Genomic DNA, 57,405 nt, shown 5'->3' with positions numbered 1-57,405 from the left:
TGGCTGGCGTGCCATTAAGGCACTTCTGAGCCAGAGCTATTTTGAGTGAGCGGCTGTACTTCGCCATAAAAAGAACCCCCAATGTTGGGTGTCCAACTATTGGGGGTCACTTCACAGGATATTCCTGCGGGGGCTTTCTGTGTTCCGACTGCCTGTAAAGATGTTAGACAGCCTGCGATTGAACACGTCTGAAAAGGTGACAGTAAGCAGAACTTACAGTTTACCTTCCAGCTCAGGCAGTGCGGTGAACAGGTCACCCACCAGACCGTAGTCTGCTACCTGGAAGATCGGCGCTTCTTCATCTTTGTTGATGGCGACGATCACTTTAGAGTCTTTCATACCGGCCAGGTGCTGAATCGCACCAGAGATGCCCACCGCGATATACAGCTCAGGCGCAACGATTTTACCGGTCTGACCCACCTGCATATCGTTCGGTACGAAGCCTGCATCAACGGCTGCACGGGATGCACCAACCGCGGCACCCAGCTTGTCAGCCACCTTGTTCAGCAGTTCAAAGTTTTCACCGTTGCCCATACCACGGCCACCGGAGATCACCACTTTCGCAGCCGTCAGCTCAGGACGGTCAGATTTCGCCAGCTCTTCGCCAACGAATGCAGACTTACCGGCATCCTGTGCATTGTCCAGAGATTCAACCGCAGCAGAACCGTCAGCAGCAACTGCGTCAAAACCCGTACCACGAACCGTGATCACTTTGATTGCGTCTTCAGACTGAACCGTCGCAATCGCGTTACCGGCGTAGATAGGACGCTTAAAGGTATCCGCCGATTCAACGGCAATGATGTCAGAGATCTGAGCCACATCCAGCAGCGCAGCAACCCGTGGCATGATGTTTTTGCCGTTGGACGTCGCAGGCGCCAGGATGTGAGAGAAATCTTTACCAAGATCGGCTACAAGCAGAGAGACGTTTTCAGCCAGCAGATGCTCGTAAGCAGCGTTGTCAGCAACAACCACTTTTGCAACGCCGTTCAGTTTTGCAGCTTCTTCAGCCGCCGCACCACAGTTGCTGCCGGCAACCAGTACCGTGATATCGCCACCGATCTGCTGAGCAGCTGCAACTGTATTTGCAGTAGCACCCACCAGAGCGGCATTGTTGTGATCAGCTACGACTAAGATACTCATGATCAGATCACCTTCGCTTCGTTTTTCAGTTTTTCTACCAGCTCGTCTACGCTGCCCACTTTGATACCCGCGCTGCGTTCTGCAGGTGGCTCAACTTTCAGGGTCTTCACTTTAGACGCTACATCAACACCCAGATCAGCCGGGGTCTTAACATCCAGCGGCTTACGCTTGGCTTTCATGATGTTAGGCAGAGACGCATAACGGGGCTCGTTCAGACGCAGGTCTGTGGTCACGATAGCAGGCAGATTCAGTGCCACTGTCTGCAGACCGCCGTCGATCTCACGGGTCACGTTTACTTTTTCGCCATCAACAGCGACTTCAGAAGCAAACGTACCCTGAGGCATACCTGTCAGTGCACCCAGCATCTGACCGGTCTGGTTGTTATCCGAATCGATAGACTGTTTACCCAGAACCACCAGACCCGGCTGCTCTTCTTCAACCAGTTTAGCCAGCAGTTTGGCAACGCCCAGAGAGTCTACTTTGTCTGCAGTCTCAATCTGGATCGCGCGGTCTGCACCCAGCGCCAGTGCAGTACGCAACTGCTCCTGAGCTTCTTTAGGGCCAACAGAAACCACAACGATCTCCGTTGCGATACCTTTCTCTTTCAGACGAACCGCTTCTTCCACTGCAATTTCGCAGAATGGGTTCATCGCCATTTTCACATTGGTCAGATCAACGTCAGAGTTGTCCGCTTTAACACGAATTTTGACGTTGTAGTCAATGACTCGTTTGACAGCAACTAATACCTTCATAGATTCCTCGTTCTTTATAAACGGTAACGTGACGAGCTTTCACTGGCAGTAATTAACGTTTAATTAAGTTGTTAATCCTGCCACATCTTTTGGGCAACGTAACTTTTAAGCATAGGGGTTGCAATAGATAAGCTACGTTGCCGGAATTCGTTTCAAACGAGCGTTTGCTGCACTCGCAATCCCATAATGACTATTTTTTGAGTTTAGGTCAAATTCCTTTATAAACTGACTAGTCACAATTTAGTCGCTATACTTGCTGCACCGCATTAAACGCTCAGTTTAATTTATCTGCTGCGTTTTAGTCTCGTCCGGACAAGCTGTAATCGGCCAGAGGCCTACCCTTGGTTAAAATAGGGGTTGACCAGAAGCAAACGTCCGTTTTAAATGAGACCATAAAATAATTACATGCGCTGATATTAGGTTGTTTGCATCTATATAGGCAGCACCAAGGCGCACTACGCTGTTTGAGGAGTGTATCGTGGAAAGAGAAGCGATGGAGTTCGATGTTGTAATCGTTGGCGCAGGCCCTGCAGGCCTTTCAGCGGCGATTCGCCTGATGCAACAGGCTAACGACGCCAGTCAGGAATTGACCGTCTGTGTGGTGGAAAAAGGCTCTGAAGTAGGTGCCCACATTCTGTCCGGCGCAGTGATCGAACCAACAGCTTTAAACGAGTTGATTCCTGACTGGAAAGAGAAAGAAGCTCCTCTGCTGACGGCTGTGACCAAAGATCAGGTTGTGATGCTGAAAGACAGCAACAACGCCAAGACTTTCCCGAACGCTATTGTGCCTAAAAACATGCACAACGATGGCAATTACATTGCCTCACTGGGCAATGTTTGCCGCTGGCTGGCAACCCAGGCTGAAGAGCTGGGTGTTGAGATTTTCCCGGGCTTTGCCGCCGCCGAACCTCTGATTGAAGACGGCGTGGTTAAAGGTGTCATTACCGGTGATATGGGTGTTGCTGCTGACGGCAGTGAAAAGCCAGGCATGTATATGCCGGGTATGGAACTGCGCGCCAAGTACACCATCTTCTCTGAAGGGAGCCGTGGCCATCTGGGCAAACAGCTGATCAGTCAGTTCAAACTGGATGAAGGCAAAGATCCTCAGCACTACGGTATCGGTATTAAAGAGCTGTGGGATATCGATCCGGCGAAACATCAGCCAGGTCTTGTGGTACACGGTTCCGGCTGGCCTCTGAGCGAAAATGGCGCCAGCGGTGGTTTCTTCCTGTATCACGCCGAGAACAATCAGGTAGTTGTCGGTCTGATTACCGACCTGAACTACGACAACCCGATGCTTAGTCCGTTTGACGAGTTCCAGCGTATGAAGCACCACCCGGAGCTGAAACAGCATCTTGAAGGCGGCAAACGCGTCTCTTACGGTGCCCGTGCGATCACAAAAGGTGGCTACAACTGCCTGCCTAAGATGACGTTCCCGGGTGGTATTCTGGTGGGTTGTGATGCGGGTACGCTGAACTTCTCCAAGATCAAGGGCACGCACACCGCGATGAAGTCCGGCATGATCGCAGCAGAAACTATTTTCGAAGCGGTGAAAGGCGGCGACGAAGGTGGTCAGGAACTGACCGCATTCACCAGCGCATGGGAAAAATCCTGGGCCTTTAAAGAACTGTATGCGACCCGCAACTTCGGCCCTGCAATGCATAAGTTTGGCCCTATGCTGGGCGGTGCATTTAACTTTATCGACCAGAACCTGTTCAGTATTCCTGTAACGCTGCATGACACCCATGAAGATTACGCCATGCTGAAACCGGCATCTGACGTGCAGCCGATTGACTATCCGAAACCGGATGGCGTGCTCAGCTTCGACAAGCTGTCTTCTGTGTTCCTGTCGAACACTAACCATGAAGAAGATCAGCCATGCCACCTGAAGCTGAAGGATGAAACCATCCCTCTGCAGGTTAACCTGCCGAAGTGGGCCGAGCCTGCGCAGCGCTTCTGCCCAGCGGGTGTTTACGAAGTAGTGAAAGATGAGGAAACCGGTGCTGACCGCTTCCAGATCAACTCACAGAACTGCGTACACTGTAAGACCTGTGATATTAAAGACCCATCCCAGAACATTACCTGGGTAACGCCGGAAGGTGCGGGTGGTCCTAACTATCCGAATATGTAGGTTGCAGCTCCGTTGACAAAAAAGGGAAAGCGATGCTTTCCCTTTTTTTATATCCCTGTAAAAGTCTCAGATTCTTGGCATCTTAATAGTGAAACCACTACCACCTTTTTCTTGGCTCTGATAAGTAATATCACCACCAAAAGCCCTGATCTTTTTTCGCGCCATAAAGAGTCCAAGGCCAACCCCTTCAATATTTGGCAGAAGATCAAAATGCAGTCGTGAAAAAGGCTGAAAAAGCTGTTTTTCCTTCTCTGGCGGAATACCGATACCATCGTCGATAACCTGAATCAGCACATGCTGCCCATCATCTGAAAACATGGCTTTTAATTCGACTGCCCCACCGGGTTGGGTGTATTGCAACGCATTGTCCAACAAAACCCTGAAAACCTCCTGTACGATATCGGTAGGAATTGGGCTTATGACTTCCCGATCCAGCCCGGAACTCAGCAGCTGAATCGACTTTTGAGCGGCCTGAATGTGATAACGCTCACCCATTGTTCTCAGAGTAAACAAAGGGTCGCACTGCCCCTGCCGACCCTGAGCAAGACTGTCGTCTATCGTTGTCAACTGCAGGGTCTGGTCAACAATTTCCGTCAGTCGTCCACTGGCTTTAAGGATCTCTTGCAAGAGATCCAGCTGTTCCGGGTCTGCAATCTCTTCCTGTAACAGCTGGGTAAAACCTGAGATCGCATTTAAAGGGGTTCTCATCTCATGGCTCATCTGACGACTGAAACGGGTTTTCTCTTCACTGGCACTCTGAACCTGAGCCAAAGCTTCATAAAGCTCATGAGTTCGGGCTTCTACCTGATCTTCCAACTGATTCCTGTGGGCTTCAAGTTGCGCTTCCGCTTCTTTGCGGGCCTGAATTTCCTGATCCAGTAGCTGCCCACCTTTTCGAACACGGCTGACATACCAGATAAAACATAAGCCAATCACCAATAACATAACCAGCATATTCGGGCTGATCGCATCGTAAACCTGATCCACTGAAAATAACGGGAACCAAGTCAGTTCTGCTAAGGGAATACCCTGAATATTCATCAGAGGAATCCCGGCTTGCTTTACATCAGACCGTTGAGACCTCTCATAGATTGGCAACCCGGACTCGGTCGAAGAAGCGGAATCAGAACCCCACAACACCAGATGAAGACCTGTTGCCTGCTTATGCCGACTCAACTCATCCAGAACAGCCTGGTCAATTCGTTTCAACAAGATAAGAGCGACCCTGTCGTTCGCATTAGGCCTATAGCCCTCTTTATCTGATGTCACCAATGCCCCGTGTAAGGAATACAAGTCATCATTAAAGCGGAAGAATGACGAACGGGGACTCGCGGGCACCTCCCGCCAGCTGTTCATTAAGCGCGGCATAACCTGATCCCGCCAAAGCGCCTCCTCGAGAGAGGCTTGCACAACCCTACTTTGGGGAAGTTGGCTATAAGTCTGCCACCAGATAATCTTGCCGCTCTGATCCAGCAGTAAGCTAACCGCTAATTCAAAAGGCTTGATAAGGTTTTCTCCAACCTCTCTTTTCGCCCACTCATTATCTAACTGTTCGGAAAAATGGAGTGTTTCATCCCAATGGGCATAATCGCTCAAAACCAGATTGAGATTATTCTGCTTTTCTTCCAGTGTCATCTGCATGGTTTGCTCTGAAAGCTCTGCCACTATTTCCATCTGGCGGGTTCGGGCATCAGACAGACTCCAGGCAAACATAAGAGCACCAAGTAAAACAATAAGCGCAACGGGATAGGCCAGACTCAGAAAACGTTGACTGGATGAAGCATGTTGAATAACAGGGTGTTTATTCTGTGGAGAGATATTCATTCATTCTCGCTTAGCCGCAATCAAATGCAGGACAACAGAAATGCTATTTTTTCTGATTGAACTGAAGCGGTTAAGGTAGATTCCAAACGGGCTGCTGTAATAACTCTTCCATAAGCATGGGGAACACCCGACTCAACTCAGATTCAAGTCTTGGAATCTCAACAAAGGCTTCAGCCAACTTATTTTTACGTCGCATCCGTTGCGACATACCCGCTAGAGATCGGCGGATATGATCAGCTTTAGTATAGGAAACCAGCCAGTCATTTTTCACCATATAATGCACCATATGCTGCATAGAATCCGGCTGAAAATCACGATATTGCATCAAAAGCTTATATTGGCGGGACGCAAAAACCGGCAGAGCGTTATCTGAGTAGTCCCCCCAGGATCGGGCCAGAAGATGATCCCAGGCCATATCCAGCACAATGCCCGCATAGCGGCGGTACTCTCTGGAAAACAGTTCCCGCAGCCCGACAATAAGAGGCGAATGATCCACGGTACGATCAATATGACGGTGGTAGCGAATTCCGGCCAGTAAATCCTCAGAAAAAACCTCTGAACAACGCTGGGGCAGAAACTCTAACGCGCTGTCTGCAGGCCCCTTGATATGATCCGCCATCAGATTCCCCAGACGAAAGGCCTCTCCTTGCTCACCAGCAAGAAAAGCATGAGCCAGATAATTCATACCCTCAACCTCCGAACTTTAACTGGCAAGCCGTTTGATCGGCGCTCTTTCAGCCAGCAATACCTTAACGCCCTGATCGAAGCGTACTGTGATTCGGGTTTGAGCTCCGGCTTCAATATGAGTTAACTCCCCTCGCCCAAAGATCTCATGCTCAATCTGATCACCAATCCGATAGAAGGTGCTCTGCTCTGATCTTGGTGACAAACGTCTCCGAGAGGGCTCAGGCTCATTTTTCTGAACAGGCCGGGCACTCACTTTAACACTCTCAAAACCACAGGCCGACAAATACTGTCGGGTCAGCCCGACATTCTCAACCTTAAGCTCTGTATCATCAGTGACATCTGATTTGAGATGGCCGGCAACAAGACGACTGTCTTCCAGATTCATCTCAGCGACAAAACGGCTGGAACGCTTTTTACGCTCATCAGAAAGACCGTGATCAGTCAGTAACCAAAGCGTCTCACGTGCCCGGGTCATCGCGACATAAAAAAGACGCCGCTCACTCTCCTCAGTTTTTTCATCGAAATCGGCAACATTCTGATAGCAGGGGAAGCTTCCTTCCGTGAGTCCCGCCAGAACCACATGAGGCCACTCCAGACCTTTAGCACCATGCACCGTGGTAATAGTGATGGCGTCACCATGATCGCTCTGACTGGCACCAGACTGCTTCTGCTGTTCAATATGATTCAACAACTGAGTAACACTCATCCTCTGCTGACGAATATAATTGACGAATGCCTGCAGCGTTTGTTTTCGCTCCTGCGCCTGATCCTTAGTTGCAGCCGCCTTGTCGATCAGATCATAGGCATCTGTCTCCTGAAGCAGCCGAACCGCCAGAGGACCAACGGGCTGCTCTGCTGGTTGCCTTTGCAGCTCTAAAAGCAAACCCAAACGCTTCTTCAAACGCTTTGCGGTATAAGGCTTAAGATCCATACCCGCAACAATCTCATCCGGATTCAGACCATAATGCAGAACCTGCTGCTGAATCCCCTGTTGTTCTCCCTGGCTAAGAAACAGAGGCGGAAAGCTTAACATCTGCCCCAACGCCTCAGCGTTAATTTCAGCATTGGCTTCGCCTGCTGCTAGTTGCAAATAGGCAAGAAACTGACTTACCAGTGGCAGATTAAAAACAAAATATCCCTGCTGGTGCAGGCGAAATGGAATCTGCTGCTGTAGAAACACTAACTGAATCGGTACGCTCAACGCCCAGCTTCTGACTAAAACCGCGACACTGGCCGCGCCCGATTGATGCAGTACAGGTTGAATATGGCTCACCAGCTGGCTGAGCTCTGATAACACCTGAACCTGAGTATCCTGATGCTTCGGGGTAGCCAAGCAAAGACCCGCATCACGGTTCTTATTACGACCGATCAGATGGTTCGCAGCCAGCGCCAGCGTTGCGCCATAGCGGAACGAATACGACAACGGATAACTCACCGGCTGCTGAAACTGCAGAGCGAAATCCCGCAACATAAACTCCGGCCGCGCACCACGCCATTCGTAAATACACTGATCCACATCACCGACAACCATTACCCTGGCCCGCTCTCCCGCAAGAATACTAAGCAGGAATTGTTGGATGCTGTTGATATCCTGATACTCATCAACAATAACATGATCAAGGTGATTACTAATGCGCGCTTCAAGCTCAGGATGGGCCAAAACGGCCATAGCAGGCCTGTAAAGCAGATCGGAGAAAGTCATGACACCTTCCCGCGCCAGAATCTGTTCCAGCTGATCAAAAGCTTCGATGAAGTAGTTCTGATCATCCGGTAAACCGAGCAAACGGAACTGATCATTGGGTGTTTCCAGGTCGGCCTTTACACGCTCAACAAACTGCATAAACGCTTCAAGATGGTCCTTATCCAACGCTTTACGTCGGGTAGCCTGGTCCGCATTGGGTAACGCCTGATTGATCCCCTGACGAACCAGTTTCTCGTAGGGCCAGCCCTCTCGCACCAGATGCCTGGGCTGTAGGATTCCCCAACGCACAAGACTTTCACAAAGTTTATGGCCGATCGAGTGGAAGGTTCTGATATCCGGCTTGGGATAATGCACCTGCTGACGCTGATACTCCCTTTGCAGCTTAGCTTCAAAGTCGACCCGGGCAGAACGGTTATACATGAGCACCAGAACACGGCGCGGCTCATAGCCCTGAGACAGTAAAAACAAGACCCTGTGCACAAGTGTTGTGGTTTTACCTGAGCCGGCAACGGCCATTACCCGCGCATGCTCATTGCCATGGCGCACCACACATTGCTGCTGGGATGTCAGGTGCAGAGGTGCGGAAAAAATATTCACCGGGTCAGACTGTAAAGATTGGGACACAGAATCTCTCAAAACTTAGCTCTCAGGCCTGAAAGGAAAAGTACCTGAGCAAAAAACAGATAGTGTGATAATCCCTGAAACAGATTTCCGGGATTATCAGACAGCCAACATGACGGAGCCTTATTCCGGCAACTCACCTAATGACCAGTAGCGACCATCACTCTTCAGACCGAGATAAGTTTTACCTTTATCATCAAATGGCTCAGCTTCTTCAATCAACTGATAAAACAGGTTTCTGTGCAGACGCCCCATAAGACCTGAACGCACCTGCAGGTAGGGTTCAGGTTCACCGGATTCAGACACTGAGACAGTCAGTGGATGCCCTTCATCTAAAAGAACCTCATCACCGACATTGGTTACAAAACGGAGCTTATTGTCCAAGGGCTCAAGTTGCTGAGTAATTATAAAAGGAACATCTTCGACCTGAATACCAACCTTCTCCACAGGTGTTACCAGAAAATAATGGTCACCCTCGCGTTTTAAAATAGTAGAGAACATGCGTACCAGTGCAGCCCGACCTATTGGCGATCCCATATAGAACCATTGACCATCTCTGGCGATACGCATATCAATATCACCGCAAAAGTCCGGATTCCACTTCTCAACCGGAGGAAGACCTTTTTCCCCAGTGTTTTTATCGATGTGCTGAGCCAATTGTGCCGGTGAAAAGCTGCCGGATAGCATAATCTCTCTCCTGTAATTGCTTGCCGATATTTTAACGTAGTGACCGGAAAAAAGCTGTGTCTGACAAGAGATCAGCAAATAATAGGAAGCCACTATAACCATAAAGATAAAAAGGATTACTCTCAGGAGAACAGATCAATAATCTGAATCCTCTCAAGGACGAATCCCGATCCCACTGGCGATTAGCAGCAAATAATCGATATGAGAAAACCGATTATTCATAGTAGACAGACATAAAAAAAGCAGCCAAAGGCTGCTTTTTTCATCACAAAGCAAGCTTTGCAATGTCAATATGAGAAATTACCTCATACGTACTTAACTCAGGAAATTTTCCAGCTCTGCACAGTCTCTTTACCGTACTTCTGGATCCATTCCTGATAATCCTTCTGACGACCACCACGAACAGTAATCTGCTCACCGGTCTGAGGGTTTTTATAAACACTTGGCGTACGCTTACGACGGGATTTACCCGCGTCAGCAGCATCATCATCACCAGCAAAGAGGGCCAGCAGGTCAGATTCAGACTTATCAAACTGCTTCAGTACATCTTCAATAGCAGTTTTAAAAGCCAACTCCTGCTTCAGCTCTTGTTTTTCTTCCATCGCCTGCAGTTCTTCCTGCAGCTGACGCATTAGACGTTCTTTCTCACGATATTTATTGATAATAGACATTACTATTCTCTTCTTAACATACAGGTGTTGGGGTAATTTAGGTTTCTTATCTCAGGCAAGATTACGCAGTGACGTGTCTAAACATTACTTACGTGCGTAACTGTCATTCAGACCACCATAACTGATTTGAAAAAAATCCATCAGCAGCGGACCAGACTTTGAAGACCCTTTCGATACGCCTGAAAAAGAAGCTTTAATGCAACTTATACTAATAGTGCTTATAAGGAATTACAAGAACTAATAAACATCATAAAAGCAGAACCAAAAATTAGTCGGAATTTATTAAACAGCAGAGGTTATTTATTAAATATTTTTCAGGGCAATATCTGAAAAATGTTCACTATGGATCATCGCCTGATCAATCTGATTCAGCATCGTCGTTTTATCTCGGCCTAATGTACCTTTCAAAACCAATCGATTAGAAATATGATCAGAACGAAAGACCGTTGATGTCAGGTTTAGTTCAGAAATAAAACGATGCATTTCGGCAAATAGTTCTTTGTTATTTAATTCCGTAAAAGAAGGTCCAAAATCATCTTTGAAACGCTTGGAACCTCGGTGGAAAGTCAGAACCAAGGTGGAGAGATAATCAGACTGGGCCTGATTGATCAGCCGGGCAGAATTGACAGCATGTTGTTCTGTCAGTTCCGTCCCTCCCAGACCATTCAACACCATGACAGAGCTTTTAATGCCAGCCTGCTTTATTTTTTCCAGAGCCTGTAAAGTCGATTCAGCCGTTTCACCCTTTTTAATTCGGGTTAATACTTCATCATCACCGGACTCAACGCCAACATACAGGATAGATAACCCATTATTTTTTAACTCAATTAATTCATCCACACTCTTACGGGCTACATTTCTGGGCAAACAATAAGCCCCTACCCGTCGCAGTTCAGGAAACGCCTGATTAAGTGCTTTTAAAATCGTCAGTAAACGGCGGGACGACAAGACCATGGCATCACCATCCGCCAGAAACACTCGGCTAACACCCATAAGCTGCTGACCTGAGCGTTCAATATCAGCCAGAACATCCGCTTCTTTTCGGGCTGAGAATTTTTTCTGGGGATCGGTATACATTTCGCAAAAGCTGCATTGGTTCCAGCTGCAGCCATTAGTTACCGGCAGGATAAAAGATTTGGCCTCACTGGGAGGCCGGTACACAGGTTCAATATACTGGACAGGAAAATCACTAAACATCAGGACTCCTCCCGATTACGACCTCGCTGGCCACGATTGCCCATACGCACACCAATCTCCATCAGGAAGGTAAAGAACTCGTCTTTATCCTGGATCACTTCCTGGAAAAAACGTGACTGATACAGAGCCGCTGCGCCATGCACCAGAGCCCAATGCGCGCAATAATGGAAATATGAAGGCACATCTTCCAGCTTGTTCTCATCAATGCGGGCAGAAATCAGATCCGTCAGACTCTCCAGATTACGGGCGCGGAACTTATGCAGCTCATCCAGCATATCGGAATCACCAGAGGATTTGGTAAGCTTTTCTTCCAACCGGGAGAAAAGCAAGTACTTCCCCGGGTCCTGCATACGAAATTCAAAATATGCACGTGACAGCGCTTCTTTATCTTCAGAAATTTTCGGGGATTGGAACAGGTCAGCAAGATCTTTTTCATAATCCAGCATCAGGCGCAGATAAATTTCAGATTTGCTGCGAAAATGCTTATAAATAGTCCCCTTACCTATGCCTACATGATCAGCAATCATTTCAACGGTGACGCGATCTTCACCGTGCTCCAGAAACAACTCGAGAGCTGCATCCAGAATATTCGCTTCACGCTGGCGAAACTCCTGTACTTTGCGCGCTTGTTTTTCCACTGCTGACAAGGTCATAACATCTACTGCCTAACAAATACACATCTGTTGAATTACCAGCACCCTGACGATTTAAGGTACCGATACCTGTTAACGCAACCCCTATGCTGCGCTGCACACAATACCATTTCGCACTTATTTTGACCAGATTCTTTTTTTCAGTCACATTTTAACAGTTAATTAAACACAAATAAAAAACCCTGTGCCTTTATCTAAGCACAGGGTCCGAATTGCTGTTTTAGTATCGATAATCCAAAGAGCAAAAAAGCCTCTACATCCTAATCACTCTCTCTTAGTATGTGACAGATGTCCTAATTGGTGTGCGATTGTGCCTAATGGAATATGGATCAACTTAGGATGGGCTTCCAGCTCTGGGTTCATAACATGTACACCACCTGCTTTAAGCACACATTGAAGGCTGATCTCACTGATATCTGAAAAAACCAACTCATTACGATCATCCCGAATCGTCAGCAATCCGCGGTGATCAATAAAAACTCTGGCAGCAGCCACATCAAAATCAGGACCAACTTTAGGCAACAAAACTCGATTGAATGCTGGACGGGCAATAATTTCAAACTGATCGACCTGATATGTTTTCATGCCGAATCCTCCGTGTTTGTTTTTTTATAGTCATTTTCACGTCACAATTTCAGTATATGCTCTGACAGCCCTGCTATTATGACGCTTTGATGAATTTATTCCCTGTGCCATCCCGAGGTTGATACCCGTCACTATTCCATCTCTATCCCTTAACGATTCCTGAACGCTCCAATATTTGCATTTCTTTCCGCTATATCTGACAGCCAGCCAGATATAGCTTACTCTTAAGTTAGAACTCGATTGTCCTGACACTTTTCTGACCGCGTAATACCTGCTGTACCGAACAAACTAAATCGCGGAGGATACTGCGATGAAAATAACGAAAATGACCCGGCCTATTGTCAACTGGCTGACACAGCAAAGACCTGCCCCTGAATTTCCACTATCGGATTTCGAGCGTATTCGATATGAAGTCCGCCCCTGTGATGTCCTTCTGATAGAAGGCCGCTCACGGGTAAGTGACGTGATCAAGATGATTACCCAGAGCACTTGGTCTCATGCCGCACTCTATCTTGGCCGAATACACGATATCGAAGACCCGGAACTACGTAATACATTAAGCGAGCTTTTCCCCTATAGCCCTGACACTCAGCTAATCGTGGAGTCAGAATTAGGTCTGGGAACCGTTGTGCGCGATCTGGCCAGCTACAAACAAGACCATATTCGAATCTGCCGTCCACGAGGAATCAGTCACAAAGACTGTCAACAGATGATCCATTACGCCATCAGCCAGCTGGGCAAAGAATACGATGTGCGTCAAATTCTGGATCTGGCGAGATTTCTTTTTCCTTGGTGGATTATGCCAAGACGTTGGCGCTCATCTCTGTTTCAACACAATGCCGGCAAAGCAACCAAAACGGTCTGTTCCACCATGATTGCCGAAGCCTTTGGTTTTATTCAGTTCCCAATTCTGCCTCTTGTTAAGAAAAGCGGTGATCAGGGAATACAGCTATTCCGCCGTAACCCAAAACTTTGCACGCCAAGAGATTTCGATTACTCGCCTTACTTTGAGATTATTAAATACCCCTTCATGGACTTCTCTGATCATGCCAACTACCGCTTACTGCCCTGGCATGGAAAAGGAGTTCTCGATAGCCAGGAAAAATCTATGTACGTCTATCCCGAAGGGCAAACCAGTGATGAGCCCCCGCCAGCATCAATGGAAGACCAGCGGAATAACTCCGTTAGTCATCACCTGAACGAACTCTCCGGGCCAGAAGCTGACTCATCCACCGGCAAAAAAAAGCTCAAAATGAAAAAAGAACCTTTTGTGGCTTTTACCTCCCCCCAAACAGATGCGGACTTCTACGAAGGAGAGATCCCCAGAAGTCAAAATACACACTGAGGTCTGACGGACAGAGCACCATCAAAAAAGCCGGACCTGCGATCAACAGGTCCGGCTTTTAGTCTTTCGGCACAAGGTTAGTCTTTATTCAGAAGCCACTGCTTTGGGGGCCGCTCCTTTAAAAAGACGGAAAAAGTTCGAAGTTGTCTGCATAGCAAGCTCGTCATAAGAAATGCCACGCTGTTCAGCGATAAACTCCGCTACATCACGCACAAACTGAGGCTCACACTTTTTACCACGATGAGGAACCGGTGCCAGATAAGGTGAGTCCGTTTCAACCAGCAGCGAATCCAGCGGGATTTTCTTCGCCACTTCGCGTACCTGATCCGCATTACGGAAGGTGACGATACCTGAGATCGATACATAGTAGCCAAGGGCAATACCGCGGCGCGCCATATCCAGATCTTCGGTAAAGCAGTGCAGGACACCACCGGCATCCGGGCCATATTGCTCCAGCATCTCCAGAGTATCTTCTTTGGCATCACGGGTATGGATAATAACCGGTTTATTCACTTCCTGAGCTGCCAGCAGATGACGTTTAAAGCGCTCCTTCTGCAAGGCTTTGGTTTCAGGGGCATAGTGATAGTCCAACCCGGTTTCACCTACGGCAACAATTAACTCATCTTCTGCTTCTTTAACCAACTCTTCGACAGTAGGCTCATGAGGCAGGTCCTGAAGAGGATGAACGCCAGCAGATGCAAACACCGAAGTGTACTGACGAGCCAAATCTTTCAGCTCTGCCACATCATCCAGAGTCACACTGACTGCCAAAAAATGACTGACACCGCGATCATGGGCAGCCTCAAGAGCCAGATTCAGGTCGCCGTTATAGGGTGAAAGATCCAGTCGATCCAGATGGCAGTGAGAGTCTATCAGGTACATAAATATCCTAAATCAGATCAATCAAAGACGATTACTCGTCAAAAAACATATCGCTCAGACTCAGAGAGTATGGGTCGGATGCTGCGAGTTAAGACTTCCCGCCAGATAACGCTCAATTTTATCCCTCAGAGAGATCTGTTCATCAGAAAACTGCACACCAATGCCTGCCGTTCGGCGACCATGCGCTCCCTGAGGTGTAATCCAAACAACCTGAGCCGTAACCGGAATCCTATCCGGCTCATTCATTAGGTTCAGCATCAAAGATAACTCCTGACCCAAGCGAAAGTTGCCACGGGTTGGCAGGAAAAGCCCCCCATTTTGAAGGAAGGGCATGTAGGCTTCATAAAGCTCATCTTTATTGGTTAAATTAACCACCGCCGCTTTAACCGGTTTATCATCACCTTTAGCCTGAACCATACGCCCAACTCCCTGAACTACAAATTAGAGAGGATTATAGTAACATCTTATCCGCCCAGCGAATAAGCAGGGCTTCCATCGACAGTTGCAGATTAGGATTAGCCCCTGACAGTAACTGTGTACGTAAACGCCCTACATCCTGAAATAACACTCGCGCTTTTTCCAGGCTGGAGGAGTGTTGCCATTGCCGGTAAAGCGGCAGCATATCCGGAAAAGCCAAGTCAGTATCATCCTGAGTAACGATCCAGCGGCACCAGTCACTGAGCCACTGCTGCATCCAGCGCAACGTCCACTTTAAATCGCCTTCGATAAACCCTGGAGCCAGCTCAACAGGATCCCCGCCACGGGTCAGGTTTTCCATGGCAAAAAAAAGCTTATCCCGCTGCTTATGTAGCGCGTCATCGGCCAGCTCCTGAGCTAACAACGGGTTACCCTGAGCCATTTTCAGCAGCTTCTCAGCATGCAGAGCCGCATGACTGGACAAATGACCGCCTAACCAATCCAGTGCCTGCCCCCGATCCGGAATCGGCAGCGAAAATTGTTGGCATCGGCTTTTAATCGTTGGCATGACCGCGCTGAGTCGATGGCTCAACAGAATAAAGAGCACATTGCTACCGGGTTCTTCCAGGTTTTTCAGCAACGCATTTGCAGCATTCATATTCATCGCATCAGCTGGCTGAAGGATAACCACGCGAAAACCACCCTGTTGGGCGGTTTTGCCGGCAAAAGATTGCAACTTGCGTATCTGTTCAATCTTGATCTGCTTACCTTCGCCTTCCGGCATCACCTCTATTAAATCGGGGTGAGTACCGGCATAAAACAGCGAGCAAGAGGGACAGTTACCGCAAGCGGTCTCCCCCGGCTGACGGCATAATAAATAAGCGGCCATCGCTCTGGCCAGATGATATTTGCCAATACCCTGCTCGCCTGCCAACAAGAGCGCATGGGGTAAACGTCCAGAACGATGCTGTCCGATAAGCTGGCTCCAGTAATCCTGTTGCCAGACAAAAGGGATGAGAGGTGAGTCTTTAACAATCTCTGTCATGGAGTATCCCTAATATGCCGTTCTCAAGTATGACTATTTACGAATAGCAGGCTTGCTTTGCTGCTCAGCGACATTGCTGAAAAAAATACTGCAACGCAACAGCAATATCCTGCTGAACGCACTCTAATGTCTGGCTGGCATCTATCACAGCAAAGCGTTCCGGTTCAGCACTGGCTCGGGCCAGATAACCCTGACGAACTCGCTCAAAGAAATCAGATTGTTCCTGCTCAAAACGATCCGTCGTTCCACGCTTATTCATTCGCTGGCGGGCAACATCTGTCGATAGGTCCAGTAAAATAGTCAGATCAGGGCGAACCTGCTCCTGCACCAAGTGTTCAAGCTGAGCGATCCAATCCAGATTCAGACCCCGGGCATAACCCTGATAGGCATAGGTGGCATCGGTAAAACGATCAGAAACGACACAACCACCCCGTTCCAGCTCCGGCAGAATTTTCTGGTCCAGATGCTGGGCACGGGCTGCAAACATCAGCAACAGCTCTGCTTTTTCACTCACCGTTTCTTCGCGCTGACTGAGTAGCAGCTCACGCACCTCTTCCGCCATCGGTGTGCCACCGGGCTCACGGGTCATCAGTGGCTGATGTCCTTGCTCTTCCAGCCACTGCTGAATAAATGCCAGGTTCGTGCTTTTACCAACGCCTTCTGAGCCTTCCAGCGTGATAAAGCATCCCTTTTTCGGGTTCTCTGATTTAGAGGTCATAATAGATCCGACTGAGCCAGTCCTAACCACTCGACGTTACTGCTGAGTATCAGGGGCTGACTGATAATTCTGTTTACGCTTATAGATCTGGTAGTGGCGTACCGCTTGGTTATGCTCTTCCAGAGTCCTGCTGAACTTATGGCTGCCATCGCCACGGGCGACAAAGTAGAGTTCACCTTCTTTCAGGGGATTCAGTGCAGCATGGATGGCATCCTGACCCGGCAATGCGATAGGCGTCGGCGGCAAGCCATTGATTCGATAGGTATTATAAGCCGTTTTCTCTTTCAGGTGACGGCGGGTAATATTGCCCTGATAACGATCACCCAGCCCATAGATCACCGTTGGATCGGTCTGCAGGCGCATGCCTTTTTCCAGACGCTGAACAAAAACCCCTGCAATGCGGGAACGCTCGCTGGGCACCCCCGTCTCCTTTTCAACGATAGAAGCCATAATCAAAGCTTCGTAAGCACTGTTATATGGAAGAGCCGCCTTATCGGCTTTTTGCCACTCTTCTTCTAAAACCCGGTTCATCTTATCGTAAGCGCGTTTCAGAATCTGAAGGTCACTGCCCCCTTTGTGATACTGATAGGTATCCGGGAAAAAGCGCCCTTCGTGGTGTGGAACCTCATTCAGAGGCTTGCCGGAAACCTTCTGCATAATCTGTGGAACGGTCAGGTCGGTCGTTTTCACCGCAAGTTTATCCTGACGCTGCAACAACTGTAGTGCCTCAGCAAAGTTAAGGCCTTCCGGTAATGTAACCTGATATTGAACCGTTTTGCCGGAAGCTAAGAGTGCGAGCAATTCATAGGCATTCAGACCAACCGGAATCTCATACTCCCCCGCTTTCAAAAGTGCTTTTGCAGGGTTAAGTTTGAGCCAGATCTTCAAGGGCCAGACCTCTGGCAAAACATTTCTGGCCTGAAGCTGCGCCATTACCTGATTCGCCCCTAATCCGGACTCCACCTCATACACCATAGGATCTTTAATCGGTAGCGGGCGCTCCAGCAGTTGCTTCCAATACATTACAAAACCAAGAGCAGCGATAACAGCTATCGCTAAAACAGCTCCAATAATCCGGCGATTGAAAAAAGCCATAGTTTTTCCTTAACACTACTTCCGGAGCAACTCCGGCTAAATACAAAATAATTCAGACAAGCAACCCTTCAGATTTCACCAGGAAAGGGTAATGCCAGTTTTTGATGGTAATGCTTCATTAACGCCATGAGTGCCGGATGATCAGAAGAACCCCACTTACGAATCAAGGTATCGTCCGAAGCATTCCATGACGCAATAGGGACAATGCCTCTGACACTGTTACAAATAAAAGCGGCATCAGAGTTCAGCAGGGCATCGGCATCAAGAGAGCTCTCTTTTAATTCCGTAATCCCCGACAGATAACGATCATCAGTGCTTAAGACTTCATCCCGCATAACGCCCTTAACACCACACAGGTTCAACATAGGCGTTAAAAGCCGATTCCCCTGAATAATAAAGAGGTTAGCCATTGTCGCCTCAATCAGGGCTTCACTTTGACTGAACATCAAACCTTCAAAATAGTCATCCTGCCATTCATTCCGAGCCATAACCTGCTCAAGACGGTTCAGATGTTTCATCCCGGCAAGTAAAGGTTGTTCCGATAGTTTAAGCCGGCAGCTACGAACAGCGACACCGTTCAGGTAGTCTTCAGGATCAGTTTCCGGCAACGGAAAGCCCTGCAATATCCACTGACTATACGTTTTATCCGGAGCTCTATAACCACGGCCACCACTACCCCGAGTGACAATTAATTTGGCAACCCCATGTCTGTCAGAAACCACAGTTTTCAAGCCAATCCTGAGCTCTTCTTCTGATAAGGGCGGCGAAATATTAAGACGATGAAGTGACTCAGTGAGTCGATTCCAGTGACGCTCAAAAAGCAACACCTCACCATCAATCACCCTAAAGGTTTCAAAAATGCCATCCCCATAAGCCAAACCTCGATCGGTTATTGGCAGAGTCTTATCGGCAACACCATTAATCAGAGTTTGATAGGTCATAAACCAGCTCAGAAAGAAATCGCAGAGATAAAAAAGGGCCCCGTGGGCCCCTTTTTGTGCAACAACACATGATTGCTCAGAACAATCTTACACCTTAGAAAACAGTAGAGAACCGTTGGTTCCACCAAAGCCGAAGGAGTTAGACAATGCATGTTCAATCTTCATGTCGCGCGCAGTGTGCGGAACATAATCCAGGTTGCAGCCTTCAGCTGGGTTTTCAAGGTTAATCGTTGGCGGAGCAACCTGATCACGGATAGCCAAAATAGAGAAAACAGCCTCTACAGCACCTGCCGCCCCTAATAAGTGGCCGATCATAGATTTAGTGGAGCTAACCGCAACCTGCTTAGCGGCATCGCCCATCACTTTTTCAACAGCACGACTTTCTGCAACATCACCGGCAGGAGTAGACGTTCCGTGAGCATTGATATAGTCCAGTTGCTCAGGATTCAGTCCCGCATCCTTGATGGCATTCGCCATAGATGTCGCGGCACCACGGCCATCTTCCGGTGGTGACGTCATGTGGTACGCATCATCGCTCATACCAAAGCCCGTCAGCTCAGCATAGATAGTCGCACTACGAGCCTTAGCATGTTCGTACTCTTCCAGAACCAGGACACCAGCACCGTCGGACAGTACGAAACCATCGCGATCCGCATCCCAAGGGCGGCTGGCCGTCTCAGGAGAATCATTACGGGTCGACAGCGCCCGGGCGGCAGCAAAGCCCCCAAGACCCAGCGGCGTAGTCGCCATCTCAGCACCACCGGCAATCATCACATCTGCATCACCATAAGCAATGGTACGCGCTGAGTACCCAATGTTATGAGTACCCGTCGTGCAGGCAGTGGTTATTGCAATATTAGGGCCCTGGAAACCAAAACGAATGGCCAGGTTACCGGAGATCATATTAATAATACTGCCCGGTACAAAGAACGGCGAAATTTTGCGTGGCCCTTTCGCCAGCAGGTTATTGTGATTAGCTTCGATCATTGGCAGACCACCAATACCGGAACCTACCGCAACACCTATTCGGGAAGCATTTTCTTCCGTACATTCCAGACCGGAATCTGCCACGGCCTGGATGGCAGCAGCCATACCGTACTGGATAAAGGTATCCATTTTACGGGCATCTTTTGCAGGCATGTATTCGGAGACATCAAAGCCTTTAACTGAACCACCAAACTGGGTGCTGAAACCCGTTGTATCAAAGTGCTCAATCGGCGCGATACCGCTCTTACCAGCCAGAATACCGTCCCAGCTGTCCTTTACACTATTACCGAGGGGCGTGATCAAACCCAGGCCAGTAACAACGACCCTTCTGCGAGGCATTATGCTTCCTCCAAATACGCTATAAAAACTACCGGTGCATTTAACATATTTTGTTTACAACAAATTGCACCCGGCAATAAAAGAAAAGCCGCTCCTGCTACGCAGAAAGCGGCTTCTTTGTAGTCAGTCATAGACTGATTACTCACCTGATCTTACTGGTGAGAAACTACGTAGTCGATTGCTTCCTGAACGGTAGTAATCTTCTCAGCTTCTTCATCAGGAATCTCAGTTTCAAACTCTTCTTCCAGAGCCATTACCAGCTCAACGGTGTCCAGAGAGTCTGCACCCAGATCGTCAACGAAAGAAGATGCATTGGTGATTTCTTCTTCTTTAACACCCAGCTGCTCACTTACGATCTTTTTTACACGCTCTTCGATAGTGCTCATAACTTAAAATTTCTCCTGTGGGTACAAATATCCGAACAGCAATAAAAGCTGATCGGTATTTTATAGAGGGTTACTGAGTGGCGCAATAGCTACCAGCCAACAACCAGCTTTAGCGCATATTCATGCCGCCATTAACTTGCAGAGTTTCACCAGTGATGTAACTCGCACCTTCACTCGCCAGGAAAGCGACAGCATTAGCAATCTCTTCTGGCTGGCCCAGACGGGCCAGAGGAATCTGTGTCAGCAACATTTTATGCTGCTCTTCAGGCAATGCGTGTGTCATATCCGTTGCAATAAAGCCCGGAGCAACTGCATTAACTGTGATGTTACGGGAAGCCACTTCACGAGCCATTGCACGGGTAAAACCTTCCATACCCGCTTTAGCCGCCGCGTAGTTGCTCTGCCCCATGTTGCCCATGGTAGCAACAACAGAGCTGATATTCACAATACGACCCCAACGCGCTTTCGTCATACCACGCATGGTTGCCTTGGCAACACGGTAAACAGACTTCAGGTTGGTGTCGATAACAGAATCCCACTCATCCTCTTTCATACGCATCAGCAGGTTATCCTGTGTAATGCCCGCGTTATTGATGACGATCAAAGGAGCACCGAATTCTTCAGTAATCGCTTTAACAACAGAGTCAACAGACTCCTGAGAAGTTACATTCAGGACATAACCTTTACCCTGGTAGCCCTGCTCCGCAAGACCTTCAGTAATATTCTGAGCACCGGATTCAGAAGTGGCAGTACCCACAACGATGGCACCCATCTTGCCCAGAGCATATGCAGTTGCACGACCGATACCACGGCTTGCACCTGTTACCAGAGCTACTTTTCCTTCAATACTCATCTGATTCTCCGTAAGAGTAAAACTTAGGCGCCTTTAACCAGCTCAATGGTCGATGTTAATGACTCAGGGTCATTGACCGCCAGAACTTTCAGGCTACGCTGAATCTTCTTATTAAGACCAACCAAAACTTTGCCCGGACCACACTCAACTGTCGTATCAACATCCTGCGCAATCATATGCTCAACACAGGATACCCAGCGAACCGGGCTATACAATTGAGCCAACAGATTTTCACGGATGATATCGACGTCGCCGTGAGGCAGACCATCAACGTTCTGAACAACCGGAATACGCGGCTCTTCGATAGTGATTTTGTCCAGCTCTTCAGCCAGTCGCTCTGCTGCAGGCTTCATCAGCTCACAGTGCGAAGGAACACTAACCGGAAGCGAAACAACACGCTTCGCGCCCAATTCCTGACATTTTGTACCCGCGCGTTCGACCGCTGCAGCACTACCTGCAATCACGACCTGCCCCGGGCAATTGTAGTTAACCGGAGCAACGACATCGCCTTCGGCAGCAGCCTGACAGGCTTCTTCAACTTTGTCATCCGCCAGCCCAAGAATCGCAGCCATCGCACCCGCACCTTCCGGCACAGCTTGCTGCATAAATTCTCCACGCAGCTTAACCAGACGAACCGCGTCAGCAAAACTCATAGCACCCGCACACACCAGGGCACTATACTCACCCAGACTATGGCCGGAAACCATTGCCGGACGAGGGCCTTCCAACTCCTGCCACACACGCCAGATAGCAACACTGGCAGTCAGAATAGCCGGTTGTGTTTTATCGGTTTGGTTTAATGCCTCTGCAGGGCCTTCCTGAACCAGCTGCCAGAGGTCATAACCTAAAATTTGTGAGGCTTCTTCAAATGTTGTGCGAACTACCGCATAACGATCAGCCAGTTCACTCAGCATGCCTACTGCCTGCGAACCCTGTCCAGGAAAAACAAAAGCCAGGGACTGTGTCATAGCAAACCCTTTACACTGTTATTATAAATTAGGTTTCAGCCGTAATGGCTAGGGCTGAACCCCTTATGATCCTTGCAAATTGCCCACAACAATCAGGCCGTGTGAGGCAATAATCTGCCCCCTAGGCCAGATTAGCGCGCGATTATAGCACAGCAAAAAAAAAATCGAGGCCAAATTAAAAAACTGCGCCCGAGTTACCATTTGCGACTTTCTCGCCTACATGCTGACAGAGCCCAGTTTCGACAGCATGAACCGCATGCAGAATCGCACGATAGAAACCTTCCACTTCAGCAGCGCCATGACTCTTTACCACAACACCCTGAAGCCCCAGCAAAACCGCCCCATTATACCGTTCGGGATTCAGAGAGCGTTTAATCCCTTTCAAAACAGGCCTGACGAGAATACTGACAATTCGGGCATACAGCGAACTCTTAAACCCCTGACGAATCTGTTGAAACAGAAAGCGAACCACACCCTCGCTGGTTTTAAGAGCGGTATTTCCGGAAACACCGTCACAAACTATGACATCGACCTGACCGGCAAAGATATCACTTCCTTCGACAAAACCGTCGTAACGGATTGCTTTCGAAGCCGAAAGAATAGCAGCCGCATCACGAACCAGCTCAGTACCTTTCAGCTCTTCTTCTCCGACATTCAGCAAACCCACCGAGGGCGATTCTTTACCCTGCATCACCTCAGCCATAGCACTCCCCATCAGGGCAAACTGATAGAGGTCGTCAGCATCACAACCCAGGTTAGCCCCCAGATCCAGCATCAGACATTCACCGCCATTAACAGGCAGCTGACTACAGATGGCCGGGCGACTGACACCGGGATACATTTTCAGCAGATAACGACTGATGACCGCAAGCGCCCCGGTATTACCCGCACTGACACAGGCAACAGACTCTTTATCAGCAACAGACTGAACAGCGACATGGATAGAAGACCCTTTCTGATGTCGCAGCACATACTTAGGACTATCACCCATAGCAACAGAAATATCAGAATGACGAAGATGAATACGCGAAAGTAGCGGAGATTGCTCAGGAAGCAGGGGTTGGATCTCTTTAAGATCGCCAACCAGAAGAACAGAAAGACGAGGGTCTTTTTTGAGCGCCCGAAGCGCTGCGGGAATGGCAACGCGGGGACCGAAGTCCCCGCCCATCGCATCAATAGCGATTAACACAAGCCGACCTTATTCGTCGCCTTTGTCAACCACTTTGCTGCCACGGTAAAAGCCATCTGCAGTCACGTGGTGACGCAGGTGAACTTCACCGGTAGTTTTATCTTCTGAAAGCGTAGACGCAGACAGCGCATCGTGAGAACGACGCATACCGCGCTTAGAACGGGTTTTACGGTTCTGTTGAACAGCCATGACAACTCACTCCTAAATACAACTAGAGGTTGCAGTTAACGTTTTCCCTTCAGTTGTTCTAAAACACTGAAAGGATTTTCCGGTTTAGTTTCAGGTTGGACTTCTTCTGCTTCACCTGAAACCAGCATTTCACTTGTTACAGAGCAATCACCTTCATCGTGATACGCCGCGATAGGCAGCGTGAGAAGAATTTCATCTTCAATCACAGGCAACAACTCAAGCTTTTCGTCTTCGACGATCAGCGGTTCATACTGTTTCGGCAAGTTAGCCGCAGCCTCATCAGAAGCAGCGATAGCTAACAGAAATTCGCTATCAACCTCATAAGGCATCGCCTGCATACATCGCTGACAGGGGACCTGAAACAGGCCCTTCAGACGGCCACGTATAAAGCGGATTCTCTGAGGGTCAATATCGAACTCAAGACGCACATGACAATGCCCATCGCTATTGACGAGGGCATCAAGCACGCGATGGCATTTTTCAAGAGAGATATCCCCCTCTAAAACACCAGCATCACGAGCTAGTTTGTACGGCTCGATTGTAATGGGAAGTCGGTCACCAAACATAAGCGCGCAATAATAGGGATATGACCCGCAACTGTCAAAGGATTGAAGACAAGAACAGCAAATAATCTCAGAAAAGATCGGATACAATCGACTTTTCAGGGGGTTATCCATCACCCATGCTTATCTGACGCACTAAAATGACATCTCAGCACGCTAGCTGCAGCTGATAAACACCCTAATCAAAAGGATATTATTTACATGCTCTCACTGGTTCTGGCATCCACATCTTCCTACCGCAAACAACTGCTTGAAAAACTGGGCCTTCCTTTTATTCAGAAGGCTCCCAATATTAACGAGTCAGCTCATGCCGAGGAGAGTGCCAGCACACTGGTAGAACGCCTTGCCAGAGAGAAAGCTTTCGCTCTGGCAGAGAACCACCCTAACAGCCTGATCATCGGCAGCGACCAGGTCGCTACGTTTGACGGGCGCATTATCGGCAAACCGCACACTAAAGACAACGCCCAAAGGCAACTTAAAAGTTTCAGTGGGAAAAAAATAACCTTCTATACCGGATTAGCCCTTCACAACACAGCCAGCCAGCAAACCAAAAGTCTTGTTGAATCTTTTGATGTTTATTTTCGCCCCTTGAACGACAAACAGATCAGCCGCTATATCGACAAAGAACAGCCACTGGATTGCGCTGGCAGCTTTAAGTCAGAAGGCCTCGGCATCACTCTTTTTGATCGCCTTGAAGGTCGCGACCCTAACACTCTTGTCGGACTACCGCTAATAGCCCTGTGTGACCTACTGCAAGAATTCGACATGTACCCACTGGACTAAAGCAGTTTCAGGCAAAAAAAGCGGATAGCCCAGCTATCCGCTTTTTCATTTCGAAAATAGTGCCGATGCAATCAGTACAACGCTGGCTCATTCAGCAAGGCTTTTAACTGAACCCCCATCTCACGACTAATCTGCTTCCAGGGAGATGGCTCTGGTGTAAAGTCCATCAGGCGACTCACACCCACCTGCTCTTCTGCCACCTGGCGCACACTGGCAAGGCCGTCGATCAGACCAAGGTCAACTGCCTGCTCACCACTCCATACCAATCCCGAAAAGATCTCAGGATCCTCTACCAGGCGATCACCACGCCCATCTTTCACCGCTTTAATAAACTGCTGATGAGTCTGAGAGAGCACTGACTGCCAGAACTCAGCCTGTTTAGCACTCATCTCAGTAAAGGGATCAAGAAACGCCTTATTATCACCGGAGGTAAACACCCGACGTTCAACGCCGAGCTTCTCAATTAATCCGCCCAGACCAAAGCCAGCAGACACCACACCGATAGATCCCACCAGGCTAGCCCGATTGGCATAGATCTCATCAGCACCGGCAGCGATATAATAAGCACCGGAGGCTCCCATATCACGGATAACAGCAAACACAGGCGTATCCGGATGTTTCGCCCGCAAACGCACCAGCTCGTCGTAAACTTCACCAGAATGCACAGGACTGCCACCAGGACTGTTGATATTCAGGATCAGCGCCCGGGTACCACTATCATTAAAAGCGGCACGAATTCCACGAATCAGAGAGTCGGCATTCGCTTCCTGTTCTTCACCAATCTGACCCAGAACATTAACCACGGCAACGTGTTCACCGGCAAACTCTTCGCCACCCACCTGATTCGATGATTTCCAGACAAATACCAAAGCCACGATGACGATAGCAAAACGAACAAAACGGAAGAAAAGCTTCCAACGGCGCGCCCGGCGCTGCTCTTTCAGCGTTTCCATTAACCACTGCTGCATCATTTTATTTTGCTGAACCACAGGATTTTCCGGTACCACTTTATTACCCTCTGCGCCCGCAGCTGGAGCAGCCTGCCTCTGAACCGCATCAGGTCGCGCCTTTATCTCTTCGCCAGCTTTTGGCTCATTCCAATCAGATTGACTCATTTGCCCCTCCCCTCAAACCTTATAAAGCAATCAATTCTTTTGCCTATCCCTGCTAATCCGCTAGAACCCAGTCAACCAGCTGAATAAAATGATCGGCCACAAAAACGGGGTTATAACTCTGCAAACGATCCGGATGATGCGCACCATAGGTTACGGCAATACGGTCCATACCGGCATTTTTCGCCATCCCCAGATCATATTCGGTATCGCCAACCATTACGGCCTGACGAACATCGAAGCCGGTTACATCCAGCAGTTCATGCAACATTAAAGGATCGGGTTTCGACAGCGTCTCATCCGCACATCGTGTATGTGCAAACAGCTTATCCAGCCCCACTTCCGGCAACACACGATCCAACCCTTTTCGACTCTTACCGGTAGCTACCGCCAACATACATCCAGCTTCTTTTAAACGATGCAGGCCATCCATCACACCATCAAAAAGAGGCATATCAAGACTGGACTGCTCCAGAAAGTGATAGGTATAACCCTGACGAATAACCTCAACACCTTCTTCATCAATTCCGGGGCAAATATGACGAATCGCCTCAGGCAATGCCAAACCGATAATATTACGCACCGCCTCATCGGTCAGCGCTGGCTGCCAACCATAATCATCTGCTGCAGCCTGCATACTGGTAATAATGCGCGCCTCGGAATCCACCAAGGTGCCATCCCAATCAAAAATCACAAATGGATACTTCACAAATCACCCAAACTCAGATTAACAGCACACATAAGTCGCTGGCATTAGAACCTAACATTGCATGCCCATCATCTGTTAACTGTAAATGTTGCCGTTATTACCGAACCGCTTAAAGCTCAGCTAAACGGTCGAGAATATTTCTTAAACTCGCCTCATAAGGCGCCTTAATCTCGACAAAAGTTCCACTGGCCGGATCGGGAAAACCAAGAGATGCCGCATGAAGAAACAAACGCTTAAAGCCAAGACCTTTAAAATGCTGGTGCACTTTTTCATCACCGTACTTCACATCACCGACAAGGCTATGGCCGATCGATTGAGCATGAACACGAATCTGGTGAGTGCGGCCAGTAACCGGCTCAGCCTCAACCAAGGTGCACTGAACCCCTTGGGCGTTCAGGCGTTTCAGTACCCGAAAACGGGTCAGAGAAGCCTTACCCTCCTTCGCGTCGACTTTTACAACACGCTCACGGCCACCAATATCGTGTTTTTTAAGCGGGACATTTATTTCCTCTACCGCTTGCGGCCAGCGCCCCAAAACAAGGGCGTGGTATTTCTTTCGAAAGGCCTTCGCTTTTAACTGCTCTTGCAAAAAATTTAGCGCCTTCCGGTTTTTAGCGATCAATAGGCAGCCGGATGTATCTTTATCCAGACGATGCACCAGCTCGAGATAACTTCCCTCAGGGCGAATCTGCCGCAAACTTTCAATCAGGCCACCCTGAATCCCGGAGCCTGCATGAACAGCCAGCCCCTGAGGCTTATTGATCACCAACCAGTCATCCGTCTCTTTCAGAACAGCCGACTCAAGCGCCTGTGCCAATTCCTTACTGACCGGCATATCTTCCGCTTTCTCAGCAACCCTAACCGGAGGTACTCGCACGAGATCACCCGCCTGCAAACGATAAACCGCTTTCACTCGTTTCTTGTTTACCCGAACTTCGCCCTTTCGGATAATCCGATAGACAAGATTCTTCGGCACCCCCTTCAGAAAAGTGATCAGAAAATTATCGACTCTCTGCCCTTCATTGTGACTATCGATGGTAACAAAACGAACAGAGTGAGCAGCTTCGGCCACATAGCCTCCCGGCAGTTCTTCAACTAAATCAAATTGATGGTTTCAACGATAACTGCTATATTGCAGACCGCCTGAAAAAAGACTAACAACTGACATCTATTTTGTCGCCTGCACACCTGAGCGATGGGGTATGAACTCCCCCGACAGGAAAAACAGCCCGGCATTTTCAGGCAGATATCACCGCTATTCTGCTGCGTAGTACCCGTAACGTGTACGGACTGACAGCAATCAGCGAGATGGTAACAGATTACACATTGAATGTGAGCTGGATGAACAGCTTGCAATTTCCGTTAACAGCACACCCAAACAACCTGAGCAGTGCGAACGGATCAACTTATGTTTCGTGTCCGGTGAGACTTGCGGAACGACTGGATTGTTTAGCGCTGGCCGATTGCCAGCCCCGGTATCATCATTTGTCGTCATCCAGTCCTGTACCAAGCCACCAGTATGTTTTTCACCTTTAACTGCCCTGTTCCGTCGAGCTCAATGCTCACAGGAAACGTAGTCAGAGTTCGGCCTAACGATCAGAAACTGCCCAAATGCAGATCAGATAACCAATAGCCGGTGCGGAAGAGCATTAAGCACGCATAAAAATCTTGATTCCTAGCTCCCGAAGGTTGGTCAGCTTGCTGGCACTGGGTGTCCCAAGGACCCAGAAGACTTCGATGAAAAGAATGTTAATAAACGCAACCCAACCTGAAGAGTTGCGTGTTGCCCTTGTAGATGGCCAAAGACTGTACGATCTGGATATTGAATCCGGCTCCCGTGAGCAGAAAAAAGCCAATATTTACCGTGGCCGTATCACCCGTATCGAGCCCAGTCTTGAAGCTGCTTTCGTTGACTTTGGCGCTGAACGCCATGGTTTCCTGCCGCTGAAAGAGATCTCCAAAGAATACTTCAGCAAAAAACCGTCTGAAATTCAGGGCCGCATCAACATTAAAGATGTCGTTAAGGAAGGCACCGAGGTTATCGTTCAGGTTGATAAAGAAGAACGTGGTAACAAGGGCGCTGCCCTGACGACGTTTGTCAGCCTTGCCGGTCGCTACCTGGTTCTGATGCCAAACAATGCCCGTGCCGGTGGTATATCCCGCCGCATTGAAGGTGATGACCGCACTCAGCTGCGTGATGCCATGAATCAGCTGAAAACCCCTTCCGATATGGGCGTTATCGTTCGTACCGCTGGCGTTGGCCGTAGCGCTGAAGAGCTGCAGGTGGATCTGGATTATCTGTTGCAACTTTGGGATGCGATCAAAAGTGCGGCTATGGAGCGCCCTGCACCTTTCCTGGTTTATCAGGAAAGTAACGTGATCATCCGCGCCATGCGCGACTACCTGCGTCAGGACGTAGGTGAAGTTCTGATCGACAGCCCGGAAGTCTTCCAGGAAGCGATGAACTTTATCCAGCAGGTGATGCCGGGGTTCAGCAACAAGATCAAGCAATACGAAGACCCTGTTCCCCTGTTCAGCCGTTTCCAGATCGAAAGCCAGATCGAAACCGCTTTCCAGCGTGAAGTGAAACTGCCTTCCGGTGGCTCGATCGTCATCGACCACACCGAGGCACTGGTTTCCATCGATATTAACTCCGCCCGTGCAACCCGCGGCAGCGATATCGAAGAAACCGCTCTGAATACCAACCTTGAAGCAGCCGATGAGATTGCACGCCAGCTACGCCTGCGTGATATCGGCGGCCTGATCGTTATCGACTTTATCGACATGACGCCGGTTAAAAACCAGCGTGAAGTTGAAAACCGCATGCGTGATGCTCTGAAAGTGGATCGTGCCCGCGTTCAGATCGGTCGTATCTCCCGCTTCGGTCTGATGGAAATGTCCCGCCAGCGTCTGCGTCCGTCTCTGGGAGAAACCAGCGGCGTCGTATGCCCACGCTGTGAAGGTCAGGGCACCATCCGTGACGTTCAGTCTCTGGCTCTGTCGATCATGCGTCTGATCGAAGAAGAAGCGATGAAAGACCGCACCGCACAGATCCGCGCGATTCTGCCGGTCAGCGTTGCGACCTTCCTGCTGAACGAAAAACGTAAAACTCTGAGCGATATCGAAACCCGTCAGGGTGTTGAGCTCCTGATCGTACCAAACCCGCACATGGAAACACCTCACTACGAAGTGTCCCGTCTGCGTGATGATCAGCTGGAAGGCAATGGCGAAGAGTCCAGCTTTGAGATCAGCATCGAACCTGCTGACAAAGAAGAAGAAACAACGACAGCCAAGCCAGCAGAACGTGTTCAGGCTGCGGTTCGTAGCGTTGTTCCTACGACACCTGCTCCTGCACCTGCGGCTCAGACTGAAAAAACATCTGAGACAGAAGGCTTCTTCAGCAAGCTGATCAAAGGTCTCGGCAAGCTTTTTGCGGATGACAGCTCCGCCAAAAAAGCACCTCAGGAGAACAAAACGGCTCAGGATGATTCTGAGAAAGAAAGCCGTAACAACCGCGATAAGTCCAATCGCAACCGTCGTCGTAATGAGCGCAAACCTCGCCGTGATAATCGTCGTGATAACCGCAACCGTGACGAGCGCAATGGCCGTGATGATCGCAACCGCGATGAGCAGGATGATAAACAGCCGCAAACTGACCGTAAGTCTGACAACAAAAAATCAGATAAACGTAATGAGCGGAACTCGGACAGAAGCAACGACCGTAAGCGCCAAAATCGCGACCAGAAAGCGAAAGACGCTAAAGATCTTGCTGAAAACACCCCGGAAGATATTCAGGAGCAAAAAGCTCAGGCTGAAGCCCGTGAAAACAATCGTCCGAAAAACAAACGCACACGCAATAATCCGCGTCGCCGCCGCCGTAACCGCAACAACGATGGCACCGAGCAATCTGAAAACCCAAATCAGGCTGTAGCGAATAATCCGCAATCTGAAGGCCCGACAGAGACAAAAGCCAAACCTGAGGCAGCTCCACAAGCTAAGTCAGCTAAGCCTGAAGAGAAAAAAGCGCCAGCTGACGATGCACAGAATCAGGATGCCGCTAAAGCGATCTGGGCTAAAGCTGAAGCAACCATCGCTTCTCAGACAGAAGATGAACCCTCCGTTCAGTCTGATACTGAAAGCGCTGTTGAAGCAGCCAAAGCGACGGCGGCACCTGCTGGTGGCACTCAAAGCGCCCCCGTCATTGCAGACAATGCTAATACAACTGAAAATGTCGAGAAAACAGAGGCAACAACAGCTCCTGAACCGACAACAGCTAAGGTTGAAGAAGCGCAAATAACGGCATCCTTGACTGCTGATAGCAAAGCAGAGACTGATACACCTGCTGAAGCAGAAACTCCGGTTGCGTCTCAATCTCAGGAATCCACAGAATCTGTCGTTGAGACGGCATCTGAAAAAACTGAGGTCAAAGAAGAAGACACACCAGAGACTGTTGAAGCTGAACAAGCGAAAGCTCCGGCTGAACAAACGGCAGAGGACGCAGAACCAGTGACTGAGAAACAGGACACTTCTGTGTCATCTGAGCCCTCAGTTGCTGACGTTACTGCAGAAAATGCTACGCCTGAGGTCGATAAGACACCCGTAGTGGGACAAACAGCTGAATCAATAGCTGACGAAACAGCAGAGAAAAAACCATCAGCCCCGGAAGAAACGACTGAAGCGCCAGCAAGCTCTCAACCGAGGAAACGCGTCAGCCGGAAGGTTCGCGCAAAAATGGCCAAAGAGAATGGTGACGTTGAGCTGAAGATTCCAACACTGCAGCCAAACGATGAGGCTATCGCCCTGCCTGAAAAGAAAGAGACCGTTAAGAAGCCTCGTGAGCGTAAAGCACGCTCAGGCCGGGTTGCTAACGATCCTCGTCTTAGCCGGGAATAAATCCCCCTCCCTTAACCAGGGCGGAGTGAATAACCCGAAACCAATAAAAAACCCAGTCTTATGACTGGGTTTTTTTGGCCACAAAAAACTAAGCCTAGGACTTACGCACAGGGTCGACCAAGCCCGCACGACTATTCAGTTGGCAATTCTTTTTCGCCATCCGATCCATAATACGACTGATCCGCTGCATCGACTCCACTACCGCCGTCAAACTATCTAACTGTTGAGAGAGCTGCCCCTGCAGATTATCCAGATGGCGAATCACAGGGCTTTCCTCCACAGACTTTTGTATCGCTTTTCTCCCTTTCTGACCAAGCCATGAAAGCGGTTCCTCCAGAGCTTCTGCAGATTGTGTCTTATTGGGATATTGAGCCTTATTGGAATAAAGTAATTCAGTTTTCGTCCGTGCATTCATAAATCACCTGTTTGTGCTGGGAATCATTGAGGACACAGCAGTATCCATTAACCGCATATAAAGAATGGATTTATAACGTGTCAAAGCAGTGAACAGATACTGACAAAACCGTGAATACTTCAGGTCGTCACAAGCCCGAGAAGAGAGAAGAGAGAAGAGAGAAGAGAGAAGAGAGAAGAGATTTTCAGACATTAAAAAAGCTGCCGAAGCAGCCTTTTGTTATTTCATTCGCCAATCAGTTGCGGCTCCCTTTCCAGTTGAACCTGAAAACGCCGCTTAACCTCGTAGACAATTTCATCAGCCAGTTCAAGTAACTCCCAGGCCTCTCCATTACCATAATGAACCAATACCAGAGCCTGCTTAGGATAAACACCCACAGCTCCCCTTTTGGTCCCTTTAAACCCACACTGCTGAATCAACCAACCCGCTGCTAGCTTAGTTAAACCATCTCCTGCTGGATAACAAGGCATCTCCGGGTAACGTTCTTTCAGTGTTTCAGCTAACTCGGTGGGAACAACAGGGTTCTTAAAAAAGCTCCCCGCATTACCCACTTCAGCCGGATCCGGCAGTTTACTACTGCGAATCGAACAAACCGCTTCGGCAAGGGTACGTGGACTCCGCTCCTTGCCTTCAAGCCGTGCTGCTAAATCGCCATAACCCAGTTTCGGTTCCGCGTGTGTCTGCAGACGAAGAACAAGACCTGTGATGATGGAGTGTTCAGGCATTCCCTGCTGATAAGCATCGGACTTAAAAATACTGTCACGGTATCCAAACTGACACTCGTCTTTAGTCAGAGTGTACACCCGACCGTCACTCACCCGAACCGCTTCAACTGACTCCAGTACATCTGAAAGCTCTGTTCCGTAAGCCCCGATATTTTGTACCGGTGCAGCTCCAACTCGGCCGGGTATCAACGCCAGATTTTCAAGACCAAACAGTCCTTTTTCAGTAGTTTCCATAACCAGGTCGTGCCAAGTGACACCAGCACCTACAGTCAATCGGACACTTCCGTCCTCTTGAGGCTTGTAGTCACGCTGCAGATTATTCATCTGTAATGTTAAACCGGGAATATCGCCGGCAAGGATCAGATTGCTTCCACCACCCAAGGCGAAAACCGGAAGCTTTCGGGCTCTGGCCCAAACCAGAGCCTGCTGACATTCTTCAAGGGACCCAGGCTGGCAAAAGTAAGCCGCATAAGCATGAAAGCCCAGCGTATTAAACGCCTGCAGATCTTTGTGTTCTTCAGGAATGATCAGAGATTGACTTTTAGGCACAAAAAACTCACTTAAGCGGTAGATTTACGGTCATCACAAGTCAGACAAATGAAATTTAGCTGTCATGATGAATAACCAGCTCCACCAATAGATTTTTACCGGCAGCTTCCACGAGATCTAATACCTGCTCAAAACCGTCAGCACCACCATAATAGGGATCAGGTACCTCTTTAATCCCCAGTTGAGGCGCATAGTCCAGAAATAATCCCAACCGGGCGGAAGCATCAGCCGGACGAATTTGCTGAAGATTTTCAAGGTTACTCTGATCCATCGCAAGAATATGATCATATTCATAGAAATCTTCAGCAACAGCCTGACGAGCTCTCAGTTTACTCAGGTCGTACCCTCGACTTGCTGCGACTTCCTGAGTACGGGGATCAGGTGCCTTCCCAATATGCCAGGCGGCTGTGCCTGCTGAGTCGATCTCAATCAGATCCTGAAGGCCTGCGTCTGCCACCAGTTTGCGGAAGACACCGTCGGCGGTTGGTGAGCGGCAGATATTCCCCAAACAAACAAATAACACTTTAATGCGGGACATCAGCGCTCACCCTTCGTTAACTGCTGACGAATATGTACACGGACCCGTTCCAGATCTTCAGCGGTATCCACACCAGCCGGATGGCTCTCATCAGCAACCGCAACATGAATACGCACACCGTTCCAGAGCGCACGCAGCTGCTCCAACTGTTCCGCCTGCTCAATAGGCGCTGGCTGCCAGCTGACAAAGTCATTCAGCATTTTTACCCGATAACCGTAGAGACCGATATGTCGGTAAAGCGGTGATGGCGGCAGCTGATTCAACTCTTCAGTAAAGGCATCCCGCGCCCATGAGATAGTCGCGCGGGAAAAATACAGCGCATATCCTCTGGCATCAGTAACGACCTTAACCACATTCGGGTTATGTAGCGCTGACACATCTTCAATCTGTTCGCACAATGTAGAGATGCCTGCCGAGGGATCTGCCGCCAGATTATGGGCAACCTGATTGATCAGCCGGGGAGGAATAAGCGGCTCATCCCCCTGCACATTAACAATAATATCGTCGGCATAAAAACCCAGCTTCTGCGCGACTTCCTGTAACCGATCCGTGCCTGAGGGATGCTGATCGGATGTCAGGCATACCTCAGCACCAAAGCCTGCAGCCGCATCAGCAATGCTCTGATCATCGGTGGCAATAATAATACGACTGGCTTCACTTTTCTGAGCCTGCTCATACACCCGCTGCAACATAGGCTTGCCCTCAATATCCAAAAGGGGTTTACCCGGTAAACGTGATGATGCAAAACGAGCGGGGATGACAACAGTAAATGGCATGATCCGATCCTTAAAAACAGGGTTAAGCGATGTTCTGCTTACTTTTCCAGGCGCTCATCAGCAGTCAGCGTACGCGCTTCATTTTCCAGCATCACCGGAATGTTATCCCGCACAGGGAAAGCCAGGCCATCCGGCTTGCAGATCAGCTCGTTCTGCTCTTTTTTGTAGATCAGTTGTCCCTGGCAAATAGGGCAAACCAAAAGGGCTAATAATTGCTTATCCATGGTGTTTTCTCTTTAAAACATTGACTAGTTGATGGTGTAAATTTTCAATCAGTTCGGGCTTGATTCTGGCTTCAACATCCAAAGCCCAATGGTTTTCTTCAGCCCAGCTTCGACACTTAACCGCATCTTTCGCTGTCATCAGTACAACCCGACCATCCGGCACCTCATGGTCTTTAAAAATGTGGTGGTCCGGGAACGGATGCCGTTCGATATGGACATCCAGATCTTCAAGAGTCTGGAAAAACCGCTCAGGGTTACCAATACCTGCCATAGCAAAGGCAGGCCGGCGTTCAGAGGTTCGAAAGGGAGGACGACTTGCGGAGAAGGTTTCCCCGGTACGCAGGTTGCGCCAATAACGGGGGGCCAACTTCTTTGGCTGGGCCTGAACCCCTGCAATCTCAACCGGATGTATACTGCCGTTGGCAAAAACCTGAGTCACTTTTTTTAAGCGATCAGCCGGTTCCCTTAAAGGTCCAACAGGAAGACAGTGGCCGTTACCCAGACCTCGGGCAGCATCAATGATCACCCATTCAATATCTCTTGGCAGGCTAAGATGCTGTAAACCATCATCACTGATAATCAGATTACAGGCAGTATGTGCGGGGAAGTTTTTCTGAAAAAAACTTTTGTTCAGCAGCGCAGAAGCTGCACGATACCGGTCCTGATCAATAACAACCGGACATTCTGTCTGTGCCGCCAGCATAACCGGTTCATCACCGACATCCCGGGCATCGCTATCCGCAGTGACCGCAACCGGACCATCGGTTCTTTTTCCGCCATACCCACGACTAATAACCCCCGGGTGCCAACCATGATGCTGTAACACTCGGCAGAGAAGCGAAACCATCGGAGACTTACCAGTACCACCCACTGTGATATTACCAACAACAATGACCGGAACAGGCAAAGGTTTCTGCCGGGACCGTTTCTTTGTCTGATCTTTATGGGCCAGATGTTGATATACGCCTTCAAGTGGCCAAAGCAGCAATGGCCACTTTGCATGGGAATACCAGGCTTTCTCCAGTGCTTTCACGTGTTACGCCTCATCATCCTCACTGAACTGCATAGAATGTAGCTGAGCGTATGCCCCTCCTTTCTCCAACAGTTCTTTGTGGCCACCAGACTCGATAATCTCACCCTGATCCATCACCATAATGATGTCTGCATTTTCAATCGTTGACAGTCGGTGAGCAATCACAAACGTTGTTCGGTTCTTCATGACTTCATCCAACGCCTTCTGAATATACCGCTCAGACTCGGTATCCAGTGCTGAAGTTGCTTCATCCAAAATCAGAATCGGGGCATCTTTCAGAATAGCCCGGGCAATAGCTAAACGCTGACGCTGCCCGCCGGACAACAGAACACCATTATCCCCCACTAAAGTATCCAAACCTTCAGGCAACTCTTCAATAAAGGACATCGCGTAAGCTGATTTAGCCGCCGCTTCGACCTGCTCACGGGTCGCATTAGGCTGCCCATAGGCAATGTTATTTGCCACGGTATCGTTAAACAATGTTACCTGCTGAGTCACCATGGAGATCTGACGACGTAAACTGGCTAGGGTAAACTCAGCGATATCGGTTCCATCAATCCGAATACGACCGGATGCAGGTTCATAGAAGCGGGGAATAAGATTGACCAGTGTTGACTTACCACTACCTGAGCGGCCAACCAGAGCAACCACCTGACCCGCTTTAGCCTGACAGTTGATCCCTTTCAACACCTGTTTTTCAGTATTAGGGTAGTTGAATTTCACATCCTGAATTTCAACATCACCTTTAACGAGATCAACATCTTTCTCGCCATTATCTGGCTCAGGCATTTCATCAAACTGTTCAAAAAGGTCTGAAGCTGCAGCGACCCCTTTTTGAATAATGCTATTAACATTGGTTAACTGTCGTATCGGCTTAGCCATAAGGGAGGCTGCAGTGATGAACGCAATAAACTGACCCGGTGTCATACCACTCATCACTTCCGGTGCCAAAGCCAGCCAAACAAGAATCCCCATGGCAAGCGCAACGATCAGCTGAACCAAGGGAGTACTCAAGGCCTTAGTTACCGCCATTTTCAGAAACTGTTGCCTGCTTTTATCACTGGCAGCAACAAAACGGGTACGTTCATACGCCTCACCACCGAAAGTCCTGACAACCCGAAAGCCACCGATAGATTCAGAGGCCACATGCGTGACATCCCCCATCGATTTCTGAATTCTTTTGCTGATCTTCCGGAAGCGTTTACTGGTATAGCTAACGATAAGGCCAATCAGGGGCGACAACGCAACAAAAATAAGAGTCAGCTTCCAGTTGGTGTAGAACAGGTAGGCCAATAAGCCTATGACAAAAAGCCCCTCACGAATCACCACCGTAATGGCATTGGAAGCCGCCTGAGTAACCTGATCGGCAACAAAAGTGATCTTGGATATAAGGTGGCCAGACGAGTGATTATCAAAGTAGCTCACAGGCAAAACCAAATACTTATCAAACAGCTGACATCGCAGATCGTGAACAATTCCTCTGGAAACAATGGCCATAAAATAGACCCCGAGAAAGGTTCCCAACCCCCGAACTGCAAAGGCTGAAATCATAAGTAAAGGAAAGACAACCCGAAACTGGGCATCCCCTTTCTCAACGGTATCAATTAAGTAACGCATTAACTCAGCAAAAGCGGTACTAGCTGCAGCATAAAGAGCATAGCCAAATACACTAACCATAAATGCCATAGCATAAGGCCTGACATAACCGAGAAGCCTTCGATAGATTTGACTGGCACTTTCCTGAGAAGAACTTTCAATACTTTTCAAAAAAAAGATCCTTAAACTAAACAACCCCAATTAACGTTTAAATCGGGTCTGAAAACTAATCTGTGTTAACCCTGCACCAGCCAGCGCATCCAACACCTGCGTAACCCTACCGTGACGGGCTCTTTCATCAGCAATCAAAACAACACTTCCAGGCGTTTTTTTCTGTTCCAGAAAAACGTTTAATGACGCAGCCAGATCCTCTACCGCCTTGCCGTTCAGGTAAACAGCCCCGCTTTCCGGAACCTCAACTTTAAGGGATACAGGCTGATCTGAACTCTGCCCATTGACCGTTTCGGGTAGCTGTAACTCCAGCTCCGCACTCTGATCAAAGGTCGTCGATACCATAAAGAAGATCAGCAACAGAAACACCACATCGATAAGTGGCGTTAGATTAAGACTGACGGGCTCTGAGCTTCTACGTTGGAATTTCACGCTGAAACAACCTTACTCTTCCGACTTTGTATCGATGGGGCACCATCTCTAATATCAGCATCGGCTTTGGCTCGCTGGCCATACAGCTCATCAACCAGCTTGATCGACTCCTGCTCCAGATGCACCACCATATCCTGCACACGGCGCTCAAAGAAGCGATGAAACAGCACCGCCGGGATCGCAACAGACAACCCCGCAGCCGTTGTCACTAACGCCTGAGAGATACCTCCCGCAAGCGCCGGAGCTTTTCCAGCTCCTTGCTCCATAATGACAGCAAAGACATCAATCATCCCAAGGACCGTGCCTAACAAGCCCAGCAGAGGTGTAATAGCCGCGATAGACCCCAGCAGACTCAAAAAGCGTTCCAATTCATGTACAACCGCTGCCGCTGCCTCTTCGATGGACTCTTTCATCACATCCCGGCTGAACTCCAGATTGCGCAACCCGGCCGCAAACAGAAAACCTAGCGGAGAACCCTGTTCCAGCTCATAAAGCTGAGTCGACGACATAGGCGCAGAAAGAGCCTGCCGAACCACCTGCTGCCTCAGCGCTGACGGAGCGATTCTCTCTCGACGCAGCACCCAGAAACGCTCAAAGATAATGGCAACAGCAGCCACGGATGAGGCCATAATGGGTAGCATAAGCCAGCCACCGGCAGAAAAAATGAAATCCACTTTTTTTCCTTTGCTGAACAAGTGATTGTCGGAATTTTAGTCCGCTAGTTTACACCATTGAGCACCGTGGCTGAATGTAAAAGACGCTATGCCTTCCTGATACACGTGAGGATTGATCCGAGTCACCGATTACCGGCTTGATGCCTTATCCAGCACAACTAATTTAACTTACGCCAGAGCCAACGCTTTGGAACTAACTCTCTTTGACCCTGTATTTCCCAACGACCATCGCCATTCAGATCCCGCAACTTAAGCGCCCCAAGGTCAGCCGTATTATATTCACGATAAAATAAAGGAAAGTGGTCGGGGTTTATGTTTCTTTTTGCATCAGAGTCCTTCCGCCGCAGATAAGCCAGTCGTTGCTGAACTTTTTTTGCCGGATGGCCATAGCTGTTACGATAACCAGCAGAATAGATTACACCTTCAGGTGAAACCGCAGAAAGAAAAGCCAGGCTATTACCGCCGGCACTGCCGTGGTGACTGGCCACTAACCAACGTGCCGAAAGATCCTGTCCAGATGACAATAGCCATCGCTCAGCCACAGAATCGATATCCCCTGTCAAAAGAATACTTTGATCAGGGTATTCCACAGACTGAAGTTTAAGGACACAGGAACGGTCATTATCAGAACGATTCGTCACCCGCAACGGATGCTTCGGCGGATAGAGCACCTCTATTGAAACCTGCCCCCAGCGCCACGTCTGCCCCTGATAGCATGAAAAAACCAACCGATCATCAAGCAAAATCCGTTCAGCCTGCCCCGCCAGAACCCTGTTGCTGAAGGGCAATAATTCTTCCAGTCCTCCGGCATGATCTCGGTCATCATGACTGACAACTAAAAGATCAATCCCTAGCCCCTCAGACCTCAGTCTGGGCGGAAGCACCATAGCAACAGGCGCAAAACCCGAACGAAATACAGGCCCTGTATCATAGACCAACAGCTGATCATCAGCGGCTACAGCCACCGCTAATCCCTGCCCAACATCAAAGACCTCTATTTCAAATCCCTTTGCTGAACTCTTTTCACCTTCATCACCAGGAACCACCAGTGCAGTCAACAAGGCCAGCAAAACTACCGCCCGCCCCGGAATTACCGGTAACGCCCAAACGATCGCAAACAAAACCAGGAGCCCGTATAACCACGGTGAAAAAACAGGCACGCCCCAACCAGAGTTCCCACCAAACTCCAGTACCTGCCAAAAAGCAGGCTCAAGAAACGCCATTAACCAGGTTGCCAGTGAGCTTACGGCCTCAAACGGTGACAGCACCATCACAAGAGCCAGTGGCAGAATCAGAAGAGAAACTAAGGGGATAGCCACTAAATTGATCAGCCCGGAAATCAGATCCGGAGTATTCAGCCAAATATGCTGCAGCGGTAATAAACCAGCCATCAGTACCAGTTGTATTCTGAGAAATAACCCAGCCTGCCGACCTCCGGATACCTGCATCAGTAATAGAGCGACGGCCCAAACACTGTAATAAAATCCGGGACGGAGCAGATAAAGAGGTTGGCTGATCAGTAATAAGATCACCACAAACATTAGAATGCTGAATGGAGATATATGAACACCTCTTGCTCGGATAAAAATAACCAATAGAGCCATCAGCAAAGCACGGGAAATCGCGACTCCAGGTGGCCAGATCAACAACATAGGCAGTAACAGCAAAACAGGGGCAAGCAACAAAACCAAGCGCTGCCAATAACGGTCTAAGGGAACAATTCTTGGCAACAGAGAGACCAGCAACCAGCCTGCGCCTAACAACACCCCCAGATGCAGACCGGAAACGACCACAAGATGCACCGTCCCGGTCTGCTGTAACAGCGACCACTGTTCCGAAGATAAAGAATCGCTTTTGCCGGTAAGAAGCGTTGAAACCAGAGGTAATCCTGGCTGACCCGCCTTCAATCTTAAGGCTGAGCGCCAATCACTTTGCCACTGACGCCATTGCGAAGCAGCACTAAGACGAAGACTCTGAGCATCATTCTTCACATAACCTCTGGCCATTATCCCTTTTGCCAACTGCAACAGCCGGTAACGGCTCTGACCCGGATTCACAAAACCTCTGATCGGATACAAACGAACCGATAACCGCCATCTCTCACCTGGCCTCATGCGCCCCGACAGGTCATTAATGGGCGCTGATTCCTTGCCACCCTGAAGATTGTTATCAGAAAGAGGCTTAAGGTAACGGTTGAGTATCACATCCCCTGAAAAGCGACACCTATCATCGTGAACCTGTTTTTTTGAAGGTGCTTTGAGTGCAACGGGCAACGCCACAATCTGACAGTCATCTACCTGGAATCGGACCTGCTGATGGTTCTCCGATGCCTTAAGAACATCAACGACCTCTCCATCAACCTGCAAGGATTGACCATAAAGATATTCCGGCAGCGAATTCTCAAATAAGACGGCCAGATACAGGTTTGCATACAGATAGGCTAGAATGCCAAGCCCTGTCGCAAAGCATACCCGACAAGAGGTACACTGCCTGAGCAGTGAAACAGTGATCAACCCCAGCAGAAACAGGGCCTCAATGGGCGGCCAGTCGTTATCCGTCAGACCCGCCATAACCCCTAAAATAACAACAAAAAACCACATCGACCTGACCTCCTGTCCGGATGATGTTTTTTTTGACCTTCGTCTCTGGAGTGAAGGTCGAATATGTGGATAATGATCCGCTCTCAGAAGGTGACCCAAACATGCCAAGACGTATCATCAAGAAATACATGCCCGATCCTAAAAAGCTGCAGCAACAGAAGTCTCTGCGCTTTCTTGGCAAACTTCTTGATGACCCCGGTCTCTTGCATCTGACACGACGCTCAGTCGCCAATGCTTTTATGATAGGCATATTCTGTGCCTTTATCCCGGTTCCTTTTCAGATGGTGATGGCCGCAGCCGGAGCGATGCTGCTGCACTGTAACCTGCCAATCTCCCTTGGTTTAGTCTGGATCACAAACCCTGTCACCATGCCCGTCATGTTTTATGGTACCTACTTAGTTGGCGCATGGATTTTAGGGGTAGAAGCTCAACCTATGCCGGATGAACTGACCTTAGAGTGGTTGGGGCAACTGCTGAATGATTCCTGGCAACCCCTCTATCTGGGCTCAGTCGTCGTAGCAGTGATTATGGCCATACTGAGCAATATCGGCATACGCCTGCTCTGGCGCTGGCATGTCAGTAAAAGCTGGAAAAGCCGCAAAAACCGGTTACCGCTACTAAGAAAACCTCAGAATGATTCTGAGAAAGAGAGTGATCAGTAGCCCAATCGTTCAACAGGTACAATCTTGCCTGCCCTTTAATCAAAAAAGAGCCTGATCGGGGGAAACCAATCAGGCTCTTTTTTTGATGACCGGCCACAGAAACAAGCTGAGACATCAAAGAATATCGTTAATAGAAATCCCCAGGGCAACCCGATTGGTATAGGTATCATAGTCTGCCAGGGTATCCCCATAGCCGCTACGCAACAGTATGTATCCCTTATACCTTTCACCCGCCATAGGAAAACTCCAGCTGAACTGGGTGTTCCCCCGGGAAAAATCACTGTCGATATGATTCTTCATACGGAAGGTTAATACATGATTTGATTTGGTATAAGCCATTCCAACTTCGCTGATCCCCACATAGTTTTTAATATCAGGATTATCATCCTCCGAGGCTGGCTCCGGGATACGATACCAACGCTTAACAGCAATCCCCCAGTTACCGGTGGCAAAAAACACCTCAGCAAACAGCCGGTTCCAGCTGCGGGAAAAGTCTCCCCCCTGACCATTGGATTGATGATTAATACCCAGTGTAAAACCTTCTAATTTGAGGTCGCTGAACAGAAGCTTATTCAGGCTCATCCCATAAATAAGTTCTGGCTCATACATGGTTTCCCGAAAGGGTGACGACTTTTCATAAAGCTGCCAATAGGACTGTTGAGTATAGGCGGCTATCAGTGCGTCATCTTTACTGAACAACCCGGTATCCAATGGAAATTTCAGACTGATCTGAAACTGGGCTTCAACAGGGCCATATTCGGTATCCCGAAACGTAGCGGATTCCTGATAACCACTGTAATAACTGACCGGCAAAAAGTAGTTAGCTTTATAGGGTAAAAAAACCAAAGGATTATCAGCCAGCTTCATCTCACGCTCGGCTCGTTTGCGCATTGCAGAAGGCGGATTAAACAGCTCGACAGCGGTATTCTCCATTTTCTCAGCCATCAGCAGGCGCTCCTGTTCCCGGGATAATCCTTCAGACACGCCCAAAGGTTTCATCGCAGCCGGATCGGAATCATCGCTAAGACCTTCAAGCTTTACATCCGTTACAGCACGGGCAAGCTTCTCATCAGTGACAACGTCCGTTTCCGCCATAACAATGGCAGATAAAGACAAAGCCAATAAGCCCAAGATGGGCTTCAGGCATTTTATTTCCACCATATCAATCTCCGGTGACCTCTTGCGGCAACTCTAATAACTGCCCCTGATCCAGCTTCAGGACACGGTCCATCCGCTGTGCCAGTGCCATATCATGGGTTACCGTGATAAAGCAGGTCAGGTGCTCTTTACCGATCTCCAGCATCAGCTGATTAACCGACTCTGCAGTATTCGGGTCAAGGTTGCCGGTGGGTTCATCCAGCAGTACACAGGCAGGCTCCCCGACCAGGGCTCGGGCGATCGCCACACGCTGACGTTCACCACCAGACAACTCCGCGGGTTTATGATCCACACGATGCCCCAGTCCTACGCGCTCCAGCAGCGCCGTCGCCCGGGGCAAAACCGCTTTACGCTTATCACCCCGAATCAGCATCGGCATCAGCACATTTTCCAATGCAGTAAACTCCGGCAGCAGATGGTGCAGCTGATAAACAAAACCCAGACTCCGGTTACGGAACAAACCCAGTTCAGCATCCGAGAGTTTTGCCAGCGCTTTACCATCAATGGTGACATCACCTGAGGTTGGTTTATCCAGACCACCTAACAGATGCAGCAGCGTGGTTTTACCGGAACCTGAACTTCCCACAATGGCGATACGCTCACCACGATAAGCACTGAAATTCAGCTGATTCAGCACCTGGACCTTTTCCGGCCCGTTAACGTATTCCATCGACAGGTCGGTACATTCAAGAACCGCTTGCATTTTATCGGTGTGATTCATTGCTTGATTACTCATAACGCAGCGCCTCCGCCGGTTGAATACGGGACGCACGCCACGCAGGATACAAAGTCGACAGGAAGCTCATCACAAAGGCAGAACCGGTGATCACCGCCACATCATCCCAACGCAGTTCCGATGGCAGGTAGCTGATAAAGTACACATTACTATCAAGGAACTGGATACCCATCAGCTGCTCAACCCAGGCGACAAAATCGCTGACATTCAGCGCTGCCAGCACACCCAGTCCCGTCCCGATCAGAGTACCGGTTAACCCGATCACAATCCCCTGAACCATAAAGATGCCCATAATGGTGGCGGGGGTTGCGCCCAGAGTCCGGAGAATGGCGATATCTCCCTGCTTATCCGTCACCACCATCACCAGCGTGGAAACGATATTGAATGCCGCCACCGCGATCACAATCATCAGCAGCAGGCCGATCATACGTTTTTCCATCTGGATCGCCTGAAACAGATTGCCGTGGGTACGTGTCCAGTCACTGCCCCGCATATAGGAGGGCAGCTCCTGCAGTTGATTCCAGACCACTTCCCGGGCTTTAAACAGATCATCCAGCTGCAGACGCAGACCGTGAATATCTTTATCCAGCCGCATCAGGGTCTGCATATCTTCGATATGAGCCACCGCCAGATTACTGTCCAGTTCAGCACCGACACTGAACAGCCCCACCACGGTGAAGCGCTTCATACGGGGAAAGACCCCCGCAGGGGTAATCGAGGCCTCGGGAATCATCAGGGTGACTTTGTCACCAACACCAACGCCGATAAAGCGCGCCAGCAGGTCACCCATAATGATGCCGAACTCACCAGGTTTAAGTTCATCCAGTGAGCCTGCCACCATATGATCCTTCATGATGGAGACCTTGCCTTCAAGCTCCGGCATCACACCATTGACCAACGCCCCGCGAACATAACCCTTATGGGTAAACATGCCCTGAGCCTTAACATAGGGCACCGCGGCCTGAATATGCTCATCCTGTTCCAGCTTTTCAGCAACCTCAGGCCAGTTCTGAAAGCCACTCTGAGAACTGATGGTCGCATGGGGTACCATACCCAGAATTCGCTGGCGCAGTTCACGGTCGAAGCCGTTCATCACCGACAGCACCAGAATCAGCACAGCAACGCCAAGGGTCAGGCCCAGCATCGACGTTAAAGAGATAAAGGAAATAAAGTGGTTGCGCCGTTTAGCGCGGGTGTAACGTAAACCGATAAAAAAGGGAATCTTGTCTAACATCATGTCCGACTCAGGCTATGACGCAGGCTTATCTGAAGCCAACGCCCATTTCAAATGAATATCCCGCAAAAGAGATACTCTCGCTAACAGGCTGTTTTTAGTGGGCTTATCATACGCTAAACCCCAAGTGTTCCGCTAATTGTGCCATTTTTTTCCAACGCTATTGCTGCTGTTTTGTTACCCGTATGGGCCGGACAACCCCCAACCGCGAAATAGCGCTGGACAAAGCGGCATTCTCTGCTAAATTCCAGCCTCAAAATGGACCGGAACCCATAAGACATAAAGGCTTGCTACAAGTTTCGGTCGGCAAAACAAAATCAGGCAGATAACCCCCTGATCTATCTCTCATTTCATCTTTACATGTGAAGGTATCGCTACTGATGAGCATCGCTTCAGACTCCCAGGCATCAGATCGCCAAACAACATCATCCGGTCGCTATCAACTGCTGCCGGAATGGGCTCCGCAAAGCGGTGTGATGCTGACATGGCCCCACGCCAACAGCGACTGGGCTCCTTTTCTGACGCAGGTTGAACCGGTGTTTTATCAGATCGCTGAAGCGATCGCCCGTCGTGAAAAAGTCCTGATCACCGTATCCAGCGATACGAAAAAACAGGAAGTGACCGATCACTTTGCAGCTCTGGGGCTATCAGCGCAGCTGAGTGTATTTGTTGAAGAGACCAACGACACCTGGGCGCGGGATCATGGCCCGATTACCGTTATTAAAGATGACAAGCCGCTGCTGCTGGACTTCACTTTTAACGGCTGGGGTAACAAGTTTGACGCCCGGCTGGATACCGAACTGAACGGTAAGCTGGCTCAGGCAGGTGCGTTCAGCTGTGCGTCGGAAACCATCGATCTGGTACTGGAAGGCGGCAGTATTGAAGCGGATGGTTACGGCACCCTGCTGACCACCAGTGAATGTCTGCTGGCACCGACCCGTAACCCGGCTATGGATAAAGCAGCCATCGAAACTCTACTGAGCGAGAAGTTTGGCCTGAGCCGTATTCTGTGGCTGGATCACGGCTATCTTGCCGGTGACGACACCGACAGCCATGTGGATACGCTGGCGCGCCTGTGTGATCCGCACACCATCGCTTACGTTCAATGTGACGATGAAACCGATGAGCACCACGCCGCACTTAAGGCGATGGAAGATCAGCTGAAAACCTTCACCGACTATCAGGGCAAGCCGTACAAACTGGTGCCGCTGCCGATGGCCGAGCCTTGCTTCAGCGAAGAGGGTGATCGTCTGCCCTCCACCTACGCAAACTTCCTGATTATTAACGGCGCGGTACTGCTGCCGATCTACGGTGATGAAGCCCTGGATCAGAAAGCGATCAGCCAGATGCAGATCGCCTTCCCGAACCATGAGATTATCGCCATCAACTGCCGCCCGATTGTTGAACAGTATGGCAGCCTGCACTGCCTGACCATGCAACTGCCCGAAGGAGTTCTGGCCTGATGACATCCTCTGCAAACAGCACGTTAAAAGTAGGTCTGGTACAACAGCACGCCTTTAACGACAAAGAAAAAAGCCTCTCCATCAGCGAGCAGGGGCTGCGTGAACTGGCCGCTCAGGGCTGTGAACTGGCGATGCTGCAGGAGCTGCACGCCACCCAGTATTTCTGTCAGACCGAAGACACCGATCTGTTTGATCTGGCAGAACCGATTGATGGCCCCACCAGCCAGCGCCTGTCCTCACTGGCAAAAGAGCTGAATATGGTGATTGTCGGTTCGATCTTTGAAAAACGGGCACCGGGTCTGTACCACAACACCTCGGTAGTCTTTGAAAAAGACGGCTCACTGGCGGGTACTTACCGCAAGATGCATATTCCGGATGATCCGGGCTTCTACGAGAAGTTCTACTTCACACCGGGGGATGCCACCTTTAACGATGGCCGCCCCGGTTTTAGCCCGATCGAAACCAGTGTGGGTAAACTGGGTGTACTGGTCTGCTGGGATCAGTGGTACCCCGAAGCCGCCCGCCTGATGGCGATGGCCGGTGCCGAGATTCTGCTCTACCCGACCGCCATCGGCTGGGACCCGCGTGATGACGCAGACGAGCAAAGTCGTCAGAAAGATGCCTGGACACTCATTCAGCGCGCCCACGCCGTTGCCAACGGCCTGCCGGTGATGGCAGCAAACCGCGTGGGTCACGAAACCGACCCAAGCGGCCAGAGTGACGGCATCCAGTTCTGGGGCGGCAGCTTTATCGCAGGCCCGCAGGGTGAACTGCTGCAACACGCCGGTGAAGACGCCTGTGTGCTGGTCGCCACCATCGACAAACAGCGCACCGAAGACACCCGTCGCATCTGGCCGTATTTCCGCGACCGCCGTATTGATGCCTACGGGGATCTAACCAAGCGGCACCTGACGCCTTAAACCTTACGGTTTAGACTGCACCAACAAAAACGCCCCTTGGAGTCATCCAAGGGACGTTTTTGTCAGTTCTGGATATTAACTGATAACAATAAACGGATTTCTCTCAGACACTGCTCTTTCACTTCACGGAAACTTTTTTCTGAAATATCTGAGCGATCTTCATTACATGACTCACCCCAAACAACAAAACCTTGATTCACCGCTTCATAAACGTAAGCGTCTAATTTTTCAGGGATTAATATCCGCTTCAGGTGATAAAACTCCTTAAGTTCACCAAGCTTTGATTGAAATTCCTGTCGTTGTGTTTGGATATCAAGACAACCATTGAGATAACCTTCTAACTCCAAAATTCTCTTGTAAAGCTCCATAATAATTTTTGCCTGATCAGAAAAAATCTCTGAAAATGAGATTTGCAAACGTGTCCGTTCAACCTCAAACGAGTGCTTATAGGACTCCATGTTTCTATCGGACTCAGCTTTTAATTCAAGCTTGAATTTTTCAATATCTCTGCTCAAAACATGCTGCATAATTGATTTAGCGAACCATCCTAGTACTGCCAAGAAAGCAGTGTTAGTTAAAATTAATGTTAAAATTTCTACACCACTAAACTCCATTTAGCTTCTCCTTTAGCTCTGCTGCCGACATGCACCTGCACTAAAATCCCCCACTCTCAGCAAATGAGATTCAGCTCACTACCTTATAGCTGAAGCGCAACTTTGGAAGGTTGCCGAATTGAGTAGGTTGTTTTCCAACAAAGTGCGCCCCTGCGGCGCATTTTTTGTTTCTGCCTCTCACGGCAGACAGCGTATCAATGCAATATCTTAACCTGACTTTCCGGCTGGACGTTTCTGCGATCCTTGCGGGCTTTTTTGTCAGCGTACATCCGCTGATCCGCTTTATCCAATAGCTGCTCGGGGTCGGTGCCATCCAGTGGGATCAGGGCGCGGCCGATACTGGCTTTCAGGCAGAAGTGCTGACCTTCAAACTCAAAATGAGGTTTGATGATCTCTTCGATACGCAGGATCAGGCTGTCGATGCCATTGAGATCATCGAGGGGATTCAGGAGTACAGCAAATTCATCCCCACCCATTCGGGCGGCGGTATCGGTCTCTCGGATAACCTGTTTCAGGCGGTGTGAAAACTCAGCCAATACGGCATCACCGGTTCTGTGACCAAAGTGATCATTTACTTTTTTCAGGTCATCCATATCAATCATCAGAAGACCCGAGACGGTTTGATGGCGGATATTTAATGAGACATTGTTCCTCAAACGATCCATAAAGAGTGCCCGATTGGCAAGTCCGGTCATCTCATCGTGAGTCGCTTTGATAAACAGGTCGTCATTATCGTATTTGACGGAGAAGAACATCGAAGCGGCCAGCATCTCAGTCAGCATACCCAGCAGAGTAATGTCTCCGGGCGTAAACTTGCCAGGCTGAGCGGACATGGCCTTAATGACCCCCACGCTTGCTCCCTTGTGCTTGAGGGGCAGAATAATCATGGAGCGCAGCCCCACTTTGCGGCAAGCATCTCTATCTACGCGCTCATCCGTTTCAGAGTCTTCGCAGATCTGAGGCTCGCCACTGTGAACACTGTGGCCAGAAAGGCTTGCTTCCACACTAAGACGTAGTCCCAGCTGACTACGCGCCAGTCCGGAAGCGGCACGATAAACCATTTCACCCGCCTCGGCGAGTTCAATTGCCGCTCCATCGGCACTGATCAGGTCGAGGGTCTGCTCAACGATAAACTGCATCACTCCCCCCAGATCCAGACCCAGCTTTGCCAGCTCGGTCTGAATTTTAATCACCTGAATCAACTGCTCACGTGAAGGCATACAGTAAGCATCCTGTCTTTAAAAAATTTCTTTTATCCCTTTGATTAAAGAACTGCCTGAAACGTTAGAGTCAGGCAGTCTTTCAATCAATTATAAAGATGCTATCCCATTACAGGGGCAAGCTGTGGTCCGGTCAGTTTTTATTATTAAAACCAAACTTGGATTTCTGGGAGTCAAAACCCGGCAAGTCAGGATTCAGCTTCCAACTGCCATCCAGCTTAATATCGGGAACCTCGCCACTCTTCAGGATTGAAAGAAGAGATTTACTTGCACTGTCCCAAGAGAAGCTTAGAGGAATATCCAACGTTGTTTCATCTTTTGCCGCCAGACGTAACGCTTTATCACGATCAACCTGTACTGGCTTCATGCCATTAACAATCAGGGCAGCACTGAGTTGTTCCAGATTAATACCAAAGACATTCGGATTGCTTACAGGCAACTCAAGTTTAACTCTCATACCGCTCAGGCTGACAGTATCCAGACTAATTTTAGGCGCTTTAAAGGAAGGTAACTTTGGATTCGGAACAGTCTTGGTCAGTGTTACCGGATGCTCCCATTTAAAACCCAGGGGGCCATTTAGCTTCAGCAAAGTAGCGAATTTGTATTCCAGTTCATCTTTTTCAAGCAATTCAGGTGCTAGCTTGACCAGGCTATCAAGCCCCACTTTAAACGGCAGGCTGATCTTGGCTGTTCCTTTGGACTTAAGCTTAAGGCCGTTGTTGTCGCCCTGAATCAGTTTCTTACCATCCACATCCAGGGTGTAATCAAAACCATCTAAATCCACGGCGATCGAATTCGGGTTAAACAATTCAATATCCGCATCAAAATAGATGTAATTAAAATCCATTTTGCTGACTTTGATCGTTTTAGACACAACTTCGGGAGATTTCACAGAACCTTCCATCAGAGCGCCCAGCTGGGCACAACCAGAGACCAACAGCGAAAATCCGACTAAGAAAGCAACCCGAAAAGACGGGAATACCGAGCGCAACAATGACATGCAACATCCTCCAATAATGATTCGCCTATAATGCCATATTCCTTAAGAAAAAGGTTTGTAGCCATAAACAGAAAAGGCAGATTCATCACGAATCTGCCTTCTATTTTGAAAATCAGCGACTATTCACTCACCCGCCTTTCCAGTCGGTTGAGAAATTCCTGCATGATGATCTGATACAACTCCTGCTTCAGCCACAGATCTTCCACATCGGAGTCGATACTCGGGTTGTCGTTCACCTCGATCACATAGGCTTTATCACCGGCCTGTTTCAGGTCGATGCCGTACAGGCCATCGCCAATCAGACGACTGGCTTTAACAGCCGCATCGATCACCGCCTTCGGCGCTTCATAGGTCGGCAGGGTATCAAAACCGCCGGACTCCACTTCAGCACCACCGTGGTTATAGATCTGCCAGTGATCTTTCACCATGTAGTAGCGGCAGGCATAGATCGGCTTGTTGTTCAGCACGCCAATACGCCAGTCAAACTCGGTATACATAAACTCCTGTGCCAACAGCAGAGCAGATTTCTGGCTCAGCTGTTTGGCAGCCGTGGTCAGTTCATCACGGTCAGATACCTTAACGATACCTTTGGAAAAAGCACCATCCGGAATCTTCAGTACCATAGGGAAGCCCATCTCATCCGCCAGCTGATCCAGAGCAGCCTTGCTCTGATCACTGATGATACGGGTTTTAGGTGCAGGCACCTTATTCACCGCCAGCAGATCCGAGAGGAACACCTTATTGGTACAACGCAGAATCGACGTTGGGTCATCCATCACCACCAGACCCTCGCTCTCCGCTTTTTTGGCAAAGCGATAGGTGTGGTGGTCGATATTGGTGGTTTCACGGATAAAGAGCGCATCAAACTCCGCCAGACGCATATAGTCTTTCTTGGTGATCAGCTCGGCATCAATACCCAGACTCTCAGCCGCCTTGATAAAGTTCTTCAGGGCAACAGCGTCACTGGGCGGCAGCGCCTCATCCGGGTTATACAGAATCGCCAGATCAAAGCGTGCACCCTTCTTAGGCTTGGCTTTGCGCCACATCTTACGGCTGAAACGATCAAAGGCTTCAGCAAACTGCTGCTGATCGTTTTCGGTTTTCAGATCCTTCAGTGACAGAAAACGCAGGCTCTCCAGCTGCCAAACCTTACGGCGTTCCAACGTCAGTTCCAGCGCCGGAGCAGGAAAACGCTCAAACAGGTTCTTCGCCAGCGGCTTCAGCGCCTTGTGTTCGGTCTCACCGAAGAAAATACGCAGGGTCAGACTGTCACCTTCCAGCAGCTTGCTGTTTTTATCCGCCAGTTCCGACAGGCCATCCAGCTGCATCAGGTAGAGGGCTTTGCGCCCCAGATCGTTAATCGACTGCACCGCAGGCAGCACGGTATGACCGCGGGCTTCCGCCAGCAGAGAACAGTAGTAGCCACGACTGAGGTATTTATAGTTTCGGCACAGATTGATCACCCGGGTACGCTGGCGCTTTTTCACCGGCATTTTCAGGTATTCATCAAAGGTGATGACATCCTGACTCGGGTAGTAAGGTTTCCAGTCGTCTTTATTTTCGACCACAACGCAAAGAACAGACATAGCACGGCTTCCTGAATAATGGCTATGCATAAGGGCTTTTCGGTTAAGCGGAATCGCTTGAGAGAGACCTGAAAAGACCGCTGCAGAAGTCGCGGATTTTGCTCCCGTAGCACGTTCTCTGACAACTCTTTTTTATCAGAATTGATAGAACATTTTCATCCGCATTTTTCTGTTTTCTGACTAAAAAATTCTTAAGAACCTAATTCATGGATCTGGCAGAAAGGCTGGAGCACAGTCGGTAAAAAACTTGCCTATTGGCTGCAAAAAATACTTGTCAGTAAAAAAAAATCGGGCGTATTATCCACTCGCTGAACCACCAGACGTCAAAGCGCAAAACTCCTTTTGCCGCCCGGTCATCTCTGGCCAACAGCGCCCCTGTCGGTACTGCATCTATGCCCCAGTGCCGCACAGGTCACAAGATCACTGAGCCGCTCCCCTGCTTTCAGCATCCGGAATCACTTCCGTTGCGGCCAGTTTTATAGGTCATTTTGTGTGAGGCGTCTAAATATGCCCCTGTTAAAAACTCCCCTTGTGGCGGAAGACTTTGTGCTGCCTTTTTCTGAGGCGCGCCGTCAGTTCCGCAGCCTTGCCAGTACCGCTCTGGATACTCTGCCCGGTCAACTGCTGCACTTTGCCCATCCGGAAACCGGCCCTCAGGGCGAAGCGCTAAGCAGCGACTGGCTTTGGTTGGGCGAAAACTCGGCTCCGGCGGTTCTGGTGATGATATCCGGTACCCATGGTGTCGAAGGTTATGCCGGATCAGGCCTGCAGCGTCATCTGCTACCGGACCTGGTTAGCGTACTCCAGCAAAGAGCTAATCTGGCTGTTCTGATGATTCACACCCTGAATCCCTGGGGCTATGCCTGGCAACGTCGTGGTGACCATCAGAATATCGACCTGAACCGCAACTTTATCGACTTTGCAGCTCCCTTGCCGGTCAATGCCGCGTTTAATGATCTGCTGCCGGCATTGGCTATGCCACGGGAAGAACGAAGCCTCCTGTTGAATCAGTGGCAACGCACTCTGGGCACGACAGGTTATGAAGAAGCGGCCAGCGGTGGTCAGTATCAGCACCCTGACAGCCTCTTCTATGGAGGCCAAAAGCCATCCTGGAGTCATCAGACACTGATAAGTGGCCTGAATACCCTGAGTCTGAATCGTGCCAGAAACGTTCTCGTGCTGGATCTGCACACGGGGCTGGGGCCCTATGCATACGGCGAGCTGATCAGTGACCATGAACCGGGCAGTGCCGGAGATATTAAGGCCGCTCAGTGGTTTGGCAATCAGGTGGCCCGCCCGGCACTGGGGACTTCCAGCTCGGTTCCTAAGACCGGTCTGATGGACTATTACTTCCATCAGCTTTTGGGCTACCGGGGCTGCTATCTGACCTATGAGATGGGCAGCTTTGGGACAGATGCGCTGTTTGATGTTCTGTGTGAAGAGCAGCGTTTTTACAACAACAATCAGGATTCATCGGAAGGGGCGTTATCAGAGACGGACACCCCCGCCAGCCTCGCTATGATGCGTCACTTCTGCCCGAATGATCCCCATTGGCAGGCCGCAGTCAGTATGCGCTTACGTCAGGTTGTGGGTATCGGGATTGACCAGCTGTTGAAAGAGATTCGCAAGCAGTGACTCAAAGAACAATAACAAGGGTTCGCCAGATGGCAGGTAAACAGATGAACAGCAGTGCAAACAAACCAACAATGATCACCAGAAAAGCAGAACGCAAAGACCTGAATGCGCTGTTGGCTCTGGAGAATGGCTGTTTCAGTACCGATCGCCTGTCACGCAGGAGCTTTCGTCACTTCCTTGCGGTGCAGGGTGCTAAAGATAATGAGCAGCCCAGCTCATCGCTCTGCCTGGTTCTCTCAAATGATCTGCCGGATGCCGAAGTGGTCGCTTATGGCCTGCTCCTGTTTCGGCGGGGTACAGGTCTGGCACGGCTCTACTCTATCGCCGTCAGTCCCTCGCATCAGGGGCAAGGTATCGCTGGGGTATTGTTGGAGACATTGGAGCAGGAAGCCGCTGAGCGTCATCAGGTCTTTATGCGGCTGGAGGTTCGACAGGATAATCTCACCGCCATCGCTCTGTATGAGAAACGGGGTTACCGACGCTTCGGAATGATCCAAGACTATTACGAAGATGGTCAGGCCGCGCTGCGGATGGAAAAGCGTCTGTTAAGGGGCATAGCCGCGACGCCCCGTAATCTGCCCTATTACCGGCAGAATACAGAGTTTACCTGCGGCCCTTCTGCCCTGTTGATGGCGATGTGTGCATTGGACAGTCAGGTGGCGATGACGCTGGATGAAGAGCTTCAGATCTGGCGGGAGGCGACCACCATCTTTATGCTCTCAGGTCACGGCGGTTGCTCACCACACGGCTTAGCGCTGAGTGCCTGGCGTCGGGGTTTTAGTGTCGATCTTTACGTCAATACCGAGCAGACACCTTTTATCGATTCAGTTCGGGACGAGGGTAAAAAACAGATTATGACTCAGGTTCATGAGCGTTTTATGCAGGACATTGAACGCTCCGATATCCACCTGCACCATGAGGAACTCAGCACGGACAGACTACAGCAGCATCTGCAGGATGGTGCCAGCGTGATCAGCCTGATCAGTACCTGGCGCTTTAATCGTAACAAGATCCCGCACTGGGTAACTCTGGTCAGAGCCGATGATGCCTTTATGTATCTGAGCGATCCGGAGCCTGATGATGACCTGATGCACACAGCAACCGACAATATTGCGGTTCCGGTCAGCCTTGAGGACTTCAGCGCTATGAACCGTTATGGCCGCAATAAGCTGCATTGCTCACTGGTGCTAACGCTTTAAGAAACCACCCACATTCAGGCATAAAAAAACCCTGAGCGGATAAACCGGTCAGGGTTTTCTTGTTTCCAGCTTAGACAATCAGAACAGTCGGTTCAGACCATTCAGAGCTGCTACCCGATAGGCTTCCGCCATGGTTGGATAGTTGAAGGTGTTATTAACGAAATACTTGATCGTATTGCCTTCACCTTCCTGATTCATGATCGCCTGACCAATGTGCACAATCTCAGACGCCTGGTCACCGAAGCAGTGAATGCCGAGCAGTTCCATCGTCTCGCGATGGAACAGGATCTTCAGCATACCGGCGGTCTCGCTGGTAATCTGAGCACGGGCAGTATCTTTAAAGAATGCCTGACCCACTTCATACGGGATCTTGGCTTCGGTCAGCTCACGCTCACTCTGACCAACAGAACTGATCTCAGGAATGGTGTAAATACCGGTCGGAACTTCGTTCACAAAGCGGAATTCATCATCATCAAGAATATCTGCCGCTGCAGAACGACCCTGGTCATAGGCGGCGCTAGCCAGACTCGGCCAACCAATCACATCACCTACCGCATAGATATGCTCTACGCTGGTGCGGTAGTGCTGATCGACTTCCAGCTGCCCACGGCCATTAGGTTCAAGGCCTACCAGCTCCAGACCGATATCATCGGTGTTACCGGAACGACCATTACACCAGAGGAAAGCATCAGCACGTAGTTTCTTGCCGGATTTCAGCTCAAGAGTGACACCCTGCTCATCAGCCGTCACTTTCTCATATTCTTCATTGTGACGGATCAGAACACCGGTGTTTCGCAGATGGTAACTGAGGGCATCCGAGATCTCGTCATCCAGGAAGGAAAGCAGACGATCACGGTTATCGATCAGATCGACTTTTACGCCCAGACCACTAAAGATAGATGCGTATTCACAGCCGATAACCCCCGCTCCGTAGATGATCAGACGACGTGGCGTGTGGCCCAGTGTCAGAACCGTATCACTGCAGTAGATACGGGGGTGGCGGAAGTTGATATCAGCCGGACGGTAAGGACGGGAACCGGTAGCGATAACGATCTTCTGAGCGCGCAGCTCTTCGGTACCGTTATGCGGGTCACGTACCATTACGGTGTGAGAATCCAGAAAACGGGCTTTGCCGAAGTAAACATCAATGCGGTTACGGGCATAGAAGTTCGTTCTCAGCTGAACCTGACGCTCAATAACGCGCTGGGAACGTTCCAGAACTTTCGGGAAAGAAAACCAGCGTGGCTCACCAATATCACGGAACATGCGGTTGGTGTTGAACTGGATGATCTGCTTCACTGCATGACGCAGCGCTTTGGAAGGGATAGTACCTTTGTGAGTGCAATTACCACCTACAGAGCTCTGCATCTCAACAACCGCAACACGCTTACCGTGCTTAGCTGCATTCATTGCTGCGCCTTCACCTGCAGGACCTGTACCTATCACTACTACGTCGTAATTATATACCGCCATTGTCGCCGAATAACTCCCTAACCGTCGTGTTAGATCTGACTGTGCCTGAGTCTTCTAATACTGATCGTTCGTGGACTGCACGCATCTAATGTGGACTCATTAGTCACTGTCAGCAATTATGCTTTGGCCGCGTATCCGCCAAGGCACTCTCTTATTATTGATCGTTCTTGTTAACTTTTTAAATCTGTTCAGGACGATACCTGATACCAAATAGACAGCCGCAAAGTGCGGCTGTCTATTCTGATCTTATTTATTCTTTTCTTCATTCTGCATTGCATCATAGGCCAGATCGGTACGGGCTGATGCTTTACCGGTTTTCTTTTCCTGCTCGGTTTCACAAATATCTTTATTACCACCGCAAATATCACAATCGGACACCATACCAATCGCACTCATTCCACCGCAGGAGCCGGTGATCGGTTTACGACCAAACAATACACCGACAGCCATACCTGTAATAATCAAACCAATAACAACAAAAGCCAGAAGCAAAGTAGTCATACGAACTTACCTCAGATTATTCAATAATTCTTCAGCGACAAACCGGATATATACCCAGTTACTTCAGATTCGCCAGAGCAGTAAATTGTTCCGTCTGAATCACATCAAAACCTTCTCCGTCGGCTTTGACCAACATATAAACAGCCAGTCCCGGATCACGGGCAAATTCAAGCCCCTTCTCTGGCCCCATCACCATCAGTGTAGTGG

Annotated in this window: 55 protein-coding genes; 9 read left to right on the top strand and 46 right to left on the bottom strand. The window is 49.5% G+C overall.

What is annotated here, in order from left to right:
* Positions 1-213: 213 nt before the first annotated feature.
* Together AC4GL5_RS10060 and AC4GL5_RS10055 are read right to left on the bottom strand one after the other, a co-directional pair.
* A complete protein-coding gene (locus AC4GL5_RS10060) occupies positions 214-1,140 on the bottom strand; it encodes an electron transfer flavoprotein subunit alpha/FixB family protein (protein WP_490381834.1) in 927 nt (308 codons plus the stop codon).
* A 2-nt stretch (positions 1,141-1,142) separates the two neighbouring features.
* Positions 1,143-1,892: an electron transfer flavoprotein subunit beta/FixA family protein gene (locus tag AC4GL5_RS10055; protein WP_490382647.1), complete on the bottom strand. Its 750-nt coding sequence runs from the start codon at positions 1,890-1,892 to the stop codon at positions 1,143-1,145.
* Positions 1,893-2,385: 493 nt separating this feature from the next.
* Between AC4GL5_RS10055 and AC4GL5_RS10050 the strand changes: the two genes are divergently transcribed.
* Entirely contained in the window at positions 2,386-4,023 is a 1,638-nt protein-coding gene (locus AC4GL5_RS10050; protein ID WP_490382649.1) for an electron transfer flavoprotein-ubiquinone oxidoreductase, read from the top strand.
* Between the two features lie 66 nt (positions 4,024-4,089).
* Here AC4GL5_RS10050 and AC4GL5_RS10045 read toward each other — a convergent pair whose 3' ends face one another.
* From AC4GL5_RS10045 to AC4GL5_RS10010, 8 genes are all read right to left on the bottom strand, one after another.
* Positions 4,090-5,847, bottom strand: coding sequence for a sensor histidine kinase (locus AC4GL5_RS10045; protein WP_490382646.1), 1,758 nt, complete (start codon positions 5,845-5,847; stop codon positions 4,090-4,092).
* A 70-nt stretch (positions 5,848-5,917) separates the two neighbouring features.
* On the bottom strand, positions 5,918-6,532 hold the full coding sequence (locus AC4GL5_RS10040) for an acyl carrier protein phosphodiesterase (protein WP_490382645.1): 615 nt from the start codon (positions 6,530-6,532) through the stop codon (positions 5,918-5,920).
* Positions 6,533-6,550: 18 nt separating this feature from the next.
* Positions 6,551-8,860: an ATP-dependent helicase gene (locus tag AC4GL5_RS10035; protein WP_490382644.1), complete on the bottom strand. Its 2,310-nt coding sequence runs from the start codon at positions 8,858-8,860 to the stop codon at positions 6,551-6,553.
* A gap of 120 nt (positions 8,861-8,980) precedes the next feature.
* The gene (locus tag AC4GL5_RS10030) at positions 8,981-9,544 is read right to left on the bottom strand and encodes a DUF1285 domain-containing protein (protein ID WP_490382643.1); all 564 of its coding nucleotides are present in this window, start codon (positions 9,542-9,544) and stop codon (positions 8,981-8,983) included.
* 320 nt (positions 9,545-9,864) lie between these two features.
* Positions 9,865-10,215, bottom strand: coding sequence for a histone-like nucleoid-structuring protein, MvaT/MvaU family (locus tag AC4GL5_RS10025; RefSeq protein WP_490382642.1), 351 nt, complete (start codon positions 10,213-10,215; stop codon positions 9,865-9,867).
* Between the two features lie 303 nt (positions 10,216-10,518).
* The gene (locus AC4GL5_RS10020) at positions 10,519-11,412 is read right to left on the bottom strand and encodes a radical SAM protein (RefSeq protein WP_490382641.1); all 894 of its coding nucleotides are present in this window, start codon (positions 11,410-11,412) and stop codon (positions 10,519-10,521) included.
* Positions 11,412-12,065, bottom strand: a complete 654-nt coding sequence (locus AC4GL5_RS10015; RefSeq protein WP_490382640.1) for a TetR/AcrR family transcriptional regulator — start codon at positions 12,063-12,065, stop codon at positions 11,412-11,414. Before AC4GL5_RS10015 ends, AC4GL5_RS10020 begins: the two co-directional genes overlap by 1 nt.
* Positions 12,066-12,329: 264 nt before the next feature.
* A complete protein-coding gene (locus AC4GL5_RS10010) occupies positions 12,330-12,650 on the bottom strand; it encodes a hypothetical protein (protein ID WP_490382639.1) in 321 nt (106 codons plus the stop codon).
* Between the two features lie 310 nt (positions 12,651-12,960).
* On the opposite strand from AC4GL5_RS10010, the gene AC4GL5_RS10005 reads away from it, so the two are divergent.
* Positions 12,961-13,995: a YiiX/YebB-like N1pC/P60 family cysteine hydrolase gene (locus AC4GL5_RS10005; protein WP_490382638.1), complete on the top strand. Its 1,035-nt coding sequence runs from the start codon at positions 12,961-12,963 to the stop codon at positions 13,993-13,995.
* A gap of 84 nt (positions 13,996-14,079) precedes the next feature.
* Here AC4GL5_RS10005 and AC4GL5_RS10000 read toward each other — a convergent pair whose 3' ends face one another.
* The 14 genes from AC4GL5_RS10000 to AC4GL5_RS09935 form a co-directional block, all read right to left on the bottom strand.
* Entirely contained in the window at positions 14,080-14,877 is a 798-nt protein-coding gene (locus AC4GL5_RS10000) for a TatD family hydrolase (RefSeq protein WP_490382637.1), read from the bottom strand.
* A gap of 60 nt (positions 14,878-14,937) precedes the next feature.
* Positions 14,938-15,294, bottom strand: coding sequence for a PilZ domain-containing protein (locus tag AC4GL5_RS09995; protein WP_490382636.1), 357 nt, complete (start codon positions 15,292-15,294; stop codon positions 14,938-14,940).
* A gap of 34 nt (positions 15,295-15,328) precedes the next feature.
* The gene (locus AC4GL5_RS09990) at positions 15,329-16,339 is read right to left on the bottom strand and encodes a DNA polymerase III subunit delta' (protein ID WP_490382635.1); all 1,011 of its coding nucleotides are present in this window, start codon (positions 16,337-16,339) and stop codon (positions 15,329-15,331) included.
* Between the two features lie 64 nt (positions 16,340-16,403).
* On the bottom strand, positions 16,404-17,057 hold the full coding sequence (gene tmk, locus AC4GL5_RS09985; protein ID WP_490382634.1) for a dTMP kinase: 654 nt from the start codon (positions 17,055-17,057) through the stop codon (positions 16,404-16,406).
* Positions 17,058-17,093: 36 nt separating this feature from the next.
* The gene (gene mltG / locus AC4GL5_RS09980; RefSeq protein WP_490382633.1) at positions 17,094-18,152 is read right to left on the bottom strand and encodes an endolytic transglycosylase MltG; all 1,059 of its coding nucleotides are present in this window, start codon (positions 18,150-18,152) and stop codon (positions 17,094-17,096) included.
* A gap of 68 nt (positions 18,153-18,220) precedes the next feature.
* Positions 18,221-19,093 carry an aminodeoxychorismate lyase gene (pabC, locus tag AC4GL5_RS09975; protein WP_490382632.1) on the bottom strand — a complete coding sequence of 291 codons (873 nt, stop codon included), beginning with the start codon at positions 19,091-19,093 and terminating at the stop codon, positions 18,221-18,223.
* A gap of 87 nt (positions 19,094-19,180) precedes the next feature.
* Positions 19,181-20,419, bottom strand: coding sequence for a beta-ketoacyl-ACP synthase II (gene fabF, locus AC4GL5_RS09970; RefSeq protein ID WP_490382631.1), 1,239 nt, complete (start codon positions 20,417-20,419; stop codon positions 19,181-19,183).
* Complete coding sequence (locus tag AC4GL5_RS09965) at positions 20,419-20,550, bottom strand: hypothetical protein (protein ID WP_490382630.1); 132 nt, start codon at positions 20,548-20,550, stop codon at positions 20,419-20,421. The genes fabF and AC4GL5_RS09965 overlap by 1 nt, the downstream gene beginning before the upstream one ends.
* 21 nt (positions 20,551-20,571) lie before the next feature.
* Positions 20,572-20,805, bottom strand: coding sequence for an acyl carrier protein (acpP, locus tag AC4GL5_RS09960; protein ID WP_077242679.1), 234 nt, complete (start codon positions 20,803-20,805; stop codon positions 20,572-20,574).
* A 109-nt stretch (positions 20,806-20,914) separates the two neighbouring features.
* Complete coding sequence (gene fabG / locus AC4GL5_RS09955) at positions 20,915-21,658, bottom strand: 3-oxoacyl-ACP reductase FabG (protein ID WP_490382629.1); 744 nt, start codon at positions 21,656-21,658, stop codon at positions 20,915-20,917.
* A 23-nt stretch (positions 21,659-21,681) separates the two neighbouring features.
* Positions 21,682-22,626 carry an ACP S-malonyltransferase gene (fabD, locus tag AC4GL5_RS09950; RefSeq protein ID WP_490382628.1) on the bottom strand — a complete coding sequence of 315 codons (945 nt, stop codon included), beginning with the start codon at positions 22,624-22,626 and terminating at the stop codon, positions 21,682-21,684.
* A 175-nt stretch (positions 22,627-22,801) separates the two neighbouring features.
* Positions 22,802-23,815: a phosphate acyltransferase PlsX gene (plsX, locus tag AC4GL5_RS09945; RefSeq protein ID WP_490382627.1), complete on the bottom strand. Its 1,014-nt coding sequence runs from the start codon at positions 23,813-23,815 to the stop codon at positions 22,802-22,804.
* A gap of 9 nt (positions 23,816-23,824) precedes the next feature.
* Entirely contained in the window at positions 23,825-24,004 is a 180-nt protein-coding gene (gene rpmF / locus AC4GL5_RS09940) for a 50S ribosomal protein L32 (protein WP_490382626.1), read from the bottom strand.
* A 35-nt stretch (positions 24,005-24,039) separates the two neighbouring features.
* Positions 24,040-24,681: a YceD family protein gene (locus tag AC4GL5_RS09935; protein ID WP_490382625.1), complete on the bottom strand. Its 642-nt coding sequence runs from the start codon at positions 24,679-24,681 to the stop codon at positions 24,040-24,042.
* Between the two features lie 87 nt (positions 24,682-24,768).
* Here AC4GL5_RS09935 and AC4GL5_RS09930 point away from each other — a divergent pair, with 87 nt between their 5' ends.
* Positions 24,769-25,350 carry a Maf family protein gene (locus AC4GL5_RS09930; RefSeq protein ID WP_490382624.1) on the top strand — a complete coding sequence of 194 codons (582 nt, stop codon included), beginning with the start codon at positions 24,769-24,771 and terminating at the stop codon, positions 25,348-25,350.
* 71 nt (positions 25,351-25,421) lie between these two features.
* On the opposite strand, the gene AC4GL5_RS09925 is transcribed toward AC4GL5_RS09930, so the two are convergent.
* The 3 genes from AC4GL5_RS09925 to AC4GL5_RS09915 form a co-directional block, all read right to left on the bottom strand.
* On the bottom strand, positions 25,422-26,465 hold the full coding sequence (locus AC4GL5_RS09925) for a S49 family peptidase (RefSeq protein WP_490382623.1): 1,044 nt from the start codon (positions 26,463-26,465) through the stop codon (positions 25,422-25,424).
* A 52-nt stretch (positions 26,466-26,517) separates the two neighbouring features.
* On the bottom strand, positions 26,518-27,171 hold the full coding sequence (locus AC4GL5_RS09920; protein ID WP_490382622.1) for an HAD family hydrolase: 654 nt from the start codon (positions 27,169-27,171) through the stop codon (positions 26,518-26,520).
* A gap of 109 nt (positions 27,172-27,280) precedes the next feature.
* Positions 27,281-28,243, bottom strand: coding sequence for an RluA family pseudouridine synthase (locus tag AC4GL5_RS09915; RefSeq protein WP_490382621.1), 963 nt, complete (start codon positions 28,241-28,243; stop codon positions 27,281-27,283).
* Between the two features lie 665 nt (positions 28,244-28,908).
* On the opposite strand from AC4GL5_RS09915, the gene rne reads away from it, so the two are divergent.
* Positions 28,909-32,064, top strand: coding sequence for a ribonuclease E (gene rne / locus AC4GL5_RS09910; protein ID WP_490382620.1), 3,156 nt, complete (start codon positions 28,909-28,911; stop codon positions 32,062-32,064).
* A gap of 94 nt (positions 32,065-32,158) precedes the next feature.
* Here rne and AC4GL5_RS09905 read toward each other — a convergent pair whose 3' ends face one another.
* The 10 genes from AC4GL5_RS09905 to AC4GL5_RS09860 all read right to left on the bottom strand — a co-directional run bounded on the left by AC4GL5_RS09905 (position 32,159) and on the right by AC4GL5_RS09860 (position 41,797).
* Complete coding sequence (locus AC4GL5_RS09905; RefSeq protein WP_490382619.1) at positions 32,159-32,479, bottom strand: hypothetical protein; 321 nt, start codon at positions 32,477-32,479, stop codon at positions 32,159-32,161.
* 224 nt (positions 32,480-32,703) lie between these two features.
* Positions 32,704-33,753 (bottom strand): UDP-N-acetylmuramate dehydrogenase, encoded by a 1,050-nt coding sequence (gene murB / locus AC4GL5_RS09900; protein WP_490382618.1) that lies wholly within the window; start codon positions 33,751-33,753, stop codon positions 32,704-32,706.
* A gap of 55 nt (positions 33,754-33,808) precedes the next feature.
* Entirely contained in the window at positions 33,809-34,291 is a 483-nt protein-coding gene (locus tag AC4GL5_RS09895; protein ID WP_490382617.1) for a low molecular weight protein-tyrosine-phosphatase, read from the bottom strand.
* Positions 34,291-35,067 (bottom strand): 3-deoxy-manno-octulosonate cytidylyltransferase, encoded by a 777-nt coding sequence (gene kdsB / locus AC4GL5_RS09890; RefSeq protein ID WP_490382616.1) that lies wholly within the window; start codon positions 35,065-35,067, stop codon positions 34,291-34,293. The genes AC4GL5_RS09895 and kdsB overlap by 1 nt, the downstream gene beginning before the upstream one ends.
* A gap of 38 nt (positions 35,068-35,105) precedes the next feature.
* Positions 35,106-35,291 (bottom strand): Trm112 family protein, encoded by a 186-nt coding sequence (locus tag AC4GL5_RS09885; RefSeq protein ID WP_490382615.1) that lies wholly within the window; start codon positions 35,289-35,291, stop codon positions 35,106-35,108.
* Positions 35,284-36,324 carry a tetraacyldisaccharide 4'-kinase gene (gene lpxK / locus AC4GL5_RS09880; protein WP_490382614.1) on the bottom strand — a complete coding sequence of 347 codons (1,041 nt, stop codon included), beginning with the start codon at positions 36,322-36,324 and terminating at the stop codon, positions 35,284-35,286. The genes AC4GL5_RS09885 and lpxK overlap by 8 nt, the downstream gene beginning before the upstream one ends.
* Positions 36,325-36,327: 3 nt before the next feature.
* Positions 36,328-38,091: a lipid A export permease/ATP-binding protein MsbA gene (msbA, locus tag AC4GL5_RS09875; RefSeq protein WP_490382613.1), complete on the bottom strand. Its 1,764-nt coding sequence runs from the start codon at positions 38,089-38,091 to the stop codon at positions 36,328-36,330.
* Between the two features lie 30 nt (positions 38,092-38,121).
* Positions 38,122-38,523: an ExbD/TolR family protein gene (locus tag AC4GL5_RS09870; protein ID WP_490382612.1), complete on the bottom strand. Its 402-nt coding sequence runs from the start codon at positions 38,521-38,523 to the stop codon at positions 38,122-38,124.
* The gene (locus AC4GL5_RS09865; RefSeq protein ID WP_490382611.1) at positions 38,520-39,197 is read right to left on the bottom strand and encodes a MotA/TolQ/ExbB proton channel family protein; all 678 of its coding nucleotides are present in this window, start codon (positions 39,195-39,197) and stop codon (positions 38,520-38,522) included. The genes AC4GL5_RS09870 and AC4GL5_RS09865 overlap by 4 nt, the downstream gene beginning before the upstream one ends.
* 158 nt (positions 39,198-39,355) lie before the next feature.
* Positions 39,356-41,797 (bottom strand): DNA internalization-related competence protein ComEC/Rec2, encoded by a 2,442-nt coding sequence (locus tag AC4GL5_RS09860; RefSeq protein ID WP_490382610.1) that lies wholly within the window; start codon positions 41,795-41,797, stop codon positions 39,356-39,358.
* Positions 41,798-41,898: 101 nt separating this feature from the next.
* Between AC4GL5_RS09860 and AC4GL5_RS09855 the strand changes: the two genes are divergently transcribed.
* The gene (locus tag AC4GL5_RS09855) at positions 41,899-42,459 is read left to right on the top strand and encodes a DUF2062 domain-containing protein (RefSeq protein ID WP_490382609.1); all 561 of its coding nucleotides are present in this window, start codon (positions 41,899-41,901) and stop codon (positions 42,457-42,459) included.
* A 114-nt stretch (positions 42,460-42,573) separates the two neighbouring features.
* On the opposite strand, the gene AC4GL5_RS09850 is transcribed toward AC4GL5_RS09855, so the two are convergent.
* The 3 genes from AC4GL5_RS09850 to AC4GL5_RS09840 are packed head-to-tail and all read right to left on the bottom strand — an operon-like array spanning position 42,574 to position 45,587.
* Positions 42,574-43,620, bottom strand: a complete 1,047-nt coding sequence (locus AC4GL5_RS09850) for a phospholipase A (RefSeq protein WP_490382608.1) — start codon at positions 43,618-43,620, stop codon at positions 42,574-42,576.
* A gap of 1 nt (position 43,621) precedes the next feature.
* The gene (lolD, locus tag AC4GL5_RS09845) at positions 43,622-44,353 is read right to left on the bottom strand and encodes a lipoprotein-releasing ABC transporter ATP-binding protein LolD (RefSeq protein ID WP_490382607.1); all 732 of its coding nucleotides are present in this window, start codon (positions 44,351-44,353) and stop codon (positions 43,622-43,624) included.
* Complete coding sequence (locus AC4GL5_RS09840; protein WP_490382648.1) at positions 44,346-45,587, bottom strand: lipoprotein-releasing ABC transporter permease subunit; 1,242 nt, start codon at positions 45,585-45,587, stop codon at positions 44,346-44,348. The genes lolD and AC4GL5_RS09840 overlap by 8 nt, the downstream gene beginning before the upstream one ends.
* 380 nt (positions 45,588-45,967) lie before the next feature.
* Here AC4GL5_RS09840 and AC4GL5_RS09835 point away from each other — a divergent pair, with 380 nt between their 5' ends.
* Positions 45,968-47,050 carry an agmatine deiminase family protein gene (locus AC4GL5_RS09835; protein ID WP_490382606.1) on the top strand — a complete coding sequence of 361 codons (1,083 nt, stop codon included), beginning with the start codon at positions 45,968-45,970 and terminating at the stop codon, positions 47,048-47,050.
* A complete protein-coding gene (locus AC4GL5_RS09830) occupies positions 47,050-47,970 on the top strand; it encodes a carbon-nitrogen hydrolase (protein WP_490382605.1) in 921 nt (306 codons plus the stop codon). Before AC4GL5_RS09835 ends, AC4GL5_RS09830 begins: the two co-directional genes overlap by 1 nt.
* A 62-nt stretch (positions 47,971-48,032) precedes the next feature.
* Here the strand turns inward: AC4GL5_RS09830 and AC4GL5_RS09825 are convergent, their stop codons facing one another.
* From AC4GL5_RS09825 to AC4GL5_RS09810, 4 genes are all read right to left on the bottom strand, one after another.
* Positions 48,033-48,584, bottom strand: coding sequence for a hypothetical protein (locus AC4GL5_RS09825; RefSeq protein ID WP_490382604.1), 552 nt, complete (start codon positions 48,582-48,584; stop codon positions 48,033-48,035).
* Positions 48,585-48,778: 194 nt separating this feature from the next.
* Positions 48,779-49,804 (bottom strand): sensor domain-containing diguanylate cyclase, encoded by a 1,026-nt coding sequence (locus AC4GL5_RS09820; RefSeq protein WP_490382603.1) that lies wholly within the window; start codon positions 49,802-49,804, stop codon positions 48,779-48,781.
* Positions 49,805-49,937: 133 nt separating this feature from the next.
* Positions 49,938-50,804: an LEA/WHy family protein gene (locus AC4GL5_RS09815; protein ID WP_490382602.1), complete on the bottom strand. Its 867-nt coding sequence runs from the start codon at positions 50,802-50,804 to the stop codon at positions 49,938-49,940.
* Positions 50,805-50,923: 119 nt separating this feature from the next.
* A complete protein-coding gene (locus AC4GL5_RS09810) occupies positions 50,924-52,390 on the bottom strand; it encodes a RimK family ATP-grasp domain-containing protein (protein ID WP_490382601.1) in 1,467 nt (488 codons plus the stop codon).
* A 507-nt stretch (positions 52,391-52,897) separates the two neighbouring features.
* Here AC4GL5_RS09810 and AC4GL5_RS09805 point away from each other — a divergent pair.
* Together AC4GL5_RS09805 and AC4GL5_RS09800 are read left to right on the top strand one after the other, a co-directional pair.
* Entirely contained in the window at positions 52,898-54,025 is a 1,128-nt protein-coding gene (locus AC4GL5_RS09805) for a DUF2817 domain-containing protein (RefSeq protein ID WP_490382600.1), read from the top strand.
* Positions 54,026-54,069: 44 nt separating this feature from the next.
* On the top strand, positions 54,070-55,224 hold the full coding sequence (locus tag AC4GL5_RS09800; protein WP_490382599.1) for a GNAT family N-acetyltransferase/peptidase C39 family protein: 1,155 nt from the start codon (positions 54,070-54,072) through the stop codon (positions 55,222-55,224).
* 78 nt (positions 55,225-55,302) lie between these two features.
* Here the strand turns inward: AC4GL5_RS09800 and sthA are convergent, their stop codons facing one another.
* Complete coding sequence (gene sthA, locus AC4GL5_RS09795; RefSeq protein ID WP_490382598.1) at positions 55,303-56,697, bottom strand: Si-specific NAD(P)(+) transhydrogenase; 1,395 nt, start codon at positions 56,695-56,697, stop codon at positions 55,303-55,305.
* A 246-nt stretch (positions 56,698-56,943) separates the two neighbouring features.
* Positions 56,944-57,198 carry a (Na+)-NQR maturation NqrM gene (gene nqrM, locus AC4GL5_RS09790; RefSeq protein ID WP_490382597.1) on the bottom strand — a complete coding sequence of 85 codons (255 nt, stop codon included), beginning with the start codon at positions 57,196-57,198 and terminating at the stop codon, positions 56,944-56,946.
* Positions 57,199-57,405 lie beyond the last annotated feature (207 nt).

Source organism: Oceanospirillum sp., assembly GCF_982874595.1.
The sequence above is the reverse complement of the archived record's forward strand: the minus strand, read 5'-3'. Positions and strand labels throughout refer to the sequence as shown.

Excerpts from the sequence above, each read along its gene's own strand:
- AC4GL5_RS09800 (WP_490382599.1), top strand. The coding sequence starts at position 54,070 with ATGAACAGCAGTGCAAACAAACCAACAATGATCACCAGAAAAGCAGAA.
- AC4GL5_RS09990 (WP_490382635.1), bottom strand. The coding sequence starts at position 16,339 with ATGACAGAGATTGTTAAAGACTCACCTCTCATCCCTTTTGTCTGGCAA.
- AC4GL5_RS09835 (WP_490382606.1), top strand. The coding sequence starts at position 45,968 with ATGAGCATCGCTTCAGACTCCCAGGCATCAGATCGCCAAACAACATCA.
- AC4GL5_RS10045 (WP_490382646.1), bottom strand. The coding sequence starts at position 5,847 with ATGAATATCTCTCCACAGAATAAACACCCTGTTATTCAACATGCTTCA.
- AC4GL5_RS09935 (WP_490382625.1), bottom strand. The coding sequence starts at position 24,681 with ATGGATAACCCCCTGAAAAGTCGATTGTATCCGATCTTTTCTGAGATT.
- AC4GL5_RS10000 (WP_490382637.1), bottom strand. The coding sequence starts at position 14,877 with ATGTACCTGATAGACTCTCACTGCCATCTGGATCGACTGGATCTTTCA.
- AC4GL5_RS09850 (WP_490382608.1), bottom strand. The coding sequence starts at position 43,620 with ATGGTGGAAATAAAATGCCTGAAGCCCATCTTGGGCTTATTGGCTTTG.
- AC4GL5_RS10060 (WP_490381834.1), bottom strand. The coding sequence starts at position 1,140 with ATGAGTATCTTAGTCGTAGCTGATCACAACAATGCCGCTCTGGTGGGT.
- acpP (WP_077242679.1), bottom strand. The coding sequence starts at position 20,805 with ATGAGCACTATCGAAGAGCGTGTAAAAAAGATCGTAAGTGAGCAGCTG.
- AC4GL5_RS10055 (WP_490382647.1), bottom strand. The coding sequence starts at position 1,892 with ATGAAGGTATTAGTTGCTGTCAAACGAGTCATTGACTACAACGTCAAA.
- AC4GL5_RS09820 (WP_490382603.1), bottom strand. The coding sequence starts at position 49,804 with ATGCCTTCACGTGAGCAGTTGATTCAGGTGATTAAAATTCAGACCGAG.
- fabD (WP_490382628.1), bottom strand. The coding sequence starts at position 22,626 with ATGACACAGTCCCTGGCTTTTGTTTTTCCTGGACAGGGTTCGCAGGCA.
- AC4GL5_RS09810 (WP_490382601.1), bottom strand. The coding sequence starts at position 52,390 with ATGTCTGTTCTTTGCGTTGTGGTCGAAAATAAAGACGACTGGAAACCT.
- pabC (WP_490382632.1), bottom strand. The coding sequence starts at position 19,093 with ATGACCTATCAAACTCTGATTAATGGTGTTGCCGATAAGACTCTGCCA.
- AC4GL5_RS09965 (WP_490382630.1), bottom strand. The coding sequence starts at position 20,550 with ATGACTGACTACAAAGAAGCCGCTTTCTGCGTAGCAGGAGCGGCTTTT.
- AC4GL5_RS10030 (WP_490382643.1), bottom strand. The coding sequence starts at position 9,544 with ATGCTATCCGGCAGCTTTTCACCGGCACAATTGGCTCAGCACATCGAT.
- nqrM (WP_490382597.1), bottom strand. The coding sequence starts at position 57,198 with ATGACTACTTTGCTTCTGGCTTTTGTTGTTATTGGTTTGATTATTACA.
- rpmF (WP_490382626.1), bottom strand. The coding sequence starts at position 24,004 with ATGGCTGTTCAACAGAACCGTAAAACCCGTTCTAAGCGCGGTATGCGT.
- AC4GL5_RS10040 (WP_490382645.1), bottom strand. The coding sequence starts at position 6,532 with ATGAATTATCTGGCTCATGCTTTTCTTGCTGGTGAGCAAGGAGAGGCC.
- AC4GL5_RS09830 (WP_490382605.1), top strand. The coding sequence starts at position 47,050 with ATGACATCCTCTGCAAACAGCACGTTAAAAGTAGGTCTGGTACAACAG.
- fabG (WP_490382629.1), bottom strand. The coding sequence starts at position 21,658 with ATGAGTATTGAAGGAAAAGTAGCTCTGGTAACAGGTGCAAGCCGTGGT.
- AC4GL5_RS09840 (WP_490382648.1), bottom strand. The coding sequence starts at position 45,587 with ATGTTAGACAAGATTCCCTTTTTTATCGGTTTACGTTACACCCGCGCT.
- AC4GL5_RS09905 (WP_490382619.1), bottom strand. The coding sequence starts at position 32,479 with ATGAATGCACGGACGAAAACTGAATTACTTTATTCCAATAAGGCTCAA.
- AC4GL5_RS10005 (WP_490382638.1), top strand. The coding sequence starts at position 12,961 with ATGAAAATAACGAAAATGACCCGGCCTATTGTCAACTGGCTGACACAG.
- AC4GL5_RS10020 (WP_490382641.1), bottom strand. The coding sequence starts at position 11,412 with ATGTTTAGTGATTTTCCTGTCCAGTATATTGAACCTGTGTACCGGCCT.
- AC4GL5_RS10025 (WP_490382642.1), bottom strand. The coding sequence starts at position 10,215 with ATGTCTATTATCAATAAATATCGTGAGAAAGAACGTCTAATGCGTCAG.
- sthA (WP_490382598.1), bottom strand. The coding sequence starts at position 56,697 with ATGGCGGTATATAATTACGACGTAGTAGTGATAGGTACAGGTCCTGCA.
- AC4GL5_RS09925 (WP_490382623.1), bottom strand. The coding sequence starts at position 26,465 with ATGAGTCAATCTGATTGGAATGAGCCAAAAGCTGGCGAAGAGATAAAG.
- AC4GL5_RS09930 (WP_490382624.1), top strand. The coding sequence starts at position 24,769 with ATGCTCTCACTGGTTCTGGCATCCACATCTTCCTACCGCAAACAACTG.
- AC4GL5_RS09860 (WP_490382610.1), bottom strand. The coding sequence starts at position 41,797 with ATGTGGTTTTTTGTTGTTATTTTAGGGGTTATGGCGGGTCTGACGGAT.
- AC4GL5_RS10010 (WP_490382639.1), bottom strand. The coding sequence starts at position 12,650 with ATGAAAACATATCAGGTCGATCAGTTTGAAATTATTGCCCGTCCAGCA.
- AC4GL5_RS10050 (WP_490382649.1), top strand. The coding sequence starts at position 2,386 with ATGGAGTTCGATGTTGTAATCGTTGGCGCAGGCCCTGCAGGCCTTTCA.
- mltG (WP_490382633.1), bottom strand. The coding sequence starts at position 18,152 with ATGGCTTTTTTCAATCGCCGGATTATTGGAGCTGTTTTAGCGATAGCT.
- AC4GL5_RS09855 (WP_490382609.1), top strand. The coding sequence starts at position 41,899 with ATGCCAAGACGTATCATCAAGAAATACATGCCCGATCCTAAAAAGCTG.
- AC4GL5_RS09825 (WP_490382604.1), bottom strand. The coding sequence starts at position 48,584 with ATGGAGTTTAGTGGTGTAGAAATTTTAACATTAATTTTAACTAACACT.
- AC4GL5_RS09885 (WP_490382615.1), bottom strand. The coding sequence starts at position 35,291 with ATGGATAAGCAATTATTAGCCCTTTTGGTTTGCCCTATTTGCCAGGGA.
- AC4GL5_RS09895 (WP_490382617.1), bottom strand. The coding sequence starts at position 34,291 with ATGTCCCGCATTAAAGTGTTATTTGTTTGTTTGGGGAATATCTGCCGC.
- tmk (WP_490382634.1), bottom strand. The coding sequence starts at position 17,057 with ATGACCTCTAAATCAGAGAACCCGAAAAAGGGATGCTTTATCACGCTG.
- rne (WP_490382620.1), top strand. The coding sequence starts at position 28,909 with ATGAAAAGAATGTTAATAAACGCAACCCAACCTGAAGAGTTGCGTGTT.
- fabF (WP_490382631.1), bottom strand. The coding sequence starts at position 20,419 with ATGCCTCGCAGAAGGGTCGTTGTTACTGGCCTGGGTTTGATCACGCCC.
- kdsB (WP_490382616.1), bottom strand. The coding sequence starts at position 35,067 with ATGCCATTTACTGTTGTCATCCCCGCTCGTTTTGCATCATCACGTTTA.
- AC4GL5_RS09815 (WP_490382602.1), bottom strand. The coding sequence starts at position 50,804 with ATGTCATTGTTGCGCTCGGTATTCCCGTCTTTTCGGGTTGCTTTCTTA.
- lolD (WP_490382607.1), bottom strand. The coding sequence starts at position 44,353 with ATGAGTAATCAAGCAATGAATCACACCGATAAAATGCAAGCGGTTCTT.
- AC4GL5_RS10015 (WP_490382640.1), bottom strand. The coding sequence starts at position 12,065 with ATGACCTTGTCAGCAGTGGAAAAACAAGCGCGCAAAGTACAGGAGTTT.
- AC4GL5_RS09995 (WP_490382636.1), bottom strand. The coding sequence starts at position 15,294 with ATGGTTCAGGCTAAAGGTGATGATAAACCGGTTAAAGCGGCGGTGGTT.
- AC4GL5_RS09805 (WP_490382600.1), top strand. The coding sequence starts at position 52,898 with ATGCCCCTGTTAAAAACTCCCCTTGTGGCGGAAGACTTTGTGCTGCCT.